Annotated in this window: 48 protein-coding genes, 1 riboswitch and 2 other annotated features (1 of these 51 running past the window's edge); of the genes, 35 read left to right on the forward strand and 13 right to left on the reverse strand. The window is 32.0% G+C overall.

Going from position 1 to position 57,671, the window contains the following annotated elements:
- Window positions 1–130: 130 nt before the first annotated feature.
- From ACJDUG_RS12845 to ACJDUG_RS12860, 4 genes are all read right to left on the reverse strand, one after another.
- Window positions 131–1,963, reverse strand: coding sequence for an urease accessory protein UreH domain-containing protein (locus ACJDUG_RS12845; protein ID WP_406770284.1), 1,833 nt, complete (start codon window positions 1,961–1,963; stop codon window positions 131–133).
- 200 nt (window positions 1,964–2,163) lie between these two features.
- On the reverse strand, window positions 2,164–3,564 hold the full coding sequence (locus ACJDUG_RS12850; protein WP_406770285.1) for a sensor histidine kinase: 1,401 nt from the start codon (window positions 3,562–3,564) through the stop codon (window positions 2,164–2,166).
- Between the two features lie 38 nt (window positions 3,565–3,602).
- A complete protein-coding gene (locus tag ACJDUG_RS12855) occupies window positions 3,603–4,313 on the reverse strand; it encodes a response regulator transcription factor (RefSeq protein ID WP_406770286.1) in 711 nt (236 codons plus the stop codon).
- 71 nt (window positions 4,314–4,384) lie between these two features.
- The gene (locus ACJDUG_RS12860) at window positions 4,385–4,645 is read right to left on the reverse strand and encodes an SHOCT domain-containing protein (protein ID WP_406770287.1); all 261 of its coding nucleotides are present in this window, start codon (window positions 4,643–4,645) and stop codon (window positions 4,385–4,387) included.
- A gap of 233 nt (window positions 4,646–4,878) precedes the next feature.
- Here ACJDUG_RS12860 and ACJDUG_RS12865 point away from each other — a divergent pair, with 233 nt between their 5' ends.
- The 4 genes from ACJDUG_RS12865 (at window position 4,879) to ACJDUG_RS12880 (ending at window position 10,976) form a co-directional block, all read left to right on the forward strand.
- Window positions 4,879–5,751 (forward strand): DUF6414 family protein, encoded by an 873-nt coding sequence (locus tag ACJDUG_RS12865; protein WP_406770288.1) that lies wholly within the window; start codon window positions 4,879–4,881, stop codon window positions 5,749–5,751.
- Window positions 5,752–5,985: 234 nt separating this feature from the next.
- Window positions 5,986–8,046, forward strand: a complete 2,061-nt coding sequence (locus ACJDUG_RS12870; protein ID WP_406770289.1) for a thioredoxin domain-containing protein — start codon at window positions 5,986–5,988, stop codon at window positions 8,044–8,046.
- Between the two features lie 57 nt (window positions 8,047–8,103).
- Window positions 8,104–8,327: a binding site (T-box leader), on the forward strand.
- 50 nt (window positions 8,328–8,377) lie between these two features.
- Window positions 8,378–10,069, forward strand: coding sequence for an arginine--tRNA ligase (gene argS, locus ACJDUG_RS12875; protein WP_406770290.1), 1,692 nt, complete (start codon window positions 8,378–8,380; stop codon window positions 10,067–10,069).
- A gap of 109 nt (window positions 10,070–10,178) precedes the next feature.
- Window positions 10,179–10,976 carry a ribonuclease H-like domain-containing protein gene (locus ACJDUG_RS12880; RefSeq protein WP_406770291.1) on the forward strand — a complete coding sequence of 266 codons (798 nt, stop codon included), beginning with the start codon at window positions 10,179–10,181 and terminating at the stop codon, window positions 10,974–10,976.
- Between the two features lie 23 nt (window positions 10,977–10,999).
- Here the strand turns inward: ACJDUG_RS12880 and ACJDUG_RS12885 are convergent, their stop codons facing one another.
- From ACJDUG_RS12885 to ACJDUG_RS12895, 3 genes are read right to left on the reverse strand one after another with little or no spacing between them, the layout of a single operon-like run.
- Window positions 11,000–11,152 carry a FeoB-associated Cys-rich membrane protein gene (locus ACJDUG_RS12885; RefSeq protein ID WP_406770292.1) on the reverse strand — a complete coding sequence of 51 codons (153 nt, stop codon included), beginning with the start codon at window positions 11,150–11,152 and terminating at the stop codon, window positions 11,000–11,002.
- Window positions 11,153–11,206: 54 nt separating this feature from the next.
- Entirely contained in the window at window positions 11,207–12,979 is a 1,773-nt protein-coding gene (feoB, locus tag ACJDUG_RS12890) for a ferrous iron transport protein B (protein ID WP_406770293.1), read from the reverse strand.
- A 13-nt stretch (window positions 12,980–12,992) separates the two neighbouring features.
- Window positions 12,993–13,220 (reverse strand): FeoA family protein, encoded by a 228-nt coding sequence (locus ACJDUG_RS12895; RefSeq protein ID WP_406766496.1) that lies wholly within the window; start codon window positions 13,218–13,220, stop codon window positions 12,993–12,995.
- A 388-nt stretch (window positions 13,221–13,608) separates the two neighbouring features.
- Between ACJDUG_RS12895 and pflB the strand changes: the two genes are divergently transcribed.
- The 9 genes from pflB to ACJDUG_RS12940 all read left to right on the forward strand — a co-directional run bounded on the left by pflB (window position 13,609) and on the right by ACJDUG_RS12940 (window position 23,400).
- Entirely contained in the window at window positions 13,609–15,831 is a 2,223-nt protein-coding gene (gene pflB / locus ACJDUG_RS12900; protein ID WP_406770294.1) for a formate C-acetyltransferase, read from the forward strand.
- A 36-nt stretch (window positions 15,832–15,867) separates the two neighbouring features.
- Window positions 15,868–16,590: a pyruvate formate-lyase-activating protein gene (pflA, locus tag ACJDUG_RS12905; protein ID WP_406770295.1), complete on the forward strand. Its 723-nt coding sequence runs from the start codon at window positions 15,868–15,870 to the stop codon at window positions 16,588–16,590.
- A 115-nt stretch (window positions 16,591–16,705) separates the two neighbouring features.
- Window positions 16,706–16,818: riboswitch (SAM riboswitch) on the forward strand.
- Window positions 16,819–16,934: 116 nt separating this feature from the next.
- Entirely contained in the window at window positions 16,935–17,903 is a 969-nt protein-coding gene (locus ACJDUG_RS12910) for a methionine ABC transporter ATP-binding protein (RefSeq protein WP_406770296.1), read from the forward strand.
- On the forward strand, window positions 17,893–18,549 hold the full coding sequence (locus ACJDUG_RS12915) for a methionine ABC transporter permease (RefSeq protein WP_406770297.1): 657 nt from the start codon (window positions 17,893–17,895) through the stop codon (window positions 18,547–18,549). Before ACJDUG_RS12910 ends, ACJDUG_RS12915 begins: the two co-directional genes overlap by 11 nt.
- Window positions 18,550–18,578: 29 nt before the next feature.
- Entirely contained in the window at window positions 18,579–19,394 is an 816-nt protein-coding gene (locus ACJDUG_RS12920; protein ID WP_406770298.1) for a MetQ/NlpA family ABC transporter substrate-binding protein, read from the forward strand.
- Window positions 19,395–19,539: 145 nt separating this feature from the next.
- A complete protein-coding gene (locus tag ACJDUG_RS12925) occupies window positions 19,540–20,271 on the forward strand; it encodes an HAD-IB family hydrolase (protein ID WP_406770300.1) in 732 nt (243 codons plus the stop codon).
- A 36-nt stretch (window positions 20,272–20,307) separates the two neighbouring features.
- Window positions 20,308–20,964: a ribonuclease H-like domain-containing protein gene (locus ACJDUG_RS12930; RefSeq protein ID WP_406770376.1), complete on the forward strand. Its 657-nt coding sequence runs from the start codon at window positions 20,308–20,310 to the stop codon at window positions 20,962–20,964.
- A gap of 169 nt (window positions 20,965–21,133) precedes the next feature.
- On the forward strand, window positions 21,134–22,831 hold the full coding sequence (gene ade / locus ACJDUG_RS12935) for an adenine deaminase (RefSeq protein WP_406770301.1): 1,698 nt from the start codon (window positions 21,134–21,136) through the stop codon (window positions 22,829–22,831).
- 17 nt (window positions 22,832–22,848) lie between these two features.
- Complete coding sequence (locus ACJDUG_RS12940) at window positions 22,849–23,400, forward strand: nucleotidyltransferase family protein (RefSeq protein ID WP_406770302.1); 552 nt, start codon at window positions 22,849–22,851, stop codon at window positions 23,398–23,400.
- 51 nt (window positions 23,401–23,451) lie between these two features.
- Here ACJDUG_RS12940 and proS read toward each other — a convergent pair whose 3' ends face one another.
- The 3 genes from proS to ACJDUG_RS12955 form a co-directional block, all read right to left on the reverse strand.
- The gene (gene proS / locus ACJDUG_RS12945; protein ID WP_406770303.1) at window positions 23,452–24,894 is read right to left on the reverse strand and encodes a proline--tRNA ligase; all 1,443 of its coding nucleotides are present in this window, start codon (window positions 24,892–24,894) and stop codon (window positions 23,452–23,454) included.
- A gap of 44 nt (window positions 24,895–24,938) precedes the next feature.
- Window positions 24,939–25,144 (reverse strand) — a binding site (T-box leader).
- Window positions 25,145–25,275: 131 nt separating this feature from the next.
- Window positions 25,276–26,421 (reverse strand): hypothetical protein, encoded by a 1,146-nt coding sequence (locus ACJDUG_RS12950; RefSeq protein WP_406770304.1) that lies wholly within the window; start codon window positions 26,419–26,421, stop codon window positions 25,276–25,278.
- On the reverse strand, window positions 26,418–27,800 hold the full coding sequence (locus tag ACJDUG_RS12955) for a YheC/YheD family endospore coat-associated protein (RefSeq protein ID WP_406770305.1): 1,383 nt from the start codon (window positions 27,798–27,800) through the stop codon (window positions 26,418–26,420). The genes ACJDUG_RS12950 and ACJDUG_RS12955 overlap by 4 nt, the downstream gene beginning before the upstream one ends.
- Window positions 27,801–28,003: 203 nt before the next feature.
- On the opposite strand from ACJDUG_RS12955, the gene ACJDUG_RS12960 reads away from it, so the two are divergent.
- The 6 genes from ACJDUG_RS12960 to ACJDUG_RS12985 all read left to right on the forward strand — a co-directional run bounded on the left by ACJDUG_RS12960 (window position 28,004) and on the right by ACJDUG_RS12985 (window position 36,285).
- Window positions 28,004–29,371 carry an amino acid permease gene (locus ACJDUG_RS12960; protein ID WP_406770306.1) on the forward strand — a complete coding sequence of 456 codons (1,368 nt, stop codon included), beginning with the start codon at window positions 28,004–28,006 and terminating at the stop codon, window positions 29,369–29,371.
- Window positions 29,372–29,587: 216 nt separating this feature from the next.
- Entirely contained in the window at window positions 29,588–30,724 is a 1,137-nt protein-coding gene (locus ACJDUG_RS12965) for a YheC/YheD family endospore coat-associated protein (protein ID WP_406770307.1), read from the forward strand.
- A gap of 59 nt (window positions 30,725–30,783) precedes the next feature.
- A complete protein-coding gene (locus ACJDUG_RS12970) occupies window positions 30,784–32,202 on the forward strand; it encodes a YheC/YheD family endospore coat-associated protein (RefSeq protein WP_406770308.1) in 1,419 nt (472 codons plus the stop codon).
- A 175-nt stretch (window positions 32,203–32,377) separates the two neighbouring features.
- On the forward strand, window positions 32,378–33,766 hold the full coding sequence (locus ACJDUG_RS12975) for a YheC/YheD family endospore coat-associated protein (RefSeq protein ID WP_406770309.1): 1,389 nt from the start codon (window positions 32,378–32,380) through the stop codon (window positions 33,764–33,766).
- A 1-nt stretch (window position 33,767) separates the two neighbouring features.
- Window positions 33,768–34,904 carry a YheC/YheD family endospore coat-associated protein gene (locus tag ACJDUG_RS12980; protein WP_406770310.1) on the forward strand — a complete coding sequence of 379 codons (1,137 nt, stop codon included), beginning with the start codon at window positions 33,768–33,770 and terminating at the stop codon, window positions 34,902–34,904.
- Entirely contained in the window at window positions 34,894–36,285 is a 1,392-nt protein-coding gene (locus tag ACJDUG_RS12985; protein WP_406770377.1) for a YheC/YheD family endospore coat-associated protein, read from the forward strand. The genes ACJDUG_RS12980 and ACJDUG_RS12985 overlap by 11 nt, the downstream gene beginning before the upstream one ends.
- 102 nt (window positions 36,286–36,387) lie before the next feature.
- Here the strand turns inward: ACJDUG_RS12985 and eam are convergent, their stop codons facing one another.
- Window positions 36,388–37,653 carry a glutamate 2,3-aminomutase gene (gene eam, locus ACJDUG_RS12990; protein ID WP_406770311.1) on the reverse strand — a complete coding sequence of 422 codons (1,266 nt, stop codon included), beginning with the start codon at window positions 37,651–37,653 and terminating at the stop codon, window positions 36,388–36,390.
- A 305-nt stretch (window positions 37,654–37,958) separates the two neighbouring features.
- Here eam and ACJDUG_RS12995 point away from each other — a divergent pair, with 305 nt between their 5' ends.
- Window positions 37,959–38,423 carry a pyridoxamine 5'-phosphate oxidase family protein gene (locus ACJDUG_RS12995; protein WP_406770312.1) on the forward strand — a complete coding sequence of 155 codons (465 nt, stop codon included), beginning with the start codon at window positions 37,959–37,961 and terminating at the stop codon, window positions 38,421–38,423.
- Between the two features lie 89 nt (window positions 38,424–38,512).
- Here the strand turns inward: ACJDUG_RS12995 and gltX are convergent, their stop codons facing one another.
- Window positions 38,513–39,973 carry a glutamate--tRNA ligase gene (gltX, locus tag ACJDUG_RS13000; protein ID WP_406770313.1) on the reverse strand — a complete coding sequence of 487 codons (1,461 nt, stop codon included), beginning with the start codon at window positions 39,971–39,973 and terminating at the stop codon, window positions 38,513–38,515.
- Between the two features lie 361 nt (window positions 39,974–40,334).
- Between gltX and ACJDUG_RS13005 the strand changes: the two genes are divergently transcribed.
- From ACJDUG_RS13005 to ACJDUG_RS13025, 5 genes are all read left to right on the forward strand, one after another.
- Window positions 40,335–42,011 carry a 2-oxoacid:acceptor oxidoreductase subunit alpha gene (locus ACJDUG_RS13005; RefSeq protein ID WP_406770314.1) on the forward strand — a complete coding sequence of 559 codons (1,677 nt, stop codon included), beginning with the start codon at window positions 40,335–40,337 and terminating at the stop codon, window positions 42,009–42,011.
- A 1-nt stretch (window position 42,012) separates the two neighbouring features.
- Window positions 42,013–42,870, forward strand: a complete 858-nt coding sequence (locus ACJDUG_RS13010) for a 2-oxoacid:ferredoxin oxidoreductase subunit beta (protein ID WP_406770315.1) — start codon at window positions 42,013–42,015, stop codon at window positions 42,868–42,870.
- Window positions 42,871–43,015: 145 nt separating this feature from the next.
- Entirely contained in the window at window positions 43,016–44,359 is a 1,344-nt protein-coding gene (locus ACJDUG_RS13015) for a metallophosphoesterase family protein (RefSeq protein WP_406770316.1), read from the forward strand.
- Window positions 44,356–47,229: an AAA family ATPase gene (locus ACJDUG_RS13020; RefSeq protein ID WP_406770317.1), complete on the forward strand. Its 2,874-nt coding sequence runs from the start codon at window positions 44,356–44,358 to the stop codon at window positions 47,227–47,229. Before ACJDUG_RS13015 ends, ACJDUG_RS13020 begins: the two co-directional genes overlap by 4 nt.
- A gap of 20 nt (window positions 47,230–47,249) precedes the next feature.
- Window positions 47,250–48,431 carry a transglutaminase-like domain-containing protein gene (locus ACJDUG_RS13025; protein ID WP_406770318.1) on the forward strand — a complete coding sequence of 394 codons (1,182 nt, stop codon included), beginning with the start codon at window positions 47,250–47,252 and terminating at the stop codon, window positions 48,429–48,431.
- Window positions 48,432–48,460: 29 nt separating this feature from the next.
- On the opposite strand, the gene ACJDUG_RS13030 is transcribed toward ACJDUG_RS13025, so the two are convergent.
- Window positions 48,461–48,814: a tetratricopeptide repeat protein gene (locus ACJDUG_RS13030; RefSeq protein WP_406770319.1), complete on the reverse strand. Its 354-nt coding sequence runs from the start codon at window positions 48,812–48,814 to the stop codon at window positions 48,461–48,463.
- Between the two features lie 446 nt (window positions 48,815–49,260).
- Between ACJDUG_RS13030 and ACJDUG_RS13035 the strand changes: the two genes are divergently transcribed.
- The 10 genes from ACJDUG_RS13035 to ACJDUG_RS13080 form a co-directional block, all read left to right on the forward strand.
- Entirely contained in the window at window positions 49,261–49,635 is a 375-nt protein-coding gene (locus ACJDUG_RS13035; RefSeq protein WP_406770320.1) for a hypothetical protein, read from the forward strand.
- Between the two features lie 4 nt (window positions 49,636–49,639).
- Window positions 49,640–50,320 carry a F0F1 ATP synthase subunit A gene (locus ACJDUG_RS13040; protein WP_406770321.1) on the forward strand — a complete coding sequence of 227 codons (681 nt, stop codon included), beginning with the start codon at window positions 49,640–49,642 and terminating at the stop codon, window positions 50,318–50,320.
- 129 nt (window positions 50,321–50,449) lie between these two features.
- Complete coding sequence (gene atpE / locus ACJDUG_RS13045) at window positions 50,450–50,683, forward strand: ATP synthase F0 subunit C (protein WP_406766468.1); 234 nt, start codon at window positions 50,450–50,452, stop codon at window positions 50,681–50,683.
- 61 nt (window positions 50,684–50,744) lie between these two features.
- Window positions 50,745–51,224, forward strand: coding sequence for a F0F1 ATP synthase subunit B (locus ACJDUG_RS13050; RefSeq protein WP_406770322.1), 480 nt, complete (start codon window positions 50,745–50,747; stop codon window positions 51,222–51,224).
- A gap of 1 nt (window position 51,225) precedes the next feature.
- Complete coding sequence (locus ACJDUG_RS13055; protein WP_406770323.1) at window positions 51,226–51,765, forward strand: F0F1 ATP synthase subunit delta; 540 nt, start codon at window positions 51,226–51,228, stop codon at window positions 51,763–51,765.
- 10 nt (window positions 51,766–51,775) lie between these two features.
- Window positions 51,776–53,293, forward strand: a complete 1,518-nt coding sequence (atpA, locus tag ACJDUG_RS13060; protein ID WP_406770324.1) for a F0F1 ATP synthase subunit alpha — start codon at window positions 51,776–51,778, stop codon at window positions 53,291–53,293.
- A gap of 21 nt (window positions 53,294–53,314) precedes the next feature.
- A complete protein-coding gene (gene atpG / locus ACJDUG_RS13065) occupies window positions 53,315–54,178 on the forward strand; it encodes an ATP synthase F1 subunit gamma (protein ID WP_406770325.1) in 864 nt (287 codons plus the stop codon).
- A 180-nt stretch (window positions 54,179–54,358) separates the two neighbouring features.
- Complete coding sequence (atpD, locus tag ACJDUG_RS13070) at window positions 54,359–55,759, forward strand: F0F1 ATP synthase subunit beta (RefSeq protein ID WP_406770326.1); 1,401 nt, start codon at window positions 54,359–54,361, stop codon at window positions 55,757–55,759.
- A gap of 14 nt (window positions 55,760–55,773) precedes the next feature.
- Entirely contained in the window at window positions 55,774–56,172 is a 399-nt protein-coding gene (locus ACJDUG_RS13075) for a F0F1 ATP synthase subunit epsilon (RefSeq protein ID WP_406770327.1), read from the forward strand.
- A 177-nt stretch (window positions 56,173–56,349) separates the two neighbouring features.
- Window positions 56,350–57,671, forward strand: partial view of an acyl-CoA dehydratase activase-related protein gene (locus tag ACJDUG_RS13080; protein ID WP_406770328.1) — the 5' portion only. 2,995 nt of this gene lie beyond the right edge of the window; only the first 1,322 of its 4,317 coding nucleotides appear in the window; it begins with the start codon at window positions 56,350–56,352; its stop codon lies off the right edge, out of view.

The following is a 57,671-nucleotide window of genomic DNA, read 5'->3' on the forward strand; positions in this document are numbered from 1 at the left end:
GCATTTTAACTTTCTAAGCAAAAAGGGAGCTGCTGCGCAGCTAACTATTTAGTTAGTTGTGCAACAGCCCCTTTTTAAATTTTATAAACAGATAGTCTTTACTTAGCAATTTTCTAAAGACTCTTAAAAATTAGCCACCAATATATTTATTTCTTATTTGTTCCAGGTCAGCCTTCTTTAAGTCATCAACAACTTCAATTACTCCAAGTACGCCATTATCCTTAAGTATTGCATAGCCGCCAGCTTTTTTAGGGCTAAACTCTACAACGTTTATTCCTTTTTGGGCAGTAAAGGTAGTAATCTGGCTTCCTGTTGAGGCATCCACAATTTGGTACTTACCTTCAGCATTATCAAAAGCGCTTAAATCGAAAGTTAGCTTAGTGCTTGCACTGTTGCCAGTTACAATTATTAGTGGCTGAAGTTCATAGCCTTTTCCTTTAAATGTAGCACTCTGGTATTTTCCAGCTGCCAGCGCCTTGTTTACTAGCACATCTGTTGGAACCTTTGTAATATCGCTTCCATAAATGCTAGGTTGACTAGGAGCTCCAGAAGCTGAACCATCATCAGTTACAGGACCTGCGCAACAGCTTGGGCCTGTGCTTGGTGGTGGTATTGAAGGATCGGATTTTGATGTATCAACTGAATCAAGCTTATCTGTTACCTTTATTACTCCTCTTATCATACCCATCCAGCAGCTAAAGTTTATATCTTTATCACCTGGAGTAAATTCAACAACATTTTCACCTTTTTTTAATTTCACTTCTTTATTCAGTGAAGGTATTGTTATAGTTTGGTTACAGGAATTAAGCTCGTCGCCATTAATTACCCATTTTACGGGTATTCCCTTTTGGACATAAAATGCATTAGGCGAATATCCATTATTATTAGCAGTCATTGTTATTGTTTGAAGGTTATCGTTAATAGTGGCTTTAGATATATTTGAATTGTTGCTCCCACTACTAGATGTCCCTGTTACTATGTCTTTTGTTTTAGCGAGTACATTCAAAGGGTTAGTATCTATGCCTGCCAATGCGAGACCTCTACTTCCCATAATTAATCCGAGAACTATAATAAGAACACCGCTGGTTTTAAGAATTTTCTTAGTATATCCCTTGCTTAATAATCCAGATAATGCACCAAAGGTAAGCATAAGAGGCACTGTTCCTATAGAAAACATAAACATTGAAAGAGCACCCTTTACAGCACTTCCTGTGCCAAGAGCAAAAAGCTGCATGGTCTGGAGTGGACCACAGGGCATAAGGCCATTTAAAAGACCAACGATAAAAGGAGAACCTTTTTTATTTTTAACCTTGCATACAGAATGAGGAAGATGTATTTGGAATTTTCTAAAGGCTTTGAAGCCAGCCATATTAAAGCCCATCATAATCATAAATACTCCAGCAAATATTTCCATACCTGCTTTTGCATGTATGGAAAGTGAAAGTACTGAACCCAGAACTCCAACTATTCCACCAAGTAAAGTGTAAGAAACAACTCTTCCAAGGTTATATGAAATAGCGGGCATTATTGCTTCAACCTTATTGGTTCCTTCTTTTGATAAACTCTGGGATAGCATTATACCGCCGCACATACCTACGCAATGTAGTGAAGTAAGTAAACCTACTACAAAAAGAACAGCATAGGAAGCATTGGTAAGCTTTGATTCCATATCAAAACCACTTGTCTTCAGCCCTAAGATCACCATTGCAGCAACTATAATAAGAACTCCCATGAATTTATAATCATTTGAACTCTTTGCGCTGTATCCGGCTTTTTGTATAGAAGCTTTTAAGGCTGCATTGCTGCAGAGTTTATCGTCATATTCTACTTCAACAAATTCTCCAGCATAACTAGCCTTTGCGTCAATTACTCCTTCCAATTTTTTGATAGCTCTTTCAACACGGTTTTCGCAAGATGTACAGGTCATTTCGTAGACTTTTATTTTCTCTTTTTTAACACTCATAAGTTTTCTCCTTTTAATGATTTTAAAGGTAAAGAAGTATTAATCCTTAAGCGATAATAAAAAATCAGCTGATATATAATAAGTAAGTACCATAAGGTTAAAGTTTAATACTGAATTTTTATTACAAATAAAAGTATACAAAAAAGTTGTGTTGATTTTATGAAGATAAGTTAGACTAGCTCATCTTGATTAAGAAAATGTTATTGTACTGATATATTAGGAAACTCAATAGTAAATGTGGTACCTTCATTAACTTTACTAGCTACATAGATTTTACCTCCATGCGCCTCAATAAAGGCTTTTGTTATTGTAAGACCAATGCCAGAACCTCCTGTGTTTTTATTTCGAGATAAATCGGTTCTATAGAAGCGTTCAAAGATATAAGGTATATCTTTTTCAGGTATGCCTATACCATTATCAATTACTTTAATTATAATATTTTGTTTATCTTTCATTAATATTACGTGAACTTTACCATTAGGTTTTAGGTATTTATAGGAATTTAAAAGCAGGTTATTCATAATTTGCTTGAATTTATCCTTATCTATTATTGCTATTATTGCTGGTTCTATATCACTTGTTAGTTCGTAGTTTTCTTTAAGGTAAAGAGGCTTATAGGTATCTAAAATTTTCGATAATTCATCTGATAAATCAATTTTGCTATTGTTTAAATTAATATTGGTTTGTTCCAGTTTTGCTAGGCTCTGAAGGTTATCTACCATTTTTGTCAGTCTTTCAATCTCTTCGTAAAAAGTCTCAAAACGTTCAGTAGTAGGCTCCCATATGCCGTCTATAAATGCTTCTACATGTGTTTTTAATGTAGTTAGCGGAGTTCTAAGTTCATGTGCCATATCTGCGGTTAATCTTTTTCTCAGCATTTCCTGACTATTCAAAGTTTCTGCTAAGTAGTTTATAGAATTAGAAAGTTCATGTATTTCTTTAGTAGTTGTATTTATATTTGCTCTTACTTTAAGGTCTCCAGTACTCATCTTATTTGCAGTTTCAGTTATTTTAGCAAGAGGTCTTGAAAGCTGTCTTGAAATAATTACGCTAATAATAAATCCGAAAAATAAAGCTGTAATTGCCGATAAAATAAAAGAGTGATTAAGGGTACTTAAAAAAGTAACCGAAGCAGAAGACAAATAGGAGGTTCCAAAGTAACCTATTATTATAGTTCCTATTTCTTTATTATTAACTATTAGTGGGAATTTATCTTCAGCATATTCTCCTATATTAATTCCAGAAAAGCCATTCATCATACCACTCATCATATTTCCCATCATGCTGCTGTGCTGTAAATATGAATTGCCGGAGGAATATAAGGTATTATTATTTAAATCGTTAACCTCTATATATAATTCTTGAAGCTCGGCATATCTTTGGATTTCGCCTGTATTTATACTTGAAGAATTTTGTTCAGTACTATATAATTCAGTAACAATTTTTACAGCATTACTAACTTTTGTTTTTTGCTGATCTACTAAGAATTTTTTAAATTCGTTTCCTACTGCATAATTTGATATAAAGCTTGCTAAAATAATTGATCCTAAAACTGCAGCAAGAAAGCCTAGGGATAATTTTTTCATCAAAGATAATTTCATTTTTTCTCCTTTCGTGGAAACACTGGGCAGCACTGACCTTAAGCCTCAGGTGAGTTTGAAATGAATTTATATCCAATTCCGTAAACTGTAATTATATATTTTGGATCCTTAGGATTATCTTCTATTTTTTGTCGTATATTTTTAATATATGTGTCAACTGTTCTATCAAAGCCTTCATAATCAATACCGAAGGCTTTTTCCACTAGTTGTTCTCTCGATAACAATTGACCTGGGTTAGTAAGTAATGATGTTAAAACTTTAAATTCATTTGTTGTTAAGTTTACCGTTTCACCTTTCTTTTTCACTTGCATCTTTTTAATATCTATTTCTAAATCACCATTATTAAAGATTAAAATATCAGCCATAGGGGCAGCATCTCTGTATGTTCTTCTAAGCAGGGCTCTAACTCTTACTACAAGCTCTCGTACACTGAAGGGTTTGGTTAAGTAGTCATCCGCACCTATAGATATTCCGTCTATTTTATTTTCTTCATCTGTTTTTGCAGTTAGCATAATTATAGGAACACTGGAGATAGCTCTAATTCTGGTGCATACTTCTTCCCCTGTCACTTTAGGAAGCATTAAATCTAAAACTATAAGTTGTATAGTTTCATTGTTAAATATTCGAATGGCAGCTTCTCCATCCATAGCTGTAACTACTTCAAATCCTTCTTTTTCAAGATAGGCTTTAACCACATTTAATATGTTTTGTTCGTCATCAACAACTAATATTTTAAATGGCTTATTCATATATTTCACCTCAAAACCTTTATAATGCAATTATAATTTATAGCTATAAAAAAAACTAGGGAGCTAGCTCTCTAGTTATTCTGTGAAAGAATTGTTTTTCGTCTTAAGTATTCTTCTTCGCTTATTTCACCTTTAGCGAATTTTTCATCAAGTATTCTCATACTAGCATTAGATTTATTAGAATACTTCTTATATAATTTAACAGCCAGTATTATTAGTCCGATAAATATTAATAATCTAAAACCCGCAGCTAAGAACATCCATCCATAACCTATGGAGCCTGAAGGACCAAAACCATATCCTCCAAATCTTCCAAAACCACCACAAAACATAATCAAATCCTCCTTATTTGTGATTAAATTAAATTATTTTCTATGTAATTATTATAATTATAAATTGTGAAGCAATTATGAAGAAATTAAGATTATTATTTTTAGCAAAATTATTATTTCTTTATAATCGCAGGGCACATGAACCTAGCTTCTAGCTCTAAAAAGGAAATTAAAGTTAACCTCAGCACTATAATGTTAATACTATGTAGTATAGCAATTAAGGGGGGTTACTTATGGTTAATGGTATACCAATTTATGTAAATCAAGATTTGGTGTTGGACTTGACAGCATTAATGTTTGGGGGATTTGAAGAAAGTAGAGATGTTAGGAATCGTGACATGATAGAATTTCACCTTAGAAAAAAGAATGAGGATAGAACTGTGGCAGAAGAAAGAGATGTTGTTATCAATAATCATCATTTAGGAAAATTTCATGGTGAAATAGAATTGTTAAAGGACGTTAATTCGACATTTATTTTTACGGATTTCTCTAGATTTAATAACGTTAGAGCAATGCTGCTTGAAAAGAATATGATTAATCAAATAATAGAGGAAGATATTTTGGATAGTAATATAAAGTGTTGTGAATATGTGGAATTTACTGCAAATATGACAACAACATCACTTTTGTCATCGATTAATACATTGATAGGGGTAATAGAGTCCTACGATATTAAAATGTTAGATAACTTAATGAGGATAAAGGTATCTGGTATAACTAATATAACATTTATATTAAATCAATTAAAATTTTTAAGTAGTTCTTTAAGTATGAATAATACTACCGATATAGTACTTAATACAAATTCTTCTAATATAGTATTAACTGTAGATTTAAATGATTTTTCAAATAAAAATGCTTACGTATATGATTTGGCACATTCAGAATTAAGGGTTCTGGGAAAGGTTTCAAGAATTGTAGATGAAAATAATTATTTTGATTTACTAAGAAAAACGGCTACAAGCGATTACTATAATAGATTTCTGGAATCTTTAGCCCCTTACTTAGAGGTACTAAATATTAATGGGATATTGGTGCCAGATAAATTTACTACGAAGGTAAATGGACCAGGGCTTAACGTTATACCTATTGCCATATATGTTTAAAGGACCAGTAAGCTGGTTCTTTTTGGTGCCTAGGAAACCTCTGAATTTCTATTGTGATATAATAATTATACACAATATGCATTCAGGAGGCTTTCAATTATGATGGGGAAGAAAAGAGGCCAGATAGATGGCTTCATCAAATAAATGCATAGAAACTGTTTGCTACATTACTTTTGCATTAAGTTATTTTTTTATCACATACTATAAGGAAGTCTATTAAGAGGATGTGTTAAGTTGGTAACTGAAAATAAACATAAAACAACAAATAAATTAATTAATGAGAAATCACCATATTTACTTCAACATGCCCATAACCCAGTAGATTGGTACCCTTGGGGAGAAGAAGCGTTTTCTAGGGCGGTCTCAGAGGATAAACCTATATTTCTGAGCATTGGTTACAGTACTTGTCATTGGTGTCATGTAATGGAAAGGGAATCCTTTGAAGATGGCGAAGTTGCAGAAGTTTTGAACAAATATTTTATTTCAATAAAAGTAGATAAGGAAGAAAGACCTGACATTGACAGTATATATATGTCAGTATGTCAGACTTTAACTGGAAGCGGCGGCTGGCCTATGTCAATCATTATGACTTCAGATAAGAAGCCTTTCTATGCTGGTACATACTTTCCTAAAACAAGTAAGTACGGTCGACCAGGGCTTATGGATGTTTTATATTCTGTAGAGGAGGCATGGAGAACTAGAAAAGATGATTTAATTAACTCCAGTAAAACTATTGTTGATGCTGTTGCTAAATCAGAATATATAAAGAATAAAGAAAAGCTTAGCGAAGATACTCTTAAGAAGTGCTATAGAGAACTAAGAAGTAGTTTCGATCCTTCATTTGGTGGTTTTGGAGATTCACCCAAGTTCCCAATTCCTCATAATCTTTTATATTTACTTAGATACAACTACATTTTTGGCGAAAAGGAGTCGCTTGAAATAGTAGAGAGAACCTTAGAAAGTATGTATAAGGGTGGTATATTTGACCATATTGGCTTTGGCTTTTCAAGATACTCAGTGGATAGAAAATGGCTAGTGCCACATTTTGAAAAGATGCTTTATGATAATGCACTTCTTGCTATGGCTTATATGGAAACTTTTAATGCTACAAAAAAGGAATTTTATAAAGAAGCAGCGGAAAAAATATTTACCTATATTCTAAGAGATATGACTTCCCCAGAAGGTGGATTTTTTTCTGCAGAAGATGCAGATTCGGAGGGGATTGAAGGAAAATTCTATTTGTGGGATAAGAATGAAGTAATTAATATATTAGGATATGAGGATGGAAATCTTTTTTGTAAGTATTATAATATTACCTTAGACGGTAATTTTGAAAAGAAAAATATACCTAATTTGATTTACATGGACTTGCATGATATTGAAAATGATAAAATATTGAAAAACAAACTTGAAAATCTAAGAGCCAAATTGTTTGAAGAAAGAGAAAAAAGGATTCATCCGCATAAAGATGATAAAATACTAACTTCTTGGAATGGGCTTTTGATTGCAGCACTTTCTTATGGAGGAAGGGTTATAAAAAATAATAACTATATAGAAGCGGCTATAAAAGCAGTTAAATTTATATTTAAAAACTCAGTAAGGGAAGATGGTCGGCTTCTGGCTAGATATAGAGATGGAGAAGCAGCATATTTAGGATATCTAGAGGATTATGCATTTTTAATTTGGGGACTTATTGAACTATATGAAAGCACGTTTGAAACTGAATATTTAAGTAAGGCATTAGAACTTAATAGTGAAATGTTAAGGCTATTTTCAGATGAGAAGGGCGGATTCTTCTTATACGGTGTTGATTCAGAAGAATTAATTATAAGGCCTAAGGAAATCTATGATGGTGCGCTGCCATCTGGAAATTCTGTAGCAGCTTATAATCTTATAAGACTAGCTAGAATTACTGGGGACAGCACATTAGAAGAAGAAGCACAAAAGGTGTTTGATATTTTTGCTGGAACTATTACAAACAATCCAAGCAGTTATTCATTAGCTCTTATAGCTTTTATGTTTAATTTTAAAGATACAATGGAAATTATCATAGCCGGGGATAAGATCGGATTTGAAACCCAAAAGTATATTAATATTATTAATGAAAAATATTTACCCTTTTCTACCTTGTTATTAAATGATGAAATGGAGAAATCATTAGAAATATTTAGATCTTTAGAAGATAGAAAAATGCTTGATAATAAGACTACAGTTTATATCTGTCAAAATTTTACCTGCGGCATACCTATAAATGATGAACATGAGCTAAGTGATGTACTTTATAGGAATACTTAATATTGCATATTGACAGTATTAATTAATAATAATATAATATAGTGTAAATATTTATAATTAAATTCAGTGATGAGAAGAGTACTTTTTTTAGATTTCTTAAAGAGAGCAGGGCAATGGTGGAAGCCATGTAGAATATAAAAAAGGAAGAGAGCCTCTAAGAAGCTGCCTGAAGTTTAATTTATGTGTAGGGCGAGCCGTTGATTGCGTTAAAATTTCGAGTGGATATAAATTGTTTATATCAACTAGAGTGGTACCGCGGAAATGTCATACCCGTCTCTATATTTTTAGAGACGGGTTTTTTACATACAAAAATAAGAATGGAGAGGATTTTATGGACTACAAGAAATTAGTGGCAGAGAAAATAAAAGAGCAGGTTGATTTAGAACTAAGTACAATAGAAAAATTAATAGAGCTTCCCCCAAGACCTGATATGGGTGATTATGCTTTTCCATGTTTTCAACTTTCAAAAACAATGAGAAAAGCTCCTCATATGATTGCAGAGGAACTTAAGAATAAAATAGGTAAAGAGGGCTTTGAAAAGATAGACTGTCAAGGACCTTATTTAAATTTCTTTATGGATAAAGCTGCCTTTGTAAAGCAGATAATTGGAGAGGTACTTAAAGAAGATGAAGATTACGGTTCTTCAAAAATTGGGGAAGGGAAAAATGTAATTGTAGAATATTCATCACCTAATATAGCTAAGAATTTTCATATTGGACATCTTAGTACTACCGTTATAGGGAATTCCTTATATAGAATTCTAAATTTTGAAGGCTACAATTCAATTGGAATAAATCATCTAGGAGATTGGGGAACTCAATATGGAAGACTAATTACAGCTTATCATAGATGGGTTGATGAAGAAGCACTTCATGCTAATGCTATTCGTGAACTTGAAAGACTTTATGTTAAGTTCTATGAAGAAGCTGAAAAGGATCCGTCTTTAGAAGATATGGCAAGAAAGCATTTTAAAAATCTTGAAGATGGCTGTGAGGAAGAAGTTCATTTATGGAATGTATTTAAAGAACTAAGTTTAAAAGAATTTAATAGAGTTTATGAAATGTTAAATGTTCATTTTGACTCTTATGCTGGTGAAAGCTTTTACAGCGACAAAATGGATGCAGTTGTAGATGAGCTTCAGGAAAAGGGGCTATTAGTAGAAAGCAATGGTGCTAAGGTAGTTATGCTAGATAAATATAACATGCCGCCATGTATTATTAAAAAGTCTGACGGGGCAACTATTTATGCTACAAGAGATTTAGCCGCAGCCATGTATAGGAAGAAAACCTATGACTTTTATAAAAATATCTATGTAGTAGGAAGCTCACAGTCACTACATTTTAAGCAGGTATTTACTACCCTTAAACTAATGGGATATGATTGGGCTGATGATTGTAAACATGTTGGTTTTGGACTAGTTAAATTCTCAGAAGGTAAATTTTCCACTAGAAGCGGAAATGCAATATATTTAGAAGAATTGCTTAATGAATCAGTAGTAAAGGCCCTTGAAGTTATAAATGAGAAAAATCCAAATTTAGAAAACAAAGAAGAAGTTGCAAAGAAAATTGGTATAGGTTCAATTATATTTACTTATTTAAAGAACAACAAGGAGAAGGACATTATATTTGATTGGAAGGAAATGCTTAACTTTGAAGGCGAAACGGGTCCTTATGTACAATACACTTATGCTAGAGGCAGGAGTATTTTGAGAAAAGCTGTAGATATAACTGCTGAGGCAGATTACAGCAAAATGACTTCTACTGAAGAATTTGAATTAGTAAAAGAAATTTCAAGATTACAGGATGCTATACTATTGGCAATTGATAAACTTGAGCCTTCAATTATAACAAGACATGTTATTGAAATTGCTAAAGCCTTTAATAAATTTTATAATTCTCACAGTATCTTAAATGCAGCAGATGCTGGACTCAAAAAAGCAAGATTAAATTTAGTTGAAGCTACCTGTCAAGTAATTAAAAATGGTTTATGGTTAATTGGACTTGATGTAGTTGAAAAGATGTAATATAAGCTCCATAGAGTAAAACTAATAACTCTATGGAGTTTCCTATTTAAAAATGTGCTATTTTAGTATATAATCTTTTTGTAGCTTAAGAAAGTAATTGGAGGAAGTAATGTATATTAGAGAGTACACCGATAACATAAAGATTGAAGCAGATATTATTGAAAAATATAATATGCATAATATTGCATATTTTGATATTGAAACAACGGGATTTGAAAAGGATAAGGACTATATCATACTTATATCCTTAGGATATTACAATGATGAAGGAAAGTTTAATATTAAACAGTATTTCGCTGAAGAACTTATTGATGAAGCAGAAATTTTATATGCCTTCGCTAAGGATATAGTTAAGTTTAATAGATGGTGTTCCTATAATGGGGTAGCTTTTGATGAGCCATTCATAGCTAGGAGAATGGGAAAAAATAATATTCACTGCAGCCTTCCAAATGAACATATAGACTTATATAGAATAATTAGACCTTATTACAAACAATTAGGTATGGAAAGGTGCAACCTTAAAACTGTAGAAAAATATTTAGGGGTTAATAGGGAAGATCAAATAGATGGCGGAATGAGTGTGGAACTATATTATCAATATTTAGAAACTAAAGAAGACGAGTTAAAAGATATTATAATGCTGCACAATTATGAAGATGTATTAAATTTACCTTTGATCTTTAAAATTATTTATAAGGTTGAAAATAATACCTCTATAATTAGAGAAGACAGCATAACTGAGAAACAGCTTAAGTTTTTAAAAAGCCTAATTAAAAAGAATAATATTGAAGTATCTTTTGAAGTAGAAAGAGTATCAAAAAAAGCAGCATCTAAAATCATAGACGCCATTTTAAAAGGCAATATAAATAGCAGAGAAATAAGTAATATGGTAAGCAGCAGCTATTAAAAGAAAAAAGTAGATAAATTTATCTACTTTTTTTCTTTATGCATCATATATTTTGGACAGCTCTTAGAACAGCTACCGCAGTTACATTCTCCTGAGGTGCTCTTTTTTAAGTTCTTATAGAATATGAAAACAGCTATAGCTATTACTAGCACTGTAAAAATTATTTCAACTGTCATAAGATCACTCTCCCATAAATATTATTTCTTTAGTAATTTATTTAATAAATAGATTTATATTAATTTAATAATAATATTTCCAAGATTATAAACAAGAAAAGATACTATCCAAGCTAATACCAGCTGGTAAGTTACAGAAAATGCTGCCATTTTACCGCCATATTCTTTTTTCATAGTTGCTATTAAAGATATACATGGTGTATAAAGTAGAACAAAAACTAAAAAGCTATAAGCTGAAAGTGGTGTAAACACAGTTGGTAATACTGAAGATAAATTACTGCCATATATTACACCCATGGTTCCAACAACAACTTCTTTAGCCATAATACCTGCAATTAATGCCACGGAATTTTGCCAGGAGGCAAAGCCTAAAGGTATGAATATAGGACTTACTGCCCTGCCGATATAAGACAAAAAGCTATTATTAATATCTGTGAAACCAGTAAAGTTAAAATTAGATAGAAGCCATACAATTATAGAGATTGAAAAAATAATTGTTCCGGCTTTCTTTAAAAAGCCTTTACCTTTTTCCCATGTATGCATTATTAAGCCTTTTGCTTCTGGAAGCTTGTATTCAGGGAGCTCTATTATAAATGGCTCGTCGTCCTTTTTAAATATGGTATTTTTAAATAATATTCCTATTATAAAGGCTATTATTACCCCTAATGCATAAAGGGATGCAACCACAAGGGATTCACGACCCTTAAAGAAGGCTGCAGCAAAAACCAAGTAAACAGGTAATCTTGCGTTACAAGACATAAGTGGTACAAGTAGTGCTGCAAGTTTTCTATCCTTTTCGCTTTCGAGTGTTCTAGCAGACATTACACCTGGCACTGAACAACCAAAACCTATAATTAGTGGTATAAATGCCTTACCTGAAAGCCCCATCTTTCTTATTATTCTATCCATAATAAAAGCTACTCTTGCCATGTAACCACTGTCTTCTAAAAAGGAAATACAAAAGAATAGTAACATAATAACAGGAAGAAATACTATTACTGAACCTACACCACCGATTATTCCGTCAATAATTAATGACTTAAACCAGCTGCTGCTGCCTTTTAAGAGAGCATCCACAGTTGGGACAAAATAACCATTTAATAAGGTTTGCAAAAAATCCGCTAAAGGCTTTCCGGCCCAGGTAAATGTAACTTGAAATATAAAAAATAAAATAATTGCTAAAATAGGATAAGCTAAATATTTGTTTATTAATACTTTATCGATTTTTTCAGTAGTAGTAAGCCCCACCATGTTTCTATTACTAATGCAGTCCCTCAATACATTTTCTATATATGAATAGGTTTCCTTTTCGTTTTGAAATTGATAATTATTATCAATAGGAAGACTTAAAAAATCAGAACTTTTTAGAAGTTCCTTCAACTTATTTATGCCTTTTCCTTTAGAAGCTATAATTGGTATAATTGTAACACCGAGTCCTTCTGCTAGTTTGTCAAAATCAATATCAATTCCTTTAGCTTCAGCAGCGTCAAGCATATTTAAAACTAAAACAATAGGTATGTTAAATTCTTTAAGCTGCATTGTAAGGTACAAGTTTCTATTTAAGCTAGAGGCATCAACTATGTTTATGATTAAATTTACATTTCCAGTTTGTAAAAATTCCTTAGAAACCTTTTCTTCATTTGAGTAGGTGTCCATTGCATATATTCCAGGTAAGTCCACAATCTTAATGTCCTTCTCTAAATAACCCTCTTTTTTTTCTACTGTGACACCAGCCCAATTTCCTACATGTTGATTTGAACCAGTTAGATAATTAAATAGAGTGGTTTTACCTACATTTGGGTTTCCAAGTAATGCTGCAATTTTCATAGGTCAGCCTCCTTTATTTTATGCTTGTTATTACAATGTTTCTTGCATCCTTCTTTCTAATAGCTAAGTCAAACCCTCTGAAATTTATTAATATGGGATCCCCAAGGGGAGCTGCAGCCTTTACTAATACTTCCGTCCCTTCAATTGCTCCTAAAGCAAGTAATCTTTTTGCTAGTTTCTCGTCACCAATAATATTGCTTACATAAGCTTTCTCACCAGGTCTTAGATCGTAAATGCTCATTATTACCACCTCGTACTGAAAATCATTCTCAAATAAATAATAACATGCTGTAGTCCTACTGTCAATAGTTTTGTTTGATTAGTCAATTAAAAATAATTGTTTTGCAGAAGCTGGATTTTTATTACTATAAATAACTATTATAATTGTTTAAAAATTTACAAGATTAAAACTAAACTGTGAATTTAATTTAATTTAATATGTCATAAGTAAAATTAATAAGTAATTATTATCAATTGGCATAGAAAAACAAAGAAAATAATACAGAATATTCAACTGTTATAATTTAATTTATAAAAATGGCTTAAAAACAAATTAATTGACTATTGATACAGACAAAAATATACTATATAATAGTGAGTGTAAAAAGAGAAAGCAAGGAGTGAAGTTTATGTTTAAACAATGGGAAGGCTTTAAAGAAGGAACATGGATGAATGAAATAGATGTCAGAAATTTCATTCAACAAAATTATACAGCATATAATGGGGATAAAAATTTCTTAGCAGGAATTACAGATAAAACAAAAAAGATTTGGGATGAGTGCAGCAAACTTATCTTAGAAGAAACAAAAAAAGGAATCTTAGATGTTGATACTGAAAATGTATCAGGTATAGATACCTTTGCACCAGGATACATTGATAAAGAAAATGAAGTTATAGTTGGACTACAAACAGATGCTCCACTAAAGAGAATTACAAATCCATGGGGCGGAATTAGAATGGCAGAGCAATCCCTTGAATCCTATGGATACAAGATTAGTGATGAAATGCATGAAACATTTACAAAATATAGAAAGACTCATAATCAAGGAGTATTTGATGCTTATACAGAAGAAATAAGAGCTGCCAGATCAGCTGCTGTCCTTACTGGTCTTCCAGATGCTTATGGTAGAGGAAGAATAATAGGCGACTATAGAAGAATAGCTCTATACGGTATGGATTTCTTAATTGAAGAAAAGAAAAAAGATCTTAAGAATCTTAAAGGCGATATGCTCGACGAATTAGTAAGATTAAGAGAAGAAGTTAATGAGCAAATAAGAGCTTTAGGAAAAATAAAGAACATGGCAGCTTCTTATGGTATTGATATATCACAGCCAGCTACTAATGCAAAGGAAGCGGTACAAGCAGTATACTTTGGATATCTTGCAGCAATAAAAGAAAATAACGGTGCTGCAATGTCACTTGGGAGAACAAGTACATTCTTAGATATATACATTGAAAGAGACTTACAAGCAGGTTTTATAACTGAAGCAGAAGCACAAGAAATTATTGATCAATTTATAATCAAATTAAGACTTGCTAGACATTTAAGAACACCAGAATATAACGATTTATTTGCTGGAGATCCTACTTGGGTTACTGAATCAATCGGTGGCGTTGGTGAAGATGGACGACCATTAGTAACTAAGAACTCATACAGATATTTACACACACTAATCAACCTAGGAACAGCTCCAGAACCAAACATGACAGTACTTTGGTCACAAAACTTACCAGAGAACTTTAAGAAATTCTGTGCTGAAATGTCTATATTAACTGACTCTATTCAATATGAAAATGACGACGTTATGAGACCTATATATGGAGATGACTATGCAATTGCTTGCTGTGTATCTGCAATGAAGGTTGGAAAGCAGATGCAATTCTTCGGAGCAAGATGCAACCTAGCTAAATCATTACTTCTAGCTATTAACGGTGGAGTAGATGAAAAGAAAGGCATTGTTGTTGTTCCAGGAATTGAACCAATAACAGATGAAGTATTAGATTATGATAAGGTATTAGCTAACTACTTCAAAGTATTAGAATATGTAAGCAAAGTTTACGTTGATGCAATGAATATAATTCACTTCATGCATGATAAATATGCTTATGAAGCATCACAAATGGCATTACATGATACAAAGGTTGGTAGGCTAATGGCATTTGGTATAGCAGGATTCTCAGTTGCTGCAGATTCCTTAAGCGCTATAAAATACGCTAAAGTTAAGCCTATAAGAGAAAATGGAATAACTGTTGACTTTGAAGTTGAAGGAGAATTCCCTAAGTACGGAAATGACGATGACAGAGTTGATAGCATTGCTGTAGCCTTAGCTGAAAGATTCTCAAATGAACTTAAGAAACACCCGCTTTATAGAGATGCTCAGCATACATTATCAGTTTTAACTATAACTTCAAACGTTGTTTACGGTAAGAAGACAGGTTCCACACCTGATGGAAGAAAAGCGGGAGAAGCATTTGCACCAGGAGCTAACCCAATGCATGGCAGAGATTTAGAAGGAGCTCTTGCATCACTTAATTCAGTAGCTAAGGTTCCATATTCATGCTGCCAGGACGGGGTATCCAATACATTCTCCATACTTCCAGACGCATTAGGTAAGGATTCAGAATCTAGAGTCAACAACCTAGTAGCTGTTATGGATGGATACTTTGGACAAAATGCTCACCACTTAAACGTAAATGTATTAAATAGAGAAACCTTAATGGATGCAATGGAACACCCAGAAAAGTATCCTACCTTAACAATAAGAGTTTCTGGATACGCAGTTAATTTTAATAGATTAACAAAAGCTCAGCAAAAGGAAGTCATAAGCAGAACATTCCATGAAAAAATGTAAGTAAAAACTTTTTAAAAATTTAAAGGAGGGGATTTCATGATTAAAGGTAGAGTACACTCAATAGAAAGTATGGGTTTGGTGGACGGTCCTGGAGTTAGAACTGTAGTTTTTCTACAAGGTTGTAAGCTTAGATGTGCTTATTGTCACAACCCTGATACCTGGGCAAGAGATGGCGGAACTGAAATGACACCAGAAGAATTAATGAAAAAGATACTTCGTTATAAGCCTTACTTTGAAAGATCTGGTGGTGGAGTTACCTTTTCAGGAGGGGATCCTCTCCTTCAACCTGAATTTTTACTAGAAATGCTTAAGCTTTGCAAGGAAAATAATATTCATACAACCATAGATACAGCTGGTTATGGCTTTGGAGAATATGAAGAAATATTAAAATATACAGATTTAGTTTTGCTAGATATAAAGCATGTAGATGATATTGGATATAAAAATTTAACTGGTAAAAGCAAACATGGGTTTAATCAATTTCTTGCTGCATTAGAAAAAACAGATGTTAAGATATGGATTAGACATGTAGTAGTTCCAGGTATTACAGATTCAGAAGAACATATGGAAAAAATGCAGGGAATTATAAAAGAAATTAAAAACGTTGAAAAAGTTGAATTACTACCATACCATACCTTAGGAGTAGCCAAGTATGATAAATTAGGAATCTCTTATAGGCTTTCAGGTATAGAATCAATGGATAAAGAGGATACAAAACAATTTGAGGCAAAAATTAATAGAATTATAAAATCTGCATAAATTAATTTGAAAAGTTGCAAATTACTATTGACTTTCAATTTTGAAGGTACTATAATATAAACAATAAATGAATGTTTTGACGTTGTAAAGTGTTAAAGTGCTAAAACTTAATATGGACTTATCTAGAGAGGTGGAGGGACTGGCCCTATGAAGCCCGGCAACCGGTATTATTTATAATACAATGGTGCCAATTCCTGCAGTATTCTTTTGAATACTGATAGATGAGCGAAACAGGCAGGTTTATTAAAACCCGAGGTTTCCTCGGGTTTTATTTTTTATTTTAATTCAGAATAATAATCATTAACAATTGAAATTATTTATTAATTTAGGGATAGGAGAGTTGTATGATAGAGATAAGTGAGGTTTCGAAGAGCTTTTCAAAGGTTAAAGTTCTTAATAGGGTTAGTTTAAAAATTGAAGAAGGTGATATATTCGGTATAGTTGGCCACAGCGGTGCAGGTAAATCTACACTTCTAAGATGCTTAAACGGACTAGAAAAATATGATTCCGGCAGCATTAATATAATGGGTAAAGAAGTAGGGGAATTATCTGTTAAAAAGCTTAGAATATTTAGAAAAGAATTAGGAATGATTTTTCAAAACTTTAATCTTTTAAATAGAAGAAATGTTTATGAAAATGTAGCACTTCCACTTAAACTGTGGGGTTACAAAAATGAGGATATAAAAAAAAGAGTAAATGATTTATTAAAAATGGTTGGTATTGAAGAAAAAGTATTTAATTATCCAAAGGAATTAAGCGGAGGTCAAAAGCAAAGGGTTGCTATTGCCAGGGCAATAGCGCTGCAGCCTAAAATACTTTTATGTGATGAAGCTACTTCAGCATTAGATCCAAGAACAACAAAATCCATCCTTGAGCTTTTAAGGGATATAAACAAAAAGCTAAATATAACAATAGTTATAGTTACTCATCAAATGGAAGTAATTAAAGAGGTATGTGAAAAGGTTGCGCTTATGGAAGGAGGTGAAATAAAGGGAATAGGCGGAGTGGAGGAATTGTTTTTAAGGCCAACTAAAAAGCTAAAGGATTTAATGGGAGAAGAAGAAATACTTCCAGCAGAAGGTGTAAACATAAAAATTTTCTTTCCTAAAGATTTGAGTCAGCAAAGTATTATAACTTCTATGGCAAGAGAGCTAGATATTGATTTTTCAATTGTTTGGGGCAAATTAGAAAAATTTAGAGAGAACGTGCTTGGAAGCCTTGTAGTTAATGTACTTGAAGAGGATAAAGAGAAGATTTTAAAATTTCTAGAAAAGAAAGGAATAAGCTGGGAGGTTGTTTACAATGAGCTTTAGTAATTTATTTTTACAAATACTGCTGCCTGGGGTATGGGACACTTTATATATGGTTATTTTATCAACTATTTTTGCTGTAATTATTGGCTTCTTTCCTGCAATAATTATTGTCATAACTGATGAAAAGGGCTTAAAACCTAACGCCATAATTAATAAGGTATTAGATTTTATAATCAATCTATTACGATCTTTTCCTTTTATAATACTTATGATAGCAATTTTTCCTTTTACTAAGCTTGTAGTTGGCACAACTATTGGTAAAAATGCGGCTATTGTACCGCTTACTGTTGGAGCTGCTCCATTTGCAGCTAGAGTTATAGAATCAGCATTTAAAGAAGTGGATTCTGGAATAATAGAAGCAGCAAAAGCTTTTGGAGCTAGTATTTCACAAATAATTTTCAAGGTAATGCTGAAGGAGGCTCTTCCTTCAATTGTGCTAGGGATAACTCTTACGGTAATAAGTGTTATAGGCTATTCAGCAATGGCAGGAACCATTGGAGCTGGGGGTCTTGGTGATATTGCTGTTAGGTATGGATATCAAAGATATAAAACAGACATAATGATTTACACAATTATAATACTTATGATAATAGTTCAGTTATTGCAGAGTTTAGGAAATTATGCCTATAAAAAATTAAGTCATTAAAAATATTTATTAATTAGGGGGTTTTAAATATGAAAAAGACAATAAGTTTAATATTAAGTGCAGTTTTATTAGTTGGATTAGCCGGCTGCAATGCAAAAAAAGATGCAGCGGTAGCTGCACAAAAGGATGATAAAAAAGTAATTACTGTAGGGGCATCTCCGGTGCCACATGAAGAAATACTTCAAGTTGTAAAACCAATTTTAGAAAAAGAGGGTTACACCCTAAATATAAAAGAGTTTACAGATTATGTTGAACCAAATATAGCTCTAAATGATGGAGAAATAGATGCAAACTTCTTTCAACATATTCCTTATTTAACAACTATGAATGAAGAAAAGAAACTTGATCTTGACTATACTGTAAAGGTTCATATTGAGCCTATGGGAGTTTATTCAAGGAAGGTTAAAAGTATAAAGGACTTAAAGGCAGGTGCTACAATTGCTGTTCCTAACGATCCTACAAATGAGGCTAGAGCCTTAAGGTTGCTAGAAAGTGCAGGCCTATTTAAATTAAAGAGCGGAGACCTAGTTACTGCAATAGATATTACAGAGAATCCTAATAAGTATAAAATTAAAGAACTTGAAGCTGCTCAGCTGCCAAGAACTTTAGATGATGTAGATGCTGCAGTTATAAATACAAATTATGCATTAGAAGCTAAGCTAAATCCAAGTAAGGATGCTTTAGTATTAGAAGATAAAAGCTCGCCTTATGCAAATGTTTTAGCAGTAAGAAAGCAAGACAAAGATAAGCCATACATCAAAGCACTATCTGAGGCACTAAATTCTCCAGAAGTTAAAAAATTTATTGAAGATAAATATAAAGGAAGCATAATTCCAGCTTTCTAATATAGATAAACAATAGAGTTTAGGCACCCAAAGTAAACCAGATAACAGGGCTGATTTATTTTAGGTGCTTATTCTTTTTATAAAAATATAGCATTATAATTGTAAATGTAATATTATAATAATAAAGGTTTAGGTGGAGGTAGTTATGGATAAAAATGTTGGAGCATTTTTTGATATTGACGGAACACTTTATAGAGAAGGTCTTATAGCAGAAATCTTTAAAAAATTAGTTAAGTATGAAATAATTGGCCCGGAAAGATGGGTAAATGAGGTTAGACCAGAATATCAAAGATGGGACAAAAGGCAGGGTAACTATGATAATTACCTTCTTAAAATGGCTGATATTTATATAGAAGCAATTAAAGGACTTCATAAGTCTCAGGTGGAATTTATAGCTAAAAAAGTTGTAAGCCAAAAGGGAGATAGAGTATATACCTTTACTAGAGACAGAATTAAATGGCATAAACAGCAGGGGCATATTTTAATTACAATCTCAGGAAGCCCAATAGAGCTCGTAAATGAAATGGCCTTGAAACATGGTTTTGATGACTTTAAGGGTGCAGTATATGAGATGGATAGTGAAGATAAATATACTGGCAGTGTAATTCCAATGTGGGATAGTAGAAGTAAAAAAGAATCCATTAGTTATTTTACTGAAAAATACAATTTGGATTTAAATCAAAGTTTTGCTTACGGAGATACCTCAGGTGATTTTTCTATGTTTGAAATGGTTGCCTATCCAGTTTGTGTTAATCCAACTAGAGAGTTAATAAAGAAGGTTCAGGATTCAGAAGAAATTAGTAAAAAGGCATTAATTGCAGTAGAAAGAAAAGATGTGGTATATAGATTGACATCAGATATGATTCACATTTGTTAAGAAAGAGTGATTTTAGTGATAACTATAAGAAAAGTAATTGAAGCTTCAAAATTCAGTGATGAATTTTCTTTAGCTTATGAAAACAATAAAGATATTTATAAAGATGCGTTATTTTTTGATTTAGAACATTATGTTTATAAGAAACCGATTTGTATAGGTGTTTTTGGCTGTGCCTTTTATAATGAAGAAGAAAAAAATCTAATTGTTACTCAATATATGATTGAAAATAAAAAAGAAGCTAAGGAAATATTACTGTTAGCGGAAGAATATTTTAATGTTATGCAGGAAATTTACAAGAAGAAATATTTAATTACTTTTTCAGGTAATAATGATTACACTATGATAAATTATTTATTTAAACAAAATAATATTAATATTGATTTACAGGAAAAATATATTGGAATTGATTTGCAAAAAGAATATGAAAAGGTTAAAAAGAGTTCAATAGGTCTCAAGAATCTTGAAAAGGAATTTGGTATAAATAGAGATAGTGAGCTAATTAGCGGTTCTAATTTAGCAAAGACAATTTGCAAAATTATAAAAGATGATGATTATATGAATAGAATGCCGAAGGAGAAGAAAGAAAAAATACTATCTTATAATGAACAAGATGTGGTGAGTCTTTTTCATATGTGCATTAATTGGGATAATATTATTAAAATTGAAGAAGAAATTGGTAAGGCTGCGGAATGATATTTTCCCAGCCTTATTTTTATAATGGTAATAAAAATTATTTGCTCAAGCATAAATTAACATAAGAAACTTTATATTAAGGATAATATATGTCATATCTAAAATATTATGATATAATAGAGAAAATATATAATAGGGGATATATACAATTTATTAGGGGGATAATATAATGCTTAATTTGAAAAATGATATTGCAATAGCTGCAGGGAAAATAGCAGCACCTTTAGTGCTAAAAAATGCAAAAATAGTAAATGTGTTTAACCAAACAATCGAAGAAAATGATATAGCTATTAATGGGGATAAAATAGTTGGTATTGGCAAATATAATGGAACTCATGAAATAGATTGCAATGGACTTTATGCAGCTCCAGGTTTTATTGATGCACATGTTCATATAGAATCATCAATGGTAACTCCTGAAGTGTTTTCTCATCTTTTAATTAGGAAAGGCGTAACTACAGCAGTTGTAGATCCACATGAAATTGCAAACGCATTAGGTAAAAAAGGCATAGATTTTATGCTGGAAAATAGTAAAAAAAGTGTTATGGATTTGTTTTTTATGCTGCCCTCCTGTGTACCTTGCACAGAATTCGAGGATACTGGGGCAGTACTTTTAGCTGAGGATTTAAAAAGCTACATCAACGATGAAAAGGTTTTAGGGCTTGGTGAGGTAATGGATACTCCAGCAGTAATAAATTGTGACACAGATATGTTAAAAAAACTTGAGGCCTTTGAAAATAAACATATTGATGGACATTGCCCAGGCATTAATGATAAATGGCTCAATGCCTACCTTTGTTCTCATATAAAGACAGACCATGAAAGTTCAACTTATGAAGAGGCATTGGTAAAGGTACAAAGGGGAATGTATGTTATGCTAAGAGAGGGTTCTGCTACTAGAAACCTTAAGGATCTTTTACCTGCTGTAAATAATAATAATTATAGCAGATTTTTATTCTGTACAGACGACAGACATATTCATGATTTAATTGAAGAGGGAACTATAGATAATTCAGTAAGACTAGCTATTGAACAAGGTTTAGATCCAATTAAGGCATACACTATAGCCTCCATTAATGCTGCACAGTGTTATGGCTTAAGAGATAGAGGAGCAATTGCACCAGGCTACAAAGCTGACTTAGTTATTTTTGAGGATTTAAGTAAACTTAAGATCAAAAGTGTTCTAAAGCAGGGGAAAATATATAATGAAAATATAACCTATTCTTCCTATGATCTAGGATCTTCAGTTAATCTTAATAGCGTAACTTCAGATGATTTTAAAATAAATACAAGGGGAGAATATGTAAATACCTTAAAGCTTGTTCCTCATTCTGTTGAAACTAGAACAGGTAAGAGAAAAGTAATTGATGTTAATGGTATAGTAAAAGCATTAGAATGTGATGAATATTTAAAGATTGCAGTATTAGAGAGATATAAGAATACAGGTAAAAAAACTGTTGGATTTATAGAAGGCTTTGGACTTAAAAATTGTACAATAGCTCAAAGCATTGCCCATGATTCACATAATATTATTGTTATAGGCGATAACGACGAGGACATGGCACTTGCAGTGAATACAATTATAAAACTGCAGGGAGGAACGGTAATGGTTTCTAAAGGGGAAGTGCTTGGTGAATTAAGTCTTCCAATAGGTGGTCTTATAACTTCTGATGACCCATATATTGTAGCGGAGAAAGTAAAAAGTATGTCTAAAATAGCAAGAGAACACGGTGTAAAGGGAGATTTTGATCCTTTTCTCACTTTAGGATTTATGGCACTTCCGGTTATTCCTGACATAAAAATAACTGCAAGAGGAATATTCAATTATGAAAAATTTAATTTTGTAGATATATTTACAGAAGAATAATTGAAGGTGAATAAATAATGTTTATAAGAGGAATAATTCTTGGGGCTGGTAAATCCAGTAGAATGGGCTATAATAAGTTAGCTATTAAAATAGATGACAGTACAATCCTTCAAAGGGTAATTGAGAATGCTAAGGCATCTAAGCTAAATGAACTTGTGTTTATAACTGGTAAATATGATCTGGATACAGATATTAAAAAGCTTCATAATGAAGAATATGAAAAAGGTATGAGTACCTCCATTAAAAAGGGACTTGAAAGCTTTAATGGGGATGCAGTTATGATTCTTCTCGGGGATATGCCTTTTGTAAGCAGTGGGTTAATAAATAAGCTTTATGACTGCTTCAATAAGAGCAATAAAAGCATAATTGTGCCTATAAATGAAGGTATGAGAGGAAATCCAGTTATTATTGGTAAAAAATATTTTCAAGACCTATTAATTAACGAAGGTGACAAAGGAGCAAGAGATATTATAAATAATAATCCTGAGGATGTTTTTCAACTTGAAATTCAAGATAGGGGCATTTTTATAGATATTGATGATAAAAGTGCAGTAGAAAGGTTTTTATAATATGAAAGTGCCATTATGCAAAATTAAATTTACATAATGGCACATTTTTTATTAATATGCTCTACCCCAGTAAACTAACTTTTTAGCTGGTTTTCCGCAGCAAACACAAGTATCTGCTACACTTTCCTGCTCAAAAGGCATACATCTAGAAGTAGCCCCTGCTGTTTCTTTAATAGAGTCTTCACAAGCTCTGTCTCCGCACCACATAGCCTTAACAAAACCAAGCTTACTATCTAATATGTTGTTAAAGTCCTCCATATTAGCTGCGGTGCTTGTTTTTGTGTTTTGTGCAGCTCTTGCTTTTTCTAGTAGAGATTTTTGGATATCTTTTAGTGTTTCTAGAACTTTAACTTCTAATTCCTCTAATGAAACAACTATTTTTTCACGGTTATCTCTTCTAACTAAAACAGCTTGATTATTTTCAATGTCCTTTGGACCAATTTCAAGACGCAGAGGAATTCCCTTCATTTCATATTCGCTGAACTTCCAACCTGGCATTTTATCGCTGCAATCCATTTTAACTCTTGCTACCTTTGATAAGGCATCTTTAATTTCTTCAGCTTTTTCAAGCACTCCAGCTTTATGCTGGGCAATAGGGATAATCATCAATTGAGTTGGAGCTATTTTTGGTGGTAATACAAGACCACTGTCATCTCCATGAACCATTATTAATGCACCAATTAATCTAGTAGTCATACCCCAAGAGGTTTGATGTACATATTGAAGCTTACCATTTTTATCAGCATATTGAATATTAAAGGCCTTTGCAAAGCCATCACCAAAGTTATGTGAAGTTCCACACTGAAGTGCTTTTCCATCATGCATTAAGCTTTCAATGGTATAAGTAGCCTCAGCCCCTGCAAACTTTTCCTTATCAGTTTTACGACCCTTAACAACTGGAATAGCTAAATATTCTTCACAAAGCTTAGCATATACATTTAGCATTTTTATTGTTTCTTCTTGAGCTTCTTCTGCAGTGGCATGAGCTGTATGACCTTCCTGCCATAGGAACTCGGTTGTACGAAGGAAAGGACGTGTAGTTTTTTCCCATCTGACAACTGAACACCATTGATTATAAAGCTTTGGCAAATCCTTATAGGATTGAATTATTTTAGAATAATGATCGCAAAACAGTGTTTCAGAAGTTGGACGGACGCATAACCTTTCTGTTAATTCCTGATTACCTCCATGAGTTACCCAAGCTACTTCAGGAGCAAAGCCTTCAACATGGTCAGCTTCTTTTTGAAGAAGTGACTCTGGTATAAACATTGGCATATATACATTCTCGTGACCGGTTTCCTTAAACATAGCATCTAAGTTCTTTTGTATGTTTTCCCATATTGCATAGCCATAAGGTCTTATTACCATACAACCCCTTACACTTGCATAATCAACTAACTCTGCTTTCTTTACAACGTCTGTATACCATTGAGCAAAATCTTCATCCATTGGAGTAATTGCTTCAACTAATTTCTTCTCTTTTTCCTTACTCATAATCTTCCTCCTAAATTTTTATATAATAAAAGCCTCCAATCCCTAAAAGGGACCGAGGCTAATTTTCGGCGGTACCACCCTAATTGATGCATAAGCATCCTCTTAAGTCTATTTATCGACAGAAAGCCGCTGCATTTTATTAAGTGCAGAACTCAAAGGCGGGTTCAAAATTAATCTTTAGAAACCTTCCACCAACGGCTTCCTCTCTGTAAAAGATACTATCTTTACTATTCCTTTTCACAGTTTATTTATTAAATTATCCCTACATTAAAACAATAATAGTGCAAAAGTTTATTTGTGTCAACAACTTTTTATAGCAAAAACAGATTCAAATAATGAGAAAACAGTAAATCGAATTAAAAGTTTTCATCCTTATATTTATTACTCTTCATCACATTCACATTCACCTTTATATTCCAAAGCAACTCCTATTTTAACTTTAATGTATGAACCACATTCATTCTCAAGTAGAGCCGCATTAAAATAAGCATAAGTCCATTCTACACATGGTTCATTACAATTACATGGTTTTGGACAGCAGGTATGAGATATATTTTCATTTACTGGGACTGAGCTTGAGCCGCATATATGAGAATGTGTTGGATAACAAAATCCATCTATAGGGTAAATAGGAATACTCACAGAAAAATTAACCTCCCCAACTGCCCTTATTTCATATCCTGCAACTACTTCACACTTCTTAGGATGTTCGCACTCTAAAGCTGGCAAAGTAACCTTTTGAATTAATGGATTTTTGATACAGGACAACCCTCCCAAATTGAAGCATATGGCAGGTGAAAAATCAGTTAGCTTAAAGCCTCTTGGCAATTGAATAAGGCAGCAAGTTTTTATTATCTTTTTACATTTAGATCGAATTTTATGACCTTCATGTTCATCTATAGGTATGCCAGATTTATCAAAATAATATGTCTTATTATATTGAAAGTTATTTTCCTTGGTGAAATCTTCATTTGATATTGACATATTTGATTTATCAAAGAAGTATACCTTATCGGTTTGAGTATTGCCATCATTAGTAAAATTTTCATCAGTTGTATTTGCATCTGAATTATTAAAGAAGTTTTCCTCATTATTTTGAGTATTGTTACCATTAGTAAAATTTTTATTAGTTGTAGTAGCATCTGAATTATTAAAGAAGTTTTCCTCATTATTTTGAGTATTGTCTCCATTTGTAAAGTTTTCATCAGTTATAGTTGTATCTGATTTACAAAAATCAAATATCCCCTTAAACTGAAGGTAGTCTTCTTTTGTATAATTTTTATCAGCATTGGTCATAATCACTCTATCCTCCTTACTCAGTTTTCTTTTTACACTTAACAAATTTTGTTTATATATTTTATCTCTCAAATCATTTAATAATATAAAATACAAAGCACTAGCAAATGGAACTATGCCTCTTTGAATAAGAAAATAATCCGCTGTCAAGCAGAAAATAAGACTTTCACAATCAAGACAAACCTGATGTATATTAGAATGAATTTCTACTTTACTATTTTTCAACATCAATGTGTATCCTCAGAAACAAAACCTGCTAGCTTCACAGCGTATTCTATTGGGCGCTTATTGCATCTACTCATAACTTCTGAGCTGTCCAAACGTTTTAAACTTACTTTTAAAGGCTTTCCATTTACCTCAATAAGCCAAATCTTTTTATCTATATCAATGGTCATATCCAATCCTAATTCAATGCAGTCACCAAACTCTTTCTCTATTGTTAAGCATATTTCTCTTCCAAGACGAACTATATTCTCATATAGACCATTTGCTGTTGAAAAGCTCTCATTAAAAACTTCCATTAATATAGTTTCTAAATTTTCAACTGTTCCTCCACTTCTTGGGCTTGTAATTATGCTTCCTCTTCCAGCAATACGTCCTGCTATACCACTTAATTGCCAGATGCCATCGCAGCTCTTTTGAAATAATGCTCTAAAGTCGAAAGGATTTCCTTTGTATTTAGCCTTATTAATCTCCTGCTGTATAATATAGCCTCCTCCAATTTTAGAATAGGGACGCATTAAATTTTCCAACTCTTTAAGTGACTTCAAACTTACAATATGATTTCCTTCGGTGGTTCTATACTCAGCCTTATTACCTTCATTGTTATTTTTACTAATTCTAAAGATTCCTTTTCCTTTACTTAAAGAATCAGGCTTTAAATAAAGACTAGGATATAGCTTCAGACTATTTATTAAATCATTTGAATTCTCATATGGTATTGTAGCTGGGATAATTGGAACCAGCCCAGGATTTTTTTCAATAGCTTTTATAGTTTCCCATTTTGCAAGCTTAACCATAGGATTAAGAATTTTACAAATATTCTTTAATCTTTTTCTGAGCTCAATGCTTTCAACTCGACAGTTATTCTCTACATTGCGGTCATAAATTATTTTTGGAAGGGGTAATATTTGAGAAGTCCAGTTTAAATTCTCTCTTATCAATGCATTAATTTGCTTTCTATCCCAATCAATATTATTAATAGAAAAAAAACAGCATAATCCATAGAGGCTTTTGCAGACTGCTTGTGCCTGTATATATTCAGTTATATTTTTACCGCTGCTTAAAAGCTCAATCTTACTTTGATTTACAAACATTCCGATGTAAGGTCCAATTTCTAGGTGCCCATTTTCTATTTTTCTAATTTGCATAACTGTACCTTGCGTTATATATAGTTCACTTTCTGTGTCCTTAGATAAATATAATCTAAAACAACTCGTGTTATTGTTCCTTACAATAACCTTTTTCAGTTGAACACTAGCTAAGCCCATTGTTAAAATGATATATTTCACTGTGTCTCCTAAGCCAAAATATATAGATTGCTCTCTTGTAAGATAACAGGTTCTCTTATCTTCTGAGTCCACATAGGTTATTTTAATCTTGTCAGGCATGCTTTTGTTCACCTCCAAAAGATTATTGATGGCTTATTTAAATAATTGTATCTAATTTAATATATGTGATTAATTTTGATAGTGTTAATAGTTAAATGAACAATTAAATAAACCCATACAACTCACCTTCATAACTTACAAGCATATATTATAGCAAGGGATTTTGTACTATATCTAATATTTACTTACTAAGAGGTGATGAAATGGAAGAAAAACCTACAATGCTTCAAGATGAATCTATAACATTAAAAAGAGAATTAGGACTTGCTACTGCAACTGCTTTAGTTATCGGAAACACAATTGGCTCAGGTATTCTAATGGCGCCTCAAGGTTTAGCTGCAGCTTCAAACCCTACTACTACAATCATTGCATGGATAATAACAGCTATTGGATCTATCTTATTAGCCTTAAGCTTTGCTAAACTAGGTTCAGCTATGCCAGAAACAGGAGGACCTATAGTCTATATTAGAGAAGCCTTTGGCGAATTTGCTTCTTTTTTAGGCACTTGGACATACTGGATAGGCATATGGGTTGGAGATGCAGCCATAATAACAGCTGCAATAAGCTATTTAAGCTGCTTTTTTCCGATAATTAATGCCAACAGACTATTAGCATTTTTAATTTCATCAGCTATACTTTGGATATTTACCTTTATTAATGTGAGAGGCGTAAAAGGGGCTGGAGCTGTTAGCATGATTACCACTATATGCAAAATATTGCCGCTAATAATATTTGCTGCAATTGCAGTAATGCATTTTAATAGCAGTAATTTTACTACAGCATCATCTAACAACAATATTGGATTGTCCACTCTGCCAGCAGCTGTTGGTATAACCTTATGGTCTTTTCTAGGATTTGAAAGTGCTACAATTCCAGCAGGAGAAATTAAAAATCCAAAGAGAAATGTAAAACTAAGCACTATTTATGGAACTGTAATTACTGCAGTAATTTATATTACAATTAGCGTTTTAGCTATCGGGGCAATGCCTCAATATAAGCTTGCAGTATCAAATGCTCCATTATCAGAAATTATTAATACATTAACTAGCAGCAGCTGGGGTAGTACCTTAATTGCTTTAGGTGCTGTAATCTCCATAATAGGAACAATTTCCGGATGGATTCTTTTATCTGGAAGATGTGCTTATGCAGCTGCAAAAGATAAGATATTTCCAAAAATATTTGTAAAAATTCATCCTAAAAATAAGACTCCATATGCTGCACTAATTATATCTAGCATTGGAACAAATATAATATTAATAACCACTTATGTTAATACTCTAAATTCAGCCTTTAATTTTATAATATTGCTTTCTACCCTGTCTATATTACCTGTATATACCTTTACAGCTGCAGCTGAAATAATGCTTTTGAGAAAGGATCCCACTAAGTTTAATATATTCACCTTTGTAAAAAGTTCTATCGTGGCATTATTAGCTTTTGCGTACTCTATTTATGCAATATATGGCACTGGCGCTACAAACGTTATGTATGGTTTTATATTAATTCTTATAGGTATTCCATTTTATGTATATATGAAACTTCAAAATAATACTAAAGAAAAATCTATATAGTATTTTTTAAACTGTATTTAAGATCAAATTATAGACTGTTGCCATAAATTTTGTCAGCAGTCTTATTATTTTTAAAAGAAATTTAAGGTGAAATACAGCATTACAGCCTCTTAATTAATTAACCAAAAAAAGTAAAATACATATAATAAACTATGTATTAATTGATATATAAAGCTTTACATATGTTACAACTACATTATACAAGGAGGAAATGAAATGAAGCCTGGACCAATAATTGGAATCCTAACAGATAGAATACGCCGTAAAAAAGATCTCATCTATAAAGCCACCACTAGAGAATTTAGATCCTATTTAGAGGCCTGTAATGAAATTGGGGCATCATTATATACTTTTGACTTAAATTATATAGATTTTATTGATAAAAAAGTATATGGTTATATACCCTCAATAGATAGCCTTGGCAAGATGGTTTGGGATGGGCAATTGCTTCCAATACCAGACTTAATTGTTAACCGCGCATACGTATCTGCTTCTAGTAATAAGAATGAAAAAATAAACAAACTAATAAACGCTTTTCCAAATATTAAAATAATTAATAGGGTCACACAAATTTCAAAATGGGAGGTGTATCAGGCATTAAAAAATAACAATGATATTAATATGTATTTACCAAAGACAGTACTGTTTGAGGGTATAGATTCTTTAAGTAATATGCTAAATGAATTTTCTTGTGTATATCTAAAACCTACAGACGGTAGTCTGGGAATTGGTATAGCGAGGATTACAAAAGATAAGGGAGATGAGTATCTTGCTGAGTACAGGTTAAGGAAAAACAATTATTCTATAAGTGGCAGCTTAAGTGATATTTTACTACAGCTAGAACCCTTGATGGAGAAAAGTATATATACTATTCAAGAAGGTATTCCTTTAGCAACTTATAGAGGGAATATTTTTGATCTGAGGGTGTGTGTACAAAAGGATGGTACCGGTAAATGGATGATACCAGTATGGATAATTAGGGCAGCAAACCCTGACAATGTTGTAACCAATTGTGCAGCTGGTGGTATTTCATTAAAAGTAGAAGATGCAATAAATGCACTTTTCCCTGATAATGCAAGTGAAGTTTTAGATAAAATAAAAAATGCCAGCATATTAATAAGTGAAGCTATTGAAAAAAATTTTCCGGGTACTGGAGATATAGGAATGGATGTAGCAATAACAAATACCGGAAAAATATATTTCATAGAAGCAAATCTTCGTCAAAATAAGTTCACTAGTGATGGAAGCTATAAAGGCCACATAGAATATTTAGAATGGAAAATAACTTCTAGAGTGCCTATTTACTATTTGAATTATCTTTATGAATTAGAGACAAATAGTCCTAAATCATAGTTTTCTTTATGTAGGATATAACTAGTACATTACATCGGTATAAATTTGAGGTGAAAATTATGGAAGTAAGGATTAAAAGGTTTTCTAATGATACTAATTCAAATGAGTGTATACTTCCTAAAAGTATATTTGATGCTTTAAAACTCTCTACAAAAGAATCATATACTATTCATTTTTGCCAATCAACGCAAGAAATTTTAATAAGCTTTTCAGAAGTTGATGATATAAATATTTATTTCTCCGAAAATCTATTTAATCAATTACAACTGTTAGAAAACACAACACTTAATATATGGAAAACTGATAAAGATATTTTTATAGGTCCTGTAGTAGGAATATTTGTTGATGCTGGTAGAAAGAAAGCAGCAATAAGGAAGCCTGACTCTTTTATAAGGCAGCATATGCGTGCTAGCGGAGCTGAGAATTGTATTAGTTATTTTTTTTCTGCAAGTGATGTTGACTGGCTAGAAGAAAAGGTTAAAGGTGTTACCTATATTCCAAACTTAAGAAAATACGATTACTACTGGTTTCCTTTACCGGATGTTCTATACGATAGGGTACTAGAATTTAATGAAAAAGAAAGATTACTTATTAAAGAAGCAAGAAAAAGGTTTAGAAATAATCCTAAAATAAAGCTATTAAATGATTTTAATGATATAGGAAAATGGGAACTATATGAGGTGCTTTCTAAGTATCCGGAGTCAAAAAAATATGTACCCGAGACCATTATATATAATAATTTCGATGATGTCCTTTACATGCTAAACAAAAATGAACTTATATTTATAAAATCCTTTTATGGCACACAAGGTAAAGAAGTATTATCCATTGAAAAGTTTAATGATAAATTTAAACTTAACTTTTATAAAGATGGTGCAAGAGAAATTTTACTAGATAGTATAAATAAAGTTCAGGAATTTGTTATAAATTTTGCTTTGAAGAAAAAATACATTGTTCAACAAGGTATAAAATTATTAACCTATAAAGGGCGCAGCATGGATATACGAATGTTTATTATGAAAAATGAAACTGGTATGTGGGAAACCATATTCAAAGGTGTAAGAATCGCAAAAGAAGGATTTCCTCTTACAAATATTCATGCTGGCGGAGTCTATGCTATCTATGACCGATTATATTCTGAGCTCATGAAGCAATATAGTTCTGTTGAATTACCCAGTACACAAAAGCTTAGTGAAGTAACAATTATGTTAACAAACTATATTGAAAAAGAATTAGGACACTATGGTGAGCTAGGGATTGATATTGGGATTGACATCTTAGGACAAATATGGATTATAGAAGCTAATGTTATGCCTGGTAAGAGAATGCAACCTTATTCATTAGATATAGATGGTAACCCCCTAACTAAGCTAATACCTTTATACTATGAAGGATCTAAAAAAGACAGCACAATACTACCTCAAGCTCTTGGAATATTTAAATATGCCAAGTTTCTTACTGGTGTGAGCAAACTCTAAGATTATAGTAAATTTAATCCCTATTTTTATGATTTAGGGATTCTTTTTTACTCAAAATTTATTATAAATATATACAATTAATATAGTATTTATTGATTAACTAAAAAAAAATCAATGAATATAATAAAGTAGTTAAGCAATGTGTAAACACCCATATTGTGGAGGTTAAAAACTTATGGACTTTATTAAAATCATTTATAAAAACTCTGACTATAATACCTGTTATTTAACAGAAGAACAAAATGAATTTTATTGCAATGGCGATAAAGATAAAAATATTAATATTAAGTTCGGTTCTCTAAACATAAATTTAAGAAAAGTCGTTTGGATTACCAACGAAACCGATTCTAATTTTCTCTGTTTATCAGAAGATTTAAAATCTGTAATTTATATTCCTGATAATTCTTCACTTCAATTACGCAAAATAGAAAAAAACAGTATAGAAATAGGCCCATTAGTTGGGATTTTTATAAATTCCAAGAAGATAGCTTCATTAAGTGAAGGCAAAACTGACAGTGTATACGAGCAGATATCTTTAGCAATGGATAAACTTAGTGGATTAAGCTGTTTTTTTTCAGCAGGCGATATTGATTGGGGGAAGAGATTAGTAAAAGGATTAGTACATGAAGACTCAAGATGGGCTGCCCACATACTGCCTTTACCAACTGTAATTTACGATCGCTGTTTTGGAAGCTATGGGCGTAAAAACGGCCTTGAGTTTAGAAAAAGACTTGGAAGTGAATATCATGTCATTAACTCTATGCCTAAGCTTACAAAATGGGAAACAATTTGTACATTAAGAAAAAATCCAAAATTACTGCAAGTAATTCCTAAAACTAGTATTTATAATTCATATATGGATTTAGAAAATGCTCTCCTGACTGCTAATAGTGTTTATTTGAAGCCTGATGCTCTTTATAAGGGGAAAGGGGTTTATCGAGTTAGTAAAGAATTAAATGGAAGCTATAAGATAGAGCATAGAACTGAGACCAAGAATGTGGTTAATTTCCTGCCTAATTTAAATAATATAGGTGAAATAATAGACAGCTATACAGTACTTGGAGGAGGTTATCTAATTCAAGAGGAAATTGAAAAGGCTTATTATAAGGATTATCCATTTGATTTTCGGCTTTTATATCAAAAAGATTGGCAAGGAAGTTGGCAGCCAAGCGGGATAGCAGTTCGAATTGGTGCTCCTGGAAGTATAATTACAAGCCCCAGAAGCGGAGGCGCAGTAATAGAATTTTCAAAAGTACTTAGAGATTCATTTCATGAAGACTTTATCACCAAGGATGGTTTATATAAAAATGTATTATCTATTGGCAGGGAAATAGTAACTACTATTGAACAAGAATTCGGTGACTGTGTGGAGCTTGGACTTGATATGACTATTGATATAAATCGAAAGATATGGGTTATTGAAGTAAACGGAAAACCTCTGAAAGTAAGCTTAAAATGGCTTAATAATCCTGCTCTAATGGCACGCTGTTATTCTCGTCCTATAGAATATGCCGTTTTTTTGACTGGTTTCATGTCAGCAAATACTGAAATGGGAGAATATTAATATGATTTTAGGTATTTACTTTAATGAGAGAAACTTTAAGCGACTATATAATAAAAAATTAGAAGCAAAAATGAATTTTTTAGCTGAGGAGGCAGTTAAAGAAGAAGTCCAGGTATTGGCATTTTCACCTTTGAATATAGATTGGATAGCTAAAAACATTAATGGATTAATTTATAATGCTCTAAGTAAAAGTTGGGAATTAACTGTATATCCATTTCCAGACATAATTTATGATCGTGCTACCTTTCTTAAAAACGAAAAAGAAGTTGGTGGAATTGTAAGAGAGCGTCTAAGCGAAGAGTGTAAAATACCATTTATTAATAATAAGTCTTACTTTAACAAGTGGGAAACGCATGAAGTGCTTTCAATGGATTCAGCAATTATAAATTATCTGCCATATACAGAAAAATATTGCCACCCTTATCAACTGTTAGATATTTTAGATAAATATAATTCAGTTTATATAAAAGACTCTGGAGGAAGATTAGGAAAAAATATATTTAAACTACAAAAGGCTGATGGTGGATTATATATCCTTTCCTATCAAATATCCGGAACTAAATATTCAGATAAACTTACTTTGCAAGAGGTTCATAGTAAATTTGCAGCTGAAAGATTATTAGGTAAGAATATAATAATTCAGCAGGGAATAGATGTAGCCTTTTTAGACTTGCATCCATTTGATGTAAGGATTCTTGCTCAAAAAAATGAACTTACAAACTGGGAAGTGGTAGATAAGTCTATACGTATTGCCTCCCCAGGAAGTATAGTGACAAACATTAGCAGTGGTGGTAAAGTAGAAAAGTTTGATAGCGTTATCCCTCTTCTATTTTCAAATTCAGCATTCTTATCTGACCAGGTTGATATATTAGTAATTAGGGTATGTGAAGCTTTAGAAAGAAAATATGGAATGCTTGGGGAGCTGGGCATTGACGCCGCAATAGACAAAAGCGGAAGAGTGTGGCTTATAGAGGTTAATGGAAAGCCTGCTAAACTATGCATATATCATTCAAGTAACCTAGAATTGATTAATAGAAGCTGTAGAAATATAGTTAGGTACTCAAAATTACTTTTTAAACAAAGGAACGAGAAAGAAATATTATGTGGAGGTTCAGGAAACTGTGGAAATGAAGTATAAAATAATGAAATGTCCTTTTGAAACAAAGCAAGAGGAATTTAATATAATAATATCCTTAAGGACTTCAGAAAAGTTTAATTTAACAAATAGAAGTAATACTAACTTACAGTGCGGAGCAAAGTGCATAAATGCTTCCGTTACAATCAATTCAGAAATTGAATTAACTGATGAAGTAATATGGCTATCTAAAAATACTCTAGAAGAATTGCTTATTCCAGAAAATATTGAAATATGTGTTCAGACTATTGGACATGGAGATGTTATTAAGTTTGGTCCTATAATAGGAATTTTAACCGAAAGTTTTATTATTAAAGGCCATAAGAAAGGCCGTCCCATAAGAGAAGACTTTAATTGCTTTGCAGAAGCAGGTAGCAAAATAGGTGGCCTGATATATATTTTTAGCCTTAACAAAGTAGATTTTGGTAATAAAAGAATAATGGGATATGTACCTTTAATAAATGAATCTATGAAAATCAAATGGCAAGATCAATGGTTACCTATTCCAGATGCAATTCATAATAGACTTAAAATATCTAGGTCTAGCTCTCTATATAAAAAAGTGAACGACATTTCAGAACTTGTTCCAGCTTTTAATATTATTAATCGAACCACAAAGATATATAAATGGAGAATACAAAAGTTCTTAGAGCAGGATAGCTATGCAAAAAAATATCTGCCCAAAACCGTATTATTTAAGGGGAGCAATACCTTAGCAAAAATGCTTCAGGAATTTCCATTTATATATCTAAAACCAGTAGGCAGAAGCTTAGGTTTAGGTATTATAAAAATTTCAAAGGATGGAACAGATGAATATACTGCTAAATACCGTGAAAAAGGTATATTATACTCTTTAAGCGGAAACTTAATGGAATTACTGCCTAAATTAAAAATGTTAATGGGTAAAAGAACTTATATTGTTCAAGAAGGAATTCCACTCGCAGCCTATAACGGAAATATTTTTGATATAAGAGTATCTGTACAGAAAGATGAAACTGGTACTTGGAGTATATCTAGATGGAAGATAAGAGTAGCCGCACCAAACAGTATAGTTACTAATCTTTCGGCAGGAGGAACAACGGGTAACACAAATCAGTTAATGGATTCAGTTTTTAAAGAAGATGCTGCTAAAATTTCCAATGATATAAATACAGCCTGTTTAGCTATTTGTAATGCTATAGAAAAAAAAACAAGTGGAATTGGTGATATAGGTCTTGATATAGGTATCACCAAAGGTAGAAAGATTTATTTTATAGAAGCAAATTTCAGAGAACATCGATTTATTTCTGGAAGTGACGAGGATATTGAAAGTTTGGAAAACACGATTAAAAAACCAATTTATTATTTAAACTATCTTTATAAAAAGAAGTTGCAAAACAATTAGCTGTAGATAAAAATGTATTACATCAATATTATTTTGGTAAATATTTTGCTTTTATGCTTTATTGGCCCCTAAATCTACTGGAGATCTAGAGGCCTATAATTCTTATTCTTTCAACAAGCTTTTGAAGTCTTCTGTAGGATGGTTTGGATAATCAAAAATTTTTCCTTCCCAGGTTCTTATCTTGACATAGTCTTTTCCTCTTGATATTAAATATTCAGGCAAAACTGGCGTTTTCCCATTGCCATTAGGTGCATTGATAATATAAGCTGGTATAGCCATACCTGAAGTGTATCCCCTTAGATATTCCATTATTTCAATTCCATCATCTACTGAAGTATTAAAATGAATTGTTCCCATAACATTTTTTGCATGAAATATATAATACGGTTTTACCCTGCATTTTAAAAGTTCTTGGTTTAAAAGCCGCATTACATATTTATCGTTATTTATACCGTTTAGTAATACTGCCTGGTTGCCTAATGGTATACAAATACTAGAGAGCTTGTCACAGGCTTCCTTTGCTTCTCTAGTTATTTCAAGAGGATGATTAAACTGAGTGTTAATATATAAAGGATTATATTTTTTTAATATATTTAAGAGGTCTGCTGTAATTCTTTGAGGCATAGTTACAAGAACTCTAGTACCTATTCTCACATAATCTACTGTATCTATTTTATATAATTCCCCTAGTAACCAATCCAGCATTTGATCAGATAGCATTAAAGGATCTCCACCAGTAATTAAAACATCCCGAATTTCTGGATTACTTTTGATGTAATCAATAGATTCTTCTAAAGATGCCCTGCACTGATGCGTGTCTACGGTTCCAATATTTCTTCTTCTTTGACAGTGTCTGCAAAAAGATGGACACATATTTGTCACATTAATTATTAACCTATCAGGATATCTTCTGGTTATAGCTCCTGCAGGATTTGTATACTCTTCAGCCATTGGGTCTGCAGAGCCTCCCTCACATAGTTCTAATATTGAAGGGGAAGCTTGTAGCCTTACTGGGTTAAATCTATCTTCATCAATTAATGATGCATAATATGGAGATATGCCCCATCTAAATTTAGTCTGAACCTTTATAATGTTTTTTAGTTCAGTTTCACTTAAGTTAATTATTTTTCCTAACAGTTCTGCACTGCTTATTCTATTTTTTACCTGCCACTTCCAATCATTCCAATCAGCCTCTGAGGCATTTAGTAAAGTTAGTATCCTTTTTTTTGTTTCTAATATCTTACCTTCTTGAATAGGCGACATTCCTCTTGGAATTGTATCCTTTATCTTTGTGTAGTCATTTATTTTATCTTTTAGTTCCTCAGATCGTTTCAGTGCAATTTTCCTTTTATGATTCACATCTTCCATATCCTGGCCCCCTCTAAATAGCCTTATTAAAAATAGAGCAAAATAATTTCAAGTTATTATTCATAAATATCTACTATTCATATTATTACATTTACATAATAATAGAACTAATATATATTAATTAAAAAATCTAAATTTTAATTAGTAAGTTAATAATTATTAAAGTAAAAATTCTCCCTATGTAGATCTGATATGGAGAAACTTTTGAATGAAAAATTAATATTTCTTCATATTCATTACTTAATTGCAAAAAATTAAATATTTCCATATAATTAGACTAACTAAATAATAATTGAGGTGTTAAAATGTTCAAAGAAATGAGAAAGAAGAATAGGGAAATCGGCGTTGAAGATATTAAGGAAATATTAGAAAATGGTGAATATGGCGTTTTAGCAACAATTGGGGAAAATGGTTATCCATACGCAACTCCGCTAAGTTTTGTTTATTATAAAGAAGCAATTTACTTTCATTGTGCAGTGGAAGGGAACAAATTAGAAAATATTAAAGCAAATGAAAAAGTTTCCTTCTGTGTTGTTGGAAAAACAAAAGTTTTGCCGGATAAGTTCAGTACCGAATATGAAAGTGTTATAGTCTTCGGAAGGGCTTTTTTAATAAAGAATGATGAAAAGAAGGACGCACTTATTGCAATAGCCCAAAAATATTCTCCGGATTTTATGGCTGAAGGGCTTCAATATATTGAAAGGGCCATAGATGCAACCTATATTGTTAAGATTGAAATAGACAAAATAACTGGAAAAGCAAGAAGATAAGTAAAATTAAAGGCATGCATATGATTTCATTACTAATTTTCAACAAATAAGTAATAAGCCATAAGCATGCCTTTTAAATTCTAAGATTTTTAAATACTTTTAAGTTTTTCAATTCCCAATTTAATTCTCTTTATTGACTCTTCTTTACCAAGTATTTCTGCAAGTTCGAAGGCACCTCCTGGTGTAAAGGCCTTGCCTGAAAGAGCAGTTCTTATAGGCCAAAGCATAACACCGTTTTTAATACCCATTTCTTCAATAAGTTTAAATACACTTTCATGAATAGTGTCAAAATCAAAAGAGTCTAAGCCTTCTAATAAAGGTAGTACCTTTATTAGACTCTCTAAGGAATTTTCAGTATTAGTTTTCATTTTCTTATGGAAATATAATTCTGAAGAATACTCTGGAAGAGCATCAAAGAAGTCAACTTGCTCTGGTATTTCTCCTAAAACTTCAACTCTTGTGTGCAATAAATTACTTATCTTTATTAAATCTATTGATGGATTTTTTATAACTAATTGATAGTAAGGCAGAGCCATTTCATGGAATTCTTCTAGAGATAGTTTTTTAATATATTCTCCATTCATCCATCTAAGTTTAACTGGATCAAAAATAGCTGGTGCTTTATTTATTTGTTTAAAATCAAAGCTTTTAACAAGTTCTTCTAAAGTAAAGAGCTCCTGAGTAGTGCCTGGATTCCATCCAAGAAGAGCAATATAATTCATTACTGCATCCTTTAAGTAACCCTTAGCTATTAAATCTTCAAAGGAGGCATCTCCATTTCTCTTGCTTAATTTTTGATGAGCATCCTTCATTATTGGAGGACAATGTACGTAAATAGGAACCTCCCAGCCAAAGCCTTCATATAGACGATTATATTTTGGTGAGGAAGATAGATATTCGCTGCCTCTAACAACATGGGTTATTCCCATTAAGTGATCGTCTACAACATTTGCAAAATTATAGGTAGGATAGCCATCAGATTTTATAAGTACCATATCTTCTAGTTCTGAATTTTCAACTGAAATAGTTCCGTATATTACATCATCAAAGGTTGTTGTCCCTTCGGTTGGATTATTTTGTCTTATTACATAAGGTATACCCTCAGCTAATTTTTGCTCAATTTCTTCTTTGTTTAAATGAAGGCAATGTTTATCATATTTAAATGGTCTCTTTAACGCTTCTGAATTGGCTTTTAACATATCAAGCCTTTCTTTTGAACAGAAGCAGTAGTATGCTTCACCTTTTTCAACAAGTTTTTTAGCATATTCTAAATATAAAGATTTTCTCTCGCTTTGAACATAAGGACCTACTGGACCACCTATATCTGGACCTTCATCATGAATTAATCCTGTCATTTTCATGGTATTATATATTACATCAACGGCTCCTTCTACATATCTTTCTTGGTCAGTATCCTCAATTCTAAGTATAAAGTTACCATTTTCATGTTTTGCAATTAAATAAGCGTATAAGGCTGTTCTAAGATTTCCAACGTGCATGTAGCCAGTTGGACTAGGTGCATATCTTGTTCTAATCTTACTGATACTCATAATTTTCACTCCTCAATTTATTCATTAGATTATAATTAATATTTAACCAATAATGTCACATATTTAAGATGACAATCACATGGTATAAATAAGTAGTAATTGTAACTAATAATTATTTAATGGTTAATCACCTAAAGTATGCCCATATAAAATAAAAACCTCTCATAAAAGAGAGGATTAAGGTCATTAAAATCCTCTTTTTATCATATAATAAGGTAATTTTTATGTCAAGTTATAGTAAATATTATTTTAATAGGTATTGATTAATGTAGGAAGGTAATATATAATGTAATCAAATGATAACAATTATCAATTAATAATATATATCAAAACGTGTAATATTTAAAGGAGATGAATTAAATTGAAATATAACATTTTAATAGGCGGCTCTGCTGGGCAGGGTATGGATACTATTAGTGCAATATTTGAAAGAATATTAAAGAAAAGCGGTTATTATTTTCATTCATCAAAGGACTATATGTCAAGAGTTCGTGGAGGACATAATTTTATACAAATTAGATTTGGAGATGAAGTAATAAATTCACATTTTCCTGTTTTAAATGTAATTGTAGCATTAGATAAAAATACTATTGACTATCATATTGATAGACTTGACTCTATGGGTATAATTATTGGCGATGATACAATTAAAATAGAAGATGGAAGACTATTAACAGTGCCTATGAAAAAAATTGCACAAGATGCAGGAAATCCAAAGGTATTTGGTATAGCAGCTGTTGGTGCTCTAGCAGAGCTTTTTGGTATAGAGTTTAATAATATTGAAAGTTTATTTAGTAAAAAGTGGGACGGAAAATTAGTAGAGGAAAATATAAAAGCATTTCAAATGGGTAAAGAAGCCTCTAAAAAATATTTTCAACTTCCTAAAGGTCATGTCGATAAGCATATTATGATAAACGGAAATGAGGCTATAGCCCTTGGGGCATTGGCAGGGGGCTTGGACTTTTATTCTGCCTATCCAATGACACCTGCTACAAGTATAATGACCTATCTTTCTAAAAAGCAGGCTGAGGCTGGTATAATAGTAGAACAAGTTGAAGATGAAATTTCTGCTATAAATATGGCTCTAGGCGCTTCTTATGCAGGTGCTCGTGCAGCAACAGGAAGTTCAGGCGGTGGAGTTTCACTAATGGTAGAAGCTATCGGCCTATCAAGTATCACCGAAACACCTCTTTTGTTAATTGATTCACAAAGACCAGGACCAGCAACTGGACTTCCCACTAGAACTGAACAGAGTGACTTAAGCTTTTTATTAACAGCTTCACATGGCGAAGGCCCAAGAATGGTTTTAGCTGTTAGAGATGCAAAGGATGCTTTTTACAACACTGCAAGGGCACTAAATTTGGCGGAAAAATACCAGATGCCTGTAATATTACTCACTGATCAGTATTTAGCAGATACAGTAACTGTTATGGAGGAATTTGATTTTAATAATATAAGAATTGAAAGACATATTTCAGGAAGTGAAGCCTTGGAGGAAGATGGAAGCTATAAGAGATATAAAATAACTGAAACTGGAATATCTCCAAGAATAATTCCAGGGAAATATGAAAGCGCAGTGGTTCTCGTTGACAGTGATGAACACACCGATGATAGCCAGATAACAGAAAGCGCAGAAGTTCGTATAGCGCAAATGGATAAGAGAATGAAAAAGCTTGAGCTGTTAAAGAAAGAACTAATAGAACCAGAGTATTTTGGAACAGAAGTGCCAGAAATTTTACTTCTTGGCTGGGGTTCCATGTATGGTCCCCTTAAGGAAGCAGTTTCTATGCTGTTAGATGAAAACATTCCTATAGGTGCCTTAGTATTTGGAGACATATATCCACTTCCAACTAAACTTTTAGAGAACTATTCAGCTCTAGCAAAGAAAATTATAAATGTAGAACAAAATTATAACGGTCAATTGGCAAAACTTATTAGAATGGAAACTGGAATAGGAACAACAGGATGTATTTTAAAATATGACGGAAGACAACTAAGCTCACAAGAAATTTATTCAAAAGTTAAGGGAGGGGTATAACATGTTAGATATAAACTTATTTGAAACACAAGAGGAGTGTGCATGGTGCCCAGGTTGTGGAGACTTTGCAATACTAGCAGCTTTAAAGCAGACCTTAGCTGAATTAGATATAAAGCCGCATGAAATAGTAATGTCATCGGGAATAGGTCAGGCAGCTAAAACCCCACATTATATAAATGTTAATGGCTTTAATGGTCTTCATGGAAGAGCAGTACCTCCAGCTGTGGGAATTAAGCTAGCTAATAAAGATTTAAAGGTAATTATAAACTCTGGGGATGGAGACTCCTACGGCGAAGGAGGAAATCACCTTCTTCACAATATAAGAAAAAATATTGATATAACACATTTTGTCCATGATAATCAAATTTATGGCCTTACAAAAGGGCAGGGCTCACCAACTACAGATAAGGGACAAAAAACTTCTATGCAGCTTGACGGTACAATGGTTGATGCCTTTAGACCTCTTGCCTTTGCTATAACTGCTGGAGCAACTTTTGTAGCAAGAAGCTTCTCAGGAGATAAAGAGCATTTAATTAGCATAATGAAACAGGCAATTCTTCATAAAGGATATTCATTAGTAGATATATTACAGCCTTGCGTAACCTTCAATCATGTGAATACTTTTAAGTGGTATAAAGAAAACACCTATAAACTGGAAGATAATTATGATCCTACAAATAAGGCAGATGGGTTAAAAAAGGCTATGGAATGGGATAAGGGAATACCTCTAGGAGTTATATACAAGGAAGAAAGAGCAGAATATACGGATAGCCTTTCTTATATTACTAAAGGACAGCCTTTAATAACTAGAAAATGGGAGCCTCAGTATGCTAGAAAGTTCATGAAAGATTTTATGTAGATAGTAAAAAGCAGACTAGATTAAACTAGTTTGCTTTTTTATTGTATCTTTAAATGCTTTTAGGATGCTATAATATAATATTATAGGCATGAGGGGTTAAGGCCCTAAATGGACGTTAACGGGTTTTGACTGAAAGGAGAAAATAATGACAAATTTTAAGTTTATTCATGCTGCAGATATCCATTTAGGAAGCAATCTCCATATAAGACAAAAATCAAATAAAGGTTTAGCGGAAAAAATAGATAACGCGGTGTATGATTCCCTTGAAAGAATTATTAATATTGCCATTTCGGAAAAGGTTAAATTTATTTTGCTTAGCGGAGACATATATGACAGAGATTCAAGATCCGTTAAGGCTAATAGTTTTTTTGTAAAGCAGTGCTTAAGGCTAAAAGATGAAAATATTGATGTTTTCATCATTGGTGGGAATCATGATCCAGCTAGAGAGAATAGCGAATATTTTAAACTACCATCTAATGTACATATTTTTAGTGCTGAAAAAGCAGAAATATTTGAGTTAAAGGATTATAAACAAAACATTTATTGCAAAATAATAGGACAATCCTATAGAGATACCTCAGATAGCAGAAAAATATTTGAGAATTATAAGCTTATTAAGGACAATATAATTACTGTTGCTATGCTTCATACTCAGCTTGATAAGTCAAATAACTATATACCTTGTACTTTTTCAGATTTAAAGGCTATTGAAAATATAGATTATTGGGCTTTAGGACATATTCATAAGCCTCAAGTTATTAATGGACATGTACCATATGCAATATATCCAGGAATACCACAGGGCAGAGATTCTGGGGAGGAAGGCATAGGAGGAGCTGTGCTTATAGAGGCAGCTGATAATATTATTAATGAAATAAAATTCATAAAGACCTCACCAATAATATGGGAAAACATGAATATTAATATAAAAGATTTTGATGTAAAAAATTTAAGCGATTTGGAGAATGTCATTACTAATAATTTAGAAGACCTTAAAAATAAAGAAAGAACGAAGCTTTCTGGTTTAAATTGCCTTTGCTATGAAAATTGGAGCTTAACTAAGGGATATATAGTTAACTTAAAAATAGCGGGTAGGGGAGAGATATATGAACATATAAATGAAAAAGAAGAAGAGGTAGAGGAAGCTTTAATAGAAAATCTAAATAGTAAATTTGTGAAAAAACATCCCTTTATTTATGTAAACTCAATTGAATTTTATGTAGGAAAACCTATTGAAGATTATGAAGAACTGCTAAAGGATAATGAAATGATAAAATCAATTGACTTAATTGCTAATAAGTGCCTTGAGGATGAAGTATTAAAAATTCAATTATCAAAGAAGCTTGGAGCTATTTGGGAGGTTGCTAAGGATAAAGAGGACTTTAATATAAAAAAGCTTCAATTAGATGAAGAGACTTATGAATCCATAATTTCAAGGGCTAAGCAGCTAATTATAGACCTTTTGCTTGAAAGAGGAGAAAAGCAATGAAGATAAATAGATTATACATAGGTGACTTAGGCATTTATAGAAATGCCTTAATGGAAAATATATCGCCTAAAATCGTTGTTATTGGAGGACTAAATCGTTCAGGGAAAACAACATTTCTAGATATCCTAAGAAATATGCCTTTTGGATTTCCTAAGAATTTAAGACCTGCTTCAGTTGAGTATTATTTGGAATGTGATTTAGTGAATGAAAATGAAGAAAAACTTTCATTAAGAATTAATGGGCTAAAGGAGCCTCAAATAAGCTTTAAAAATGAAAGCAGCAAATATATATATAAATTATATGGAGATATTGATAAATTCACTTATAGTCAATTATATACCATTACCTTAGATGAACTTAAAAAACTTAACAATAAAAATGATGAAGAAAAGCTGCAGGCGGTTTTACTTGGGGCAGGCATTAGTGATATAGTTCATGTACCAAAGTTAATTGATGAAATAAGGAAGGATAAAGAAAAAATAGGCGGTAAAAATGGAAGCCCTAAAGCAAAGCTCTTTAAACCATATTATGAAAAACTTCTTACTGGTGTTAATAATAGGGATGAGGCTTTGGATCAGGTGGATAAATTTACAGCTAAAGAAGCAAATGAAGCTAAGTTAAACCAAGATATAATATCTAAAATAGGTGAAATAGATATTTTAAAGGATCAAATTTTAGTTTTTGAAGTACTTGATAATAACTATGAAGACTACATGGATTTAAGTAAATTAAATAATGAGCTTGAAATATTAAGTGAAAAAAACTTTGATTTTGATTTTTATAGTTTACCAGCTATTGAAACTGCAGAGGCAATGTATGAGGAGTACTGCGAAGTTTATAATTCATATAATAAAGTACTAGTTAATAATAATGTTATTGCTAAAGATGTGAATACAAGTATTCAATTACTTAAATTTCAAGACAAAATAAGGTTTTATGTAAAAAATATTTCTGGTCTTAAACAGATGTTTCTTGATCAGTCGGAATTAAGTAATGCTGTTGAAATGTTAAATGAAACAGTTTTAAAAGCTATGGAAAATTTAAATTTCAGTTCTAATAATGGTTATGATCAGATTTTAAATATTGAAAGTGATTTAATAAGAGAAGATAAACTGGTTAACTTAACTGAAAATGTGAAATATATGAAGGAGCAAAAACTTAAATTTAATGAGGAGTTAGAGGTTGAAAAAGATCAAATTGAGACCTTGAAAAAAGAGCTGAAGGCATTAAAAAATAATGAATTTAGTTCTTCTTTTAAAAGCTATTTATTTATATCCTTTGTTATTTTGTTTACTGGAATACTAATTTATTTCCTAAGTAAGGCTTTAGCTTACGGCATCTTCATTACAGGTATTACATCTGCTGCCTTATATTTTTTTATAAAACAAGGAAATTTAAATCAAATAAACAGTAGCTTAATAAGTCTTAAACTCCAATTAAAAACTGCTGAAAATAAAGAAGCTATATATATTGAAAAGCTTAAAAATATTAATATAAAAGAAGCTTCTCTAAAGAATAGCTATAATATGTACAAAGAAAAACTAATGATAAAAGAAGATATATCTGAACAAGGATTACTTCAATATTTTAAAGAGATAAAAGTGCTTAAGCTCAATATAAAAACTTTAATTAATCTAAAGGATAAAAAAGAAAATGGCAAAGAAAATATAAATGTAGATCTTAAAGGAATGTATACCCTAGTTAATAAATTTATTAAGCTTTATGAACCTAATATGGACAATATTTTAACCTTCAGCGAGGAGATTTTTAGTAGTCTTGAAATGCTTGATAAAGAGCTGGAAAAAGCAAAGCAGATAGTATACGCTAAAGATAAATTATTAATTTCAGAAACTAAGCTAAATGATAAATTAAGACTTAAAGAGTATAATAAGTCGCTAGATTTTCTTGTTCCAAAGCTTTTAGACCAGTATAAGGCTTTTAATGCTAAAAATGTTCTTAGAGATAAGTGTCAAGCTATAGAAAAAAATTTAATAAAGAATTTAAGCAGTGAGAGAATTTGCAGTGCTTTTAAAACAGTTGGAAAACTTTATAATATTGATAAAGTTGAAACATTAGAGTATTTTTATAGTATGCTGAATATTTATCCTGTAAAAGTGGAAATCCAAAATGAACTAGTAAATTTAGAAATTAAGCTGAAGGAAGCTAATGGCAAATTAGAAGCTTTAAAAAAAGAGATGCAAATGGTTAAATTCGAGCTAGATACTTTAGCTACTTCAAGCAAATTACAGGAAGCCCAAGCTTTAATAGACGAAGGTCGTTTAAGCCTCAAACCCATGGCTGTTAAGTATTCTGTGTTAAGCGCTGCAGAATATATTTTAGAAACAGTCCAAAATGAATTTTTAGATAATGCCAAGCATAAACTTCTAAATGGTGCAGGTGAAATATTTAGTAAAATTACTAGCGGAGAGTATAAAGCTGTATTACCTGGTGATAATTTACTACAGGCTGATTTTAAAGCAGTAGAAGCACAGGGAAAAGTAGAAGAAAACACCTCAATTTTAAGCAGAGGAACAATAGAACAGCTATTTTTATCTGTAAGGCTTAATAGAATTAAAGCTATTAAAGAAAAATTGCCTATAATTTTTGATGATCCCTTTGTAAATTTTGATGATTCACATGTGAAAAATACACTTAAACTTATTACTGAACTCTCAGAAAATAATCAAATATTTATTTTGACTTGTCATGGAGAGGTAATTAAGCAAATAGAAACTATAGAAAGTGATGTTCAATATTGGAAATTAAATAAAGGCAAATTTGAGCTTACTAATAGCGAAGAATTAATAGACCACTTGACAAAAAATATGAATACAGAAGACGTAATAATCGATAATTGTTGTGTGCGGTAAAGCAATACAGGAGGGAAATTATGAAGCTTAATCCCATATCATTTTTAATCATTTTGGCATTTATATATCCTGTGTTAAAAGGATTTTTATATAAATTTTCATCAATAAATATAAAAAGAGATATACATGAGGTAGGCAGTAATATCGCATTTATTATTTCCTTATTTGCGGGGATTTATTTGTGTAAAACTACCTTTATAGAACATAAGGGAGTAGTATATCAGCAATTAGCAAGGCTATTACCTAATGACTTTTTCAATTATGTAGACAGAAATAATGTAATATATTTTGTAGTATTAATTCCTTTAATAATTTTTACTATCTATAAAATTATTATCTACCTTATAGATATTATAAATAAAATAGCTTTTTATCCTGCAGTAGATTTACTGGAAAGGTTTATGGATAAAAAGAGTAATCTTTTTAAAAGATTTAGCGGGGCTGTTTTTCAGATTCCAAGAGCAATAGTATATGGATTGCTTATAACATTTTTGCTTAATATGTTTTCTATGTTTAATATATCAGGTAAGTTTAATAGCTATCTGGAAACCTCAAAGCCATATAATTATCTCTGCAGGGAAGTGGTTATACCTGCTACTAATTCGGCTGTAGCAAAGCAGCTTCCTAATGTATTAAACAATTCTTTTAAGGTTGTTATTAAAGATGCATCGCAGAAGGATAAGGTTAATAATTCTATACAAAATATAAACAATAGAAAGGTGATAATTTATTACAATGGAGTTACTCTAGATGAAGGCGTTAGATCTAACAGTGATATAGATAGTTTTGCAAGAGAACTTGGAAGTAAGAGCACTTCTAGTAAAGGTAAGGCTAAAATATTATATAATTGGATTGGAAGCAATATAAACTATGATGATGAAAAAGCAGTGCAAGTTCTTAACAATGACTATAATATTAAATCTGGTGCTATACCAACCTTTCAGAGTAGAAAGGGAATTTGTTTTGATTACGCCAGTCTTTATGTAGCAATGGCAAGAGCTAACGGACTTAAAGTAAGGCTGCTTACAGGGGAAGGTTTTAATGGAGTTAGCTGGGTAAGCCATGCATGGAATCAGGTTTATATTCCCGAAGAAAGCAAATGGATAAATGTAGACTCAACCTTTTATAAAGGCGGAAACTATTTCGACAGTGTACGCTTTGAACGGGATCATAGGAATGCTAATATTGCTGGTGAATGGTAATACAGGAATAAGAAAGACCTTAGTGAAAGCTAAGGTCTTTTATAATTTTTAATTATTAAATTTATTGCTTTTTCACAATCGCTATCTTCATTATCAATAGCCCAGGCAGCGTTAAAATAAATCAAAGCTTTTTTATTATCATTTAGCATTGCAAAGCAATAGCCCAGATTAAAGAAATATTTACTATCTCTTCTTCTTAAGATAGCAGTTTTTAGTAATGGTATTGCCTTTTCATACTCCTTTAATTTAATAAAGCATACAGCAGTATTATATAAGGAGGCTGCTTCGTTTTCCTTAGTCTTGATTGCCTTTTTATACATGGAAATGGCTTTTAAATAATCTTTTGTGTTGTATAGATCATTTGCTTTTTCGAAGTAATTCATATGTTTCCTCCCATTATTTTAAATGATATAAAACTAAATTTATCCATAGGATATTTTTATTAATGTATATTTAATAATTAAGTAAAATATTCCATTTAAAATAATATCCAAAATTATGGGAGATATACATATTATTTAATAAAAAGTATAAAATAAAAAGGAATTTTAGGTTTTATGTAGAATATTGTAATTAAGTGTTGTGTTTATTTTCCTATTCTTAATTTTGAGAAAATAGGAGCATTTATTACACTAAAATACATAAAAATATCTTGAGTTTTTATCAAATTGATAAACTTCTGATAATAGATCCCTAACAATGATTTGGATGGCAATTTATGCCTCAATACGTTTACATTAATGAAAATGGTCAGTTTTAGCATTTAATTAAAATTGCTAAATGCATCATAGAGTATATAATATTTTCTATGAAATGTGGTGATAACTAATTGTTTGAAGAAGTGTCTATTATGCTAAAAAGGGTGGCTTTTTTTGATATACTTTTAGCAATAATTTTAACTCCTATAGTACAGCTTGTTTTTAATGCAAAGGCTTATCTTTTTTTATTAGGGCTATTTATTGCAGCTATAAATTTTCTTATATCTAGCATAGTTACTAGAAGTAATTTGTTAAAGGTATCCAATAAATATAGTGCTCTTGGCAGTATAAGTAATTTTGTAAGAGTGATTATTATTTGTATTGTAGGAATAATTATCTACCATAATAATGTTAATAATATCATTACATATATTTTGGGATTTACTTCACATTTTTTAGCTTTAATTTTATATGGCTTTATTAATTTATTAGGTGAAAGGAAGTGATTTTGTGGATACATTAGAACCATTGTTTGATGTAACGATATTTGGTAAAACCTTTGGATTTACTCAAAACATAATAATACAATGGATTATTATGCTTTTATTAATTTTGGTAAGTATTTTTCTAACAAGGGGCTTAAAAAGAATACCAGGTAAGAAACAATCTGCTGTAGAAGCTGTTGTTGTGGCACTTAATAACTTTGTTAAGGATAACATGGGACCTCAGTATGTAGAATTTGCCCCCTATGTTGGTTCGTTAATCTTATTCCTACTTTTAATGAACTTAACGGGACTTTTAGGATTTGAACCACCAACGGTAGATTATAGTGTTGCCCTAGGAATGGCATTAACTTCATTTTGTGTAATTCAAGTTTACACAATTAGAAAAGTTGGATTACTACATTACTTCTTAGGCTATGGAAAACCTATGGCTTTTATGCTGCCAATGAATATTCTGGAAAGAGTTTTGCTTCCAGTTTCTCTTAGTCTCCGTCTATTTGGTAATATGACTGCGGCTGCTACAATTATGGCAATTATATATGAGTCCTTAGGTCATGTAAATTGGTTTGCTCAAATAGGCTTACCTGTTTTTGCACATATGTATTTTGATATTTTTGATGGTGCGGTGCAGATGGTAGTATTTATGATGCTTACTATTATAAATTTAAAAATTATTGCAGAGCATTAAATTTTCTCGTTAATATCCTGTCTTATATTTCTTTTAATATTTTATTTTGTGAAGAAATTAAAGCAGGACTATATAAATATCCAAAACAAAAAAGAAACTAAATCTTATCTTTTAAGGAGGAATTTTATTATGACAAGTGCAGGAATTATGGCTTTAGCTGCAGGTATTGCAGTATTCGTGGGTATTGGTGCAGGAATAGGAACAGGACTTTCAACTGGAAAGGCTGTAGAGGCTATTTCAAGACAACCAGAAGCTAGTGGTAAGATTACAGCAACTTTACTAGTTGGTAATGCTTTCGCAGAAGCTACAGCTGTTTATGGTTTACTAGTTGCTATAATGATATTAGGTAAAATTACTGGTTAGTTTATTTGGTAGTGTCTTAGGCACTATAAAAATTTGACCCTAAAGGGGGGAAGCAAAACCCATGAATATAAATTGGTTTGAAGTCTCGGCCACATTTATTAATTTCATCTTATTGGTATTTATTTTAAAGCACTTTCTCTTTAAGCCAGTAACTAATGTTATATCAACTAGAGAAAATGAAATTAAGGAAAAAATTGATATAACTGAAGAAAACCAAAGAAAAGCTGAGGCTTTAAGACAAGAAAATGAAGAGAAGCTTAAGGCTGCTAAAGAAGAAGGCAAAACAATAGTAGAAGATATGAAAAATAAAGCCGAAAAGTTATCTGATGAAATTGTAACCAAGGCTAAAGAAGATGCTGAATCCCTACTTGATAAGGCGAGAAAGGATTCTGAAAGAGAAAAAGAAAAGGCAGAAGAAGAAATTAAATCACAAGCTATTGATTTGGCAATTTTACTATCTTCTAAAGCCTTAGATACAGCTATTGATGAAAAAGAACATAGAAGGTTAATAAAGGATTTCATTGCTAAGGTAGGTATTTAATATGTATGAATATTTAGATAGACGATATGCACTTGCCTTATATGAAGTAGCTGAGGAAAGAGCTAAAACTGAAGAATTTATTAAGGATCTAGGTGATATATTAAATATTATTAATGAAAATGAAGAACTTTTAGAATTAATCAGACACCCTAAACTGAGTACTACAAAGAAAAAGGAATTATTTGAAAATATATTCAAGGGTAAGACTGATGAAGAAGTTTTATCATTTTTATTATTACTTATTGAAAAAAACAGGCTTCTAAATCTTAAGGGTATTATAGAAGAAATAAAGAAAATTCACTTAGAAAGAAATCAAACTTTATTGGCTCTTGTTAAAACTGTGGTTCCACTTCTTGCCGATGAGAAAAATGACCTTATTAGAAAACTTGAATTAAAATATAACAAAAAAATAATTTTAAACGAAGAAGTAGATAAGGATATCATTGGTGGAGTATACGTTAGAGTCGGAAACGATGTAATTGATGGAACTATAAAAACAAAGTTTGAGGAAATTAGAAAAATGACCCTTAAAACGGAATAGAGGTGAAATAATGAATATTCGACCTGAAGAAATTACGTCTATTATTAAACAGCAAATAGAAAAATACGAAAACAAGCTAGAGACTGTAGATTCAGGTACTGTAATCCAGGTAGGAGATGGAATTGCCAGAATATATGGATTAGACGAATGTATGGAAGGTGAACTTCTAGAATTTTCTACTGGTATTTTTGGCATGGCTCTTAACTTAGAGCAGGACAATGTAGGTGCCGTTTTACTTGGAAGTGAAGCAGGCATTAAAGAGGGAGATGTAGTTAAAAGAACTGGTAATGTAGTTGAAGTTCCAGTTGGTGAAGAACTTCTTGGTAGAGTAGTTAATGCATTAGGCGTTCCTATAGATGGCAAAGGCTCAATAAAGGCTGCTGAATATAGACCAATAGAAATTATTGCTCCTAGAGTTATTGAAAGACAGTCAGTAAAAGAACCGCTTCAAACAGGTATAAAAGCTATAGACTCTATGATTCCAATAGGTAAGGGGCAAAGAGAACTTATTATAGGTGACAGACAGACAGGTAAGACAGCCCTGGCTATTGATACAATTATTAATCAAAAAGGAAAAGACGTTATATGTATATATGTGGCTATAGGCCAAAAGCAATCTACTGTAGCACATATTTATAATACCTTAAGTGAAATGGGAGCAATGGATTATACAATTATCGTATCTTCCACTGCAGCAGAAAGTTCACCACTTCAATACCTTTCACCATATGCAGGCTGCAGTATGGGTGAATATTTTATGCATAAAGGAAAGCATGTACTTATTGTATATGATGATCTTTCTAAGCATGCTGTTGCTTATAGAGCTATGGCTCTATTACTTCGTAGACCACCAGGAAGAGAAGCATACCCTGGAGACGTTTTTTACTTACACTCAAGGCTTTTAGAAAGAGCTGCAAAGCTTTCTAGTAAATTAGGCGGAGGCTCTATTACTGCACTGCCTATAATTGAAACTCTAGCAGGTGACGTTACAGCTTATATTCCAACTAATGTTATATCTATAACAGATGGACAGATATTCTTAGAGGCAGATATGTTCTTCGCAGGACAAAGACCGGCTGTTAATGCAGGTATATCTGTTTCCAGAGTTGGCGGCAGTGCGCAAATTAAAGCTATGAAGCAGGTTACAGGTAGTTTAAGATTAGACCTTGCACAATATAGAGAATTAGCTGCTTTTTCACAATTTGGATCAGATCTTGATAAAGAAGCAAAAAGAAGGCTTGAAAAAGGTAAGAGAATTACTGAGATATTAAAGCAAGATCAATATGAACCAATGCCAGTTGAAAAGCAGGTTATGATTTTGTTTGCAGCTACAAATGACTTCCTAATGGATATACCAGTAGAAAAAATAAAATTATTTGAAAAGAGTTTCTTAGAATTTATGGATACACATCATAGAGATGTTGGTCAGATGATAGCTGAAAAGAAAGAGTTAAACGATGAAATTAAAAATGCTCTTTCAGGGGCAATTAAAGAATTTAAAGATGTGTTCTCTAAAGAGGAAGCATAGCCGCTGAAGGAGGTGTAAGGTGTGGCAGGTTCAGGACTTGTAGCTATAAAAAGAAGAATTAAATCCGTAACAAGTACAAGAAAGATTACAAATGCCATGGGACTTGTTGCCACTGCTAAATTAAGAAAAACTAAACAGTCTCTTGAGTTTAATGATATGTTTAGAGAGTACTTTAGTAAAATTCTTAATGAAGTTCTTGACAATAATGAAGTAGAGAATGTTTATATAAACGGAAATAATATAAATAAGAAGCTCTATATAGTACTTACTTCTGATTCTGGCCTTTGTGGCTCCTATAATGTTAATATCCTAAATAAAGCAGCTGAAGAAATATCAAAGGACAGAGAAAACTCAGTAATAATGGCTGTTGGAGAAAAGGGTGTCTCTTATTTCAATAGATTTAACTATGATGTAGGAGCTAAATTTATTAATTTACCCGATGTACCAACTACCAAGGAAGCAAAGACTATCGGAAATGCTGCAGTTGAAATGTATACAAAAGGAGAGGTTGGAGAAATCAATGTTATTTATATGGAATTTCACGCCCAAAATAGTCAAGAAATAGTTGTAGAAAGACTACTTCCTTTAAAGGAAAGAGCCTATGATTTTAATAATACTAAGTTTGGGAAATACATGAAGTTTGAACCTGATATTGATTTGCTCATAAATAATATCTTTCCCATGTATATCAGAGAAAAAATGCTCAGCTATTTAATACATTCAAAAACTAGTGAACAGGCAATACGTATGATGGCTATGGATGGGGCAACAAAAAATGCAAATGAACTCCTAGATAAATTGAAGCTGCAGTATAATAGAATGAGACAAGGTGCCATCACTCAGGAAATTTCAGAAATAGTTGGCGGAGCTGAAGCACAAAAATAAATTAGAATAAAGTAGGCGTAATGATTAATAATCATTACGTACAGGTAAAAGTCCTAAATGGACTTTTACGGGTAACCTAGCCGGTGAGGTTGAGTACAGGTTACCCATTAAATAAGAATACAGGAGGCACAATGATTAATAATCATTGTGTGCAGAATAAGAAATACAGGAGGGTATCTGATGTCTAATAACGTTGGTAAAGTTATTTCGGTTATAGGACCAGTAGTAGACATTAAATTTGATTCAGAAAATCTTCCTAGCATATATAATGCAGTAGAAATAAAGCTGCCTCATGATGAAACCTTAGTAGTAGAAGTTGAACAGCATGTTGGTGATGATATAGTTAGAACCATAGCCATGGATGCTACCGAAGGTTTAAAAAGAGGGATGGAAGCTTATGATACTGGTAAACCAGTATTAGTTCCTGTAGGTAAAGAATGTCTAGGAAGACTATTTAATGTACTAGGAAAAACTATAGATGAAGGGGAGCAGGTAAAAACTGATTTATTATATCCTATTCATAGACCAGCACCTTCTTTCGAAGAACAATCTGTTTCACCTGAGATGTTTGAAACAGGTATAAAGGTTATAGATCTTATTGCTCCTTATCAAAGGGGAGGTAAAATAGGACTTTTCGGTGGTGCTGGAGTAGGAAAAACAGTACTTATTCAAGAGCTAATAAACAATATAGCTAAGCAGCACGGTGGAATATCCGTATTTACTGGTGTTGGTGAAAGAACAAGAGAAGGTAATGACCTTTATTATGAAATGAAAGAATCTGGTGTTATTGAAAAGACAGCACTGGTATTTGGACAAATGAATGAACCACCAGGAGCTAGAATGAGAGTTGCACTTACTGGGCTTACAATGGCAGAATACTTTAGAGACCAAGGTCAGGATGTGCTTCTATTTATAGATAATATATTTAGATTTACTCAGGCAGGATCAGAGGTTTCAGCTCTGCTAGGTAGAATACCAAGTGCCGTTGGTTATCAGCCAACCTTAGCAACAGAAATGGGAGCTTTGCAAGAGAGAATTACTTCAACAAAACGAGGTTCAATAACATCAGTTCAGGCTGTATATGTTCCTGCTGATGACTTAACTGACCCAGCTCCTGCAACTACTTTTGCCCACTTAGATGCAACTACAGTTTTATCAAGAGCTATAGTTGAACTTGGAATATATCCAGCAGTAGATCCACTTGATTCAAGCTCAAGAATACTAGATCCTAGAATTGTAGGAGAAGAACATTATAAAGTAGCAAATGATGTTAAACACATACTTGAAAAATACAAAGAACTCCAAGATATAATAGCAATTTTAGGTGTAGATGAATTATCTGATGAGGATAAATTAATTGTTTCAAGAGCAAGAAAGATTCAGAGATTTCTTTCACAGCCATTTACAGTTGGAGAACAGTTTACAGGCATTCCAGGAAAGTTTGTAACTGTAAAGGAAACTGTAAGGGGTTTTAAAGAAATAATAGAAGGTAAGCATGACGATTTACCAGAGTCTGCATTCCTATATGTAGGTACCATTGATGAGGCAGTTGAAAGAGCTAAGACCATGATGAATAAGTAAAAGGGGAGATTTAAATGGCTGATACTATAAAGTTAAATATAATCACTCCTGAAAGAAAGGCCTATGAAGGTGAAGTGATTGACCTCACAACAGAAAATGATATAGGACGCCTTGAAATACTCCCAAATCACGTTCCTATGGTTACTTCAATTGTTCCAACGGTTACAACCTTTACTACAGTTGATGGAAAAAAATTAAAGTTATTCACTTCTACAGGAGTTTTAAAAATAGAAAAAAATGAACTTAACTTACTTTCTGAGGATGTGGAATGGCCGCAGGAAATTGATGTAAAGAGAGCTGAAGAAGCAAAAAAGAAGGCAGAACAGCTGCTTAGAGAAAAAGAAAACATCGATTATAGGAGAGCAGAATTAAAGCTAAAAAGAGCTTTAGCTAGATTAAGAACAAAAGACTAAAATGAATCCAAATGGCGTTGTAATGTCATTTGGATTTTTTTAAAGTTGAATATTTTACTATTAGGTTATATAATTATAATATATTTTAGAACATTATTATAGGAAAAATTCCATATAATAGTGGTGGTATACTTTGCTTTTGGGGGGAGGGTTAATAGCTTACGAGCTATTTTATATATGAATAACTTATTACACATTGGCTTAGATGTTGGGTCAACTACAGTTAAAATTGTAGTTATAGATAATAATGATAAATTATTATTTAGTAAATATCAAAGACATTTTTCTGATATTAAACAAACAATAATAGATTTAATATATGAAGCTTATTTGGCTTTTGAAAATAAAAATATCACTATAACAATAACAGGTTCAGGCGGGCTATCTGTTGCTAAGTGGCTATCTGTCCCTTTTATTCAAGAGGTAATAGCAGCCACTAAAACTATTGAAAGACATATTCCTAGTACAGATGTTGCAATAGAACTTGGCGGAGAAGATGCTAAAATTACATACTTTGACGGCAGCATAGATCAGAGAATGAATGGAACCTGCGCTGGTGGTACTGGGGCCTTTATTGATCAAATGGCTTCACTGCTGCAAACAGATGCTGCTGGTCTTAATGAGCTCTCTAAAAACTATAAAGTAATATATCCAATTGCTGCTCGCTGTGGAGTTTTTGCAAAAACAGATATACAGCCACTAATTAATGAAGGTGCAGCAAAGGAAGATGTGGCAGCATCAGTATTTCAAGCTGTGGTTAATCAAACAGTAAGTGGGCTTGCCTGCGGAAAACCTATACGAGGGAATGTAGCCTTTTTAGGAGGGCCACTTTATTTCTTATCTGAGCTTAGAAAAAGGTTTATTGAAACCTTAAACTTAAGTCCTCAGCAGGTGATTTTCCCTGAGAATTCTCAGCTCTTTGTTGCTATAGGTGCAGCTTTAGCTTCAAAAAATAATGAGATTTATGAATTTAAAGTACTAGCGGCCAAGCTAGCAACAATTAAAGAGAAAACTTCTCATGAAATACAAAGGCTGGAGCCCTTATTTAAATGCTCAGGGGATTACGCTGAATTTAAAGAAAGACATGGGAAAAATAATGTAAGAAGAGCTGCCTTAGAAAACTATAGTGGAAACTGCTATTTAGGCATAGATGCTGGTTCTACTACAACAAAGGCTGCTTTAATAGATGAAGATGGCGCACTTCTTTATACCTACTATGGCAGTAATGAGGGTAGTCCACTAAAAAGCAGCATAAAGATATTAAAGGACTTATATAGTAAACTTCCGGTAAATGCTAAAATAATTAATTCTTGTGTAACGGGTTATGGAGAAGCACTTTTAAAATCAGCTTTAAAAATAGATATAGGAGAAATAGAAACTATTGCTCACTATAAAGCTGCAGAATTCTTTCTTCCTGGAGTAGACTTCATATTAGATATTGGTGGTCAAGATATGAAGTGTTTAAGAATAAAAAATGGAGTAATTGACAGTATACTTTT

The sequence above is a fragment of the Candidatus Clostridium stratigraminis genome (genome assembly GCF_045310675.1).
Lineage (GTDB): Bacteria > Bacillota > Clostridia > Clostridiales > Clostridiaceae > Clostridium_AT > Clostridium_AT stratigraminis.

Excerpts from the sequence above, each read along its gene's own strand:
- ACJDUG_RS12845 (WP_406770284.1), bottom strand. The coding sequence starts at position 1,963 with ATGAGTGTTAAAAAAGAGAAAATAAAAGTCTACGAAATGACCTGTACA.
- ACJDUG_RS12850 (WP_406770285.1), bottom strand. The coding sequence starts at position 3,564 with ATGAAATTATCTTTGATGAAAAAATTATCCCTAGGCTTTCTTGCTGCA.
- ACJDUG_RS12855 (WP_406770286.1), bottom strand. The coding sequence starts at position 4,313 with ATGAATAAGCCATTTAAAATATTAGTTGTTGATGACGAACAAAACATA.
- ACJDUG_RS12860 (WP_406770287.1), bottom strand. The coding sequence starts at position 4,645 with ATGTTTTGTGGTGGTTTTGGAAGATTTGGAGGATATGGTTTTGGTCCT.
- ACJDUG_RS12865 (WP_406770288.1), top strand. The coding sequence starts at position 4,879 with ATGGTTAATGGTATACCAATTTATGTAAATCAAGATTTGGTGTTGGAC.
- argS (WP_406770290.1), top strand. The coding sequence starts at position 8,378 with ATGGACTACAAGAAATTAGTGGCAGAGAAAATAAAAGAGCAGGTTGAT.
- ACJDUG_RS12880 (WP_406770291.1), top strand. The coding sequence starts at position 10,179 with ATGTATATTAGAGAGTACACCGATAACATAAAGATTGAAGCAGATATT.
- ACJDUG_RS12885 (WP_406770292.1), bottom strand. The coding sequence starts at position 11,152 with ATGACAGTTGAAATAATTTTTACAGTGCTAGTAATAGCTATAGCTGTT.
- feoB (WP_406770293.1), bottom strand. The coding sequence starts at position 12,979 with ATGAAAATTGCAGCATTACTTGGAAACCCAAATGTAGGTAAAACCACT.
- ACJDUG_RS12895 (WP_406766496.1), bottom strand. The coding sequence starts at position 13,220 with ATGAGCATTTACGATCTAAGACCTGGTGAGAAAGCTTATGTAAGCAAT.
- pflB (WP_406770294.1), top strand. The coding sequence starts at position 13,609 with ATGTTTAAACAATGGGAAGGCTTTAAAGAAGGAACATGGATGAATGAA.
- pflA (WP_406770295.1), top strand. The coding sequence starts at position 15,868 with ATGATTAAAGGTAGAGTACACTCAATAGAAAGTATGGGTTTGGTGGAC.
- ACJDUG_RS12910 (WP_406770296.1), top strand. The coding sequence starts at position 16,935 with ATGATAGAGATAAGTGAGGTTTCGAAGAGCTTTTCAAAGGTTAAAGTT.
- ACJDUG_RS12915 (WP_406770297.1), top strand. The coding sequence starts at position 17,893 with ATGAGCTTTAGTAATTTATTTTTACAAATACTGCTGCCTGGGGTATGG.
- ACJDUG_RS12920 (WP_406770298.1), top strand. The coding sequence starts at position 18,579 with ATGAAAAAGACAATAAGTTTAATATTAAGTGCAGTTTTATTAGTTGGA.
- ACJDUG_RS12925 (WP_406770300.1), top strand. The coding sequence starts at position 19,540 with ATGGATAAAAATGTTGGAGCATTTTTTGATATTGACGGAACACTTTAT.
- ade (WP_406770301.1), top strand. The coding sequence starts at position 21,134 with ATGCTTAATTTGAAAAATGATATTGCAATAGCTGCAGGGAAAATAGCA.
- ACJDUG_RS12940 (WP_406770302.1), top strand. The coding sequence starts at position 22,849 with ATGTTTATAAGAGGAATAATTCTTGGGGCTGGTAAATCCAGTAGAATG.
- proS (WP_406770303.1), bottom strand. The coding sequence starts at position 24,894 with ATGAGTAAGGAAAAAGAGAAGAAATTAGTTGAAGCAATTACTCCAATG.
- ACJDUG_RS12955 (WP_406770305.1), bottom strand. The coding sequence starts at position 27,800 with ATGCCTGACAAGATTAAAATAACCTATGTGGACTCAGAAGATAAGAGA.
- ACJDUG_RS12960 (WP_406770306.1), top strand. The coding sequence starts at position 28,004 with ATGGAAGAAAAACCTACAATGCTTCAAGATGAATCTATAACATTAAAA.
- ACJDUG_RS12965 (WP_406770307.1), top strand. The coding sequence starts at position 29,588 with ATGAAGCCTGGACCAATAATTGGAATCCTAACAGATAGAATACGCCGT.
- ACJDUG_RS12970 (WP_406770308.1), top strand. The coding sequence starts at position 30,784 with ATGGAAGTAAGGATTAAAAGGTTTTCTAATGATACTAATTCAAATGAG.
- ACJDUG_RS12975 (WP_406770309.1), top strand. The coding sequence starts at position 32,378 with ATGGACTTTATTAAAATCATTTATAAAAACTCTGACTATAATACCTGT.
- ACJDUG_RS12980 (WP_406770310.1), top strand. The coding sequence starts at position 33,768 with ATGATTTTAGGTATTTACTTTAATGAGAGAAACTTTAAGCGACTATAT.
- ACJDUG_RS12985 (WP_406770377.1), top strand. The coding sequence starts at position 34,894 with ATGAAGTATAAAATAATGAAATGTCCTTTTGAAACAAAGCAAGAGGAA.
- eam (WP_406770311.1), bottom strand. The coding sequence starts at position 37,653 with ATGGAAGATGTGAATCATAAAAGGAAAATTGCACTGAAACGATCTGAG.
- ACJDUG_RS12995 (WP_406770312.1), top strand. The coding sequence starts at position 37,959 with ATGTTCAAAGAAATGAGAAAGAAGAATAGGGAAATCGGCGTTGAAGAT.
- gltX (WP_406770313.1), bottom strand. The coding sequence starts at position 39,973 with ATGAGTATCAGTAAGATTAGAACAAGATATGCACCTAGTCCAACTGGC.
- ACJDUG_RS13010 (WP_406770315.1), top strand. The coding sequence starts at position 42,013 with ATGTTAGATATAAACTTATTTGAAACACAAGAGGAGTGTGCATGGTGC.
- ACJDUG_RS13015 (WP_406770316.1), top strand. The coding sequence starts at position 43,016 with ATGACAAATTTTAAGTTTATTCATGCTGCAGATATCCATTTAGGAAGC.
- ACJDUG_RS13020 (WP_406770317.1), top strand. The coding sequence starts at position 44,356 with ATGAAGATAAATAGATTATACATAGGTGACTTAGGCATTTATAGAAAT.
- ACJDUG_RS13025 (WP_406770318.1), top strand. The coding sequence starts at position 47,250 with ATGAAGCTTAATCCCATATCATTTTTAATCATTTTGGCATTTATATAT.
- ACJDUG_RS13030 (WP_406770319.1), bottom strand. The coding sequence starts at position 48,814 with ATGAATTACTTCGAAAAAGCAAATGATCTATACAACACAAAAGATTAT.
- atpE (WP_406766468.1), top strand. The coding sequence starts at position 50,450 with ATGACAAGTGCAGGAATTATGGCTTTAGCTGCAGGTATTGCAGTATTC.
- ACJDUG_RS13050 (WP_406770322.1), top strand. The coding sequence starts at position 50,745 with ATGAATATAAATTGGTTTGAAGTCTCGGCCACATTTATTAATTTCATC.
- ACJDUG_RS13055 (WP_406770323.1), top strand. The coding sequence starts at position 51,226 with ATGTATGAATATTTAGATAGACGATATGCACTTGCCTTATATGAAGTA.
- atpA (WP_406770324.1), top strand. The coding sequence starts at position 51,776 with ATGAATATTCGACCTGAAGAAATTACGTCTATTATTAAACAGCAAATA.
- atpD (WP_406770326.1), top strand. The coding sequence starts at position 54,359 with ATGTCTAATAACGTTGGTAAAGTTATTTCGGTTATAGGACCAGTAGTA.
- ACJDUG_RS13075 (WP_406770327.1), top strand. The coding sequence starts at position 55,774 with ATGGCTGATACTATAAAGTTAAATATAATCACTCCTGAAAGAAAGGCC.